The organism is Streptomyces sp. NPDC056480, assembly GCF_042795405.1.
GTDB lineage: Bacteria > Actinomycetota > Actinomycetes > Streptomycetales > Streptomycetaceae > Streptomyces.
Genome location: NZ_JBHTSA010000004.1, coordinates 1 through 55,869, shown reverse-complemented (window position 1 = coordinate 55,869; position 55,869 = coordinate 1). Strand labels below are relative to the sequence as shown.

At 69.4% G+C, this 55,869-nt stretch carries 50 protein-coding genes and 7 pseudogenes; 36 read left to right on the top strand and 21 right to left on the bottom strand.

What is annotated here, in order from left to right; translation table 11 throughout:
• The first annotated feature begins 616 nt into the window (after positions 1-616).
• On the top strand, positions 617-916 hold the full coding sequence (locus tag ACFQ79_RS03505; protein ID WP_383579154.1) for a hypothetical protein: 300 nt from the start codon (positions 617-619) through the stop codon (positions 914-916).
• 78 nt (positions 917-994) lie between these two features.
• Here the strand turns inward: ACFQ79_RS03505 and ACFQ79_RS03500 are convergent, their stop codons facing one another.
• Positions 995-1,819, bottom strand: coding sequence for a class I SAM-dependent methyltransferase (locus tag ACFQ79_RS03500; protein ID WP_383579153.1), 825 nt, complete (start codon positions 1,817-1,819; stop codon positions 995-997).
• A gap of 512 nt (positions 1,820-2,331) precedes the next feature.
• On the opposite strand from ACFQ79_RS03500, the gene ACFQ79_RS03495 reads away from it, so the two are divergent.
• A complete protein-coding gene (locus ACFQ79_RS03495; protein ID WP_383579152.1) occupies positions 2,332-3,546 on the top strand; it encodes a glycoside hydrolase family 64 protein in 1,215 nt (404 codons plus the stop codon).
• A gap of 80 nt (positions 3,547-3,626) precedes the next feature.
• Here the strand turns inward: ACFQ79_RS03495 and ACFQ79_RS03490 are convergent, their stop codons facing one another.
• Positions 3,627-4,373: an SDR family oxidoreductase gene (locus tag ACFQ79_RS03490; RefSeq protein WP_383579151.1), complete on the bottom strand. Its 747-nt coding sequence runs from the start codon at positions 4,371-4,373 to the stop codon at positions 3,627-3,629.
• A 110-nt stretch (positions 4,374-4,483) separates the two neighbouring features.
• Between ACFQ79_RS03490 and ACFQ79_RS03485 the strand changes: the two are divergent.
• From ACFQ79_RS03485 to ACFQ79_RS03455, 7 genes and pseudogenes are all read left to right on the top strand, one after another.
• A pseudogene (locus ACFQ79_RS03485) lies at positions 4,484-4,954 on the top strand (RrF2 family transcriptional regulator); the annotation flags it as partial.
• Between the two features lie 375 nt (positions 4,955-5,329).
• The gene (locus ACFQ79_RS03480) at positions 5,330-6,565 is read left to right on the top strand and encodes a serine hydrolase domain-containing protein (RefSeq protein WP_383579150.1); all 1,236 of its coding nucleotides are present in this window, start codon (positions 5,330-5,332) and stop codon (positions 6,563-6,565) included.
• 419 nt (positions 6,566-6,984) lie between these two features.
• Positions 6,985-10,326, top strand: coding sequence for a S8 family serine peptidase (locus ACFQ79_RS03475; protein ID WP_383579149.1), 3,342 nt, complete (start codon positions 6,985-6,987; stop codon positions 10,324-10,326).
• 288 nt (positions 10,327-10,614) lie between these two features.
• Positions 10,615-11,568 (top strand): alpha/beta hydrolase, encoded by a 954-nt coding sequence (locus ACFQ79_RS03470; RefSeq protein WP_383579148.1) that lies wholly within the window; start codon positions 10,615-10,617, stop codon positions 11,566-11,568.
• Entirely contained in the window at positions 11,561-12,727 is a 1,167-nt protein-coding gene (locus tag ACFQ79_RS03465) for an acyltransferase (RefSeq protein WP_383579147.1), read from the top strand. The genes ACFQ79_RS03470 and ACFQ79_RS03465 overlap by 8 nt, the downstream gene beginning before the upstream one ends.
• Position 12,728: 1 nt before the next feature.
• On the top strand, positions 12,729-14,051 hold the full coding sequence (locus ACFQ79_RS03460; RefSeq protein WP_383579146.1) for a sensor histidine kinase: 1,323 nt from the start codon (positions 12,729-12,731) through the stop codon (positions 14,049-14,051).
• Entirely contained in the window at positions 14,048-14,725 is a 678-nt protein-coding gene (locus ACFQ79_RS03455; protein WP_383579145.1) for a response regulator, read from the top strand. Before ACFQ79_RS03460 ends, ACFQ79_RS03455 begins: the two co-directional genes overlap by 4 nt.
• A gap of 73 nt (positions 14,726-14,798) precedes the next feature.
• On the opposite strand, the gene ACFQ79_RS03450 is transcribed toward ACFQ79_RS03455, so the two are convergent.
• From ACFQ79_RS03450 to ACFQ79_RS03440, 3 genes are all read right to left on the bottom strand, one after another.
• The gene (locus tag ACFQ79_RS03450) at positions 14,799-15,617 is read right to left on the bottom strand and encodes a LuxR C-terminal-related transcriptional regulator (protein ID WP_383579144.1); all 819 of its coding nucleotides are present in this window, start codon (positions 15,615-15,617) and stop codon (positions 14,799-14,801) included.
• Between the two features lie 31 nt (positions 15,618-15,648).
• The gene (locus tag ACFQ79_RS03445; RefSeq protein WP_383579143.1) at positions 15,649-17,361 is read right to left on the bottom strand and encodes an amidohydrolase; all 1,713 of its coding nucleotides are present in this window, start codon (positions 17,359-17,361) and stop codon (positions 15,649-15,651) included.
• Positions 17,362-17,691: 330 nt separating this feature from the next.
• Positions 17,692-19,404: a serine protease gene (locus ACFQ79_RS03440; protein WP_383579142.1), complete on the bottom strand. Its 1,713-nt coding sequence runs from the start codon at positions 19,402-19,404 to the stop codon at positions 17,692-17,694.
• Between the two features lie 237 nt (positions 19,405-19,641).
• Between ACFQ79_RS03440 and ACFQ79_RS03435 the strand changes: the two genes are divergently transcribed.
• The 5 genes and pseudogenes from ACFQ79_RS03435 (at position 19,642) to ACFQ79_RS03415 (ending at position 26,310) form a co-directional block, all read left to right on the top strand.
• Positions 19,642-22,218 (top strand): SpoIIE family protein phosphatase, encoded by a 2,577-nt coding sequence (locus ACFQ79_RS03435; RefSeq protein ID WP_383579141.1) that lies wholly within the window; start codon positions 19,642-19,644, stop codon positions 22,216-22,218.
• A 603-nt stretch (positions 22,219-22,821) separates the two neighbouring features.
• The gene (locus ACFQ79_RS03430) at positions 22,822-23,733 is read left to right on the top strand and encodes a hypothetical protein (protein WP_383579140.1); all 912 of its coding nucleotides are present in this window, start codon (positions 22,822-22,824) and stop codon (positions 23,731-23,733) included.
• A 20-nt stretch (positions 23,734-23,753) separates the two neighbouring features.
• Complete coding sequence (locus ACFQ79_RS03425) at positions 23,754-24,503, top strand: hypothetical protein (RefSeq protein ID WP_383579139.1); 750 nt, start codon at positions 23,754-23,756, stop codon at positions 24,501-24,503.
• An 827-nt stretch (positions 24,504-25,330) separates the two neighbouring features.
• Entirely contained in the window at positions 25,331-25,465 is a 135-nt protein-coding gene (locus tag ACFQ79_RS03420) for a hypothetical protein (protein ID WP_383579253.1), read from the top strand.
• A 36-nt stretch (positions 25,466-25,501) separates the two neighbouring features.
• A pseudogene (locus tag ACFQ79_RS03415) lies at positions 25,502-26,310 on the top strand (IS5 family transposase).
• A gap of 304 nt (positions 26,311-26,614) precedes the next feature.
• On the opposite strand, the pseudogene ACFQ79_RS03410 reads toward ACFQ79_RS03415, so the two are convergent.
• The 3 genes and pseudogenes from ACFQ79_RS03410 to ACFQ79_RS03400 form a co-directional block, all read right to left on the bottom strand.
• A pseudogene (locus ACFQ79_RS03410) lies at positions 26,615-27,461 on the bottom strand (IS5 family transposase).
• A 31-nt stretch (positions 27,462-27,492) separates the two neighbouring features.
• Positions 27,493-27,804: a hypothetical protein gene (locus ACFQ79_RS03405; protein WP_383579138.1), complete on the bottom strand. Its 312-nt coding sequence runs from the start codon at positions 27,802-27,804 to the stop codon at positions 27,493-27,495.
• A 727-nt stretch (positions 27,805-28,531) separates the two neighbouring features.
• On the bottom strand, positions 28,532-29,257 hold the full coding sequence (locus ACFQ79_RS03400; protein WP_383579252.1) for a VOC family protein: 726 nt from the start codon (positions 29,255-29,257) through the stop codon (positions 28,532-28,534).
• A 141-nt stretch (positions 29,258-29,398) separates the two neighbouring features.
• Here ACFQ79_RS03400 and ACFQ79_RS03395 point away from each other — a divergent pair.
• Positions 29,399-29,485, top strand: a pseudogene (locus tag ACFQ79_RS03395) (RidA family protein); the annotation flags it as partial.
• A 1,226-nt stretch (positions 29,486-30,711) separates the two neighbouring features.
• On the opposite strand, the gene ACFQ79_RS03390 reads toward ACFQ79_RS03395, so the two are convergent.
• Together ACFQ79_RS03390 and ACFQ79_RS03385 are read right to left on the bottom strand one after the other, a co-directional pair.
• The gene (locus ACFQ79_RS03390) at positions 30,712-31,905 is read right to left on the bottom strand and encodes an alcohol dehydrogenase catalytic domain-containing protein (protein ID WP_383579137.1); all 1,194 of its coding nucleotides are present in this window, start codon (positions 31,903-31,905) and stop codon (positions 30,712-30,714) included.
• Positions 31,906-31,915: 10 nt separating this feature from the next.
• Entirely contained in the window at positions 31,916-32,203 is a 288-nt protein-coding gene (locus ACFQ79_RS03385) for a methyltransferase domain-containing protein (protein WP_383579136.1), read from the bottom strand.
• A 539-nt stretch (positions 32,204-32,742) separates the two neighbouring features.
• Here ACFQ79_RS03385 and ACFQ79_RS03380 point away from each other — a divergent pair.
• The 3 genes from ACFQ79_RS03380 to ACFQ79_RS03370 all read left to right on the top strand — a co-directional run bounded on the left by ACFQ79_RS03380 (position 32,743) and on the right by ACFQ79_RS03370 (position 33,882).
• A complete protein-coding gene (locus ACFQ79_RS03380) occupies positions 32,743-32,898 on the top strand; it encodes a DUF6131 family protein (protein ID WP_383579135.1) in 156 nt (51 codons plus the stop codon).
• A gap of 475 nt (positions 32,899-33,373) precedes the next feature.
• Positions 33,374-33,547, top strand: a complete 174-nt coding sequence (locus tag ACFQ79_RS03375) for a hypothetical protein (RefSeq protein ID WP_383579134.1) — start codon at positions 33,374-33,376, stop codon at positions 33,545-33,547.
• Between the two features lie 161 nt (positions 33,548-33,708).
• Entirely contained in the window at positions 33,709-33,882 is a 174-nt protein-coding gene (locus tag ACFQ79_RS03370; RefSeq protein WP_383579133.1) for a CsbD family protein, read from the top strand.
• 93 nt (positions 33,883-33,975) lie between these two features.
• Here ACFQ79_RS03370 and ACFQ79_RS03365 read toward each other — a convergent pair whose 3' ends face one another.
• Both ACFQ79_RS03365 and ACFQ79_RS03360 read right to left on the bottom strand, forming a co-directional pair.
• Positions 33,976-35,079 carry an SRPBCC family protein gene (locus ACFQ79_RS03365; protein ID WP_383579132.1) on the bottom strand — a complete coding sequence of 368 codons (1,104 nt, stop codon included), beginning with the start codon at positions 35,077-35,079 and terminating at the stop codon, positions 33,976-33,978.
• Between the two features lie 3 nt (positions 35,080-35,082).
• Positions 35,083-36,036, bottom strand: coding sequence for a histone protein (locus ACFQ79_RS03360; RefSeq protein ID WP_383579131.1), 954 nt, complete (start codon positions 36,034-36,036; stop codon positions 35,083-35,085).
• A gap of 197 nt (positions 36,037-36,233) precedes the next feature.
• Here ACFQ79_RS03360 and ACFQ79_RS03355 point away from each other — a divergent pair, with 197 nt between their 5' ends.
• The 9 genes from ACFQ79_RS03355 to ACFQ79_RS03315 all read left to right on the top strand — a co-directional run bounded on the left by ACFQ79_RS03355 (position 36,234) and on the right by ACFQ79_RS03315 (position 40,831).
• Positions 36,234-36,611 carry a gas vesicle protein gene (locus tag ACFQ79_RS03355; RefSeq protein ID WP_383579130.1) on the top strand — a complete coding sequence of 126 codons (378 nt, stop codon included), beginning with the start codon at positions 36,234-36,236 and terminating at the stop codon, positions 36,609-36,611.
• 27 nt (positions 36,612-36,638) lie between these two features.
• A complete protein-coding gene (locus ACFQ79_RS03350) occupies positions 36,639-37,091 on the top strand; it encodes a gas vesicle structural protein GvpA (RefSeq protein WP_383579129.1) in 453 nt (150 codons plus the stop codon).
• 3 nt (positions 37,092-37,094) lie between these two features.
• Positions 37,095-37,811 carry a GvpL/GvpF family gas vesicle protein gene (locus ACFQ79_RS03345; RefSeq protein WP_383579128.1) on the top strand — a complete coding sequence of 239 codons (717 nt, stop codon included), beginning with the start codon at positions 37,095-37,097 and terminating at the stop codon, positions 37,809-37,811.
• 53 nt (positions 37,812-37,864) lie between these two features.
• The gene (locus ACFQ79_RS03340) at positions 37,865-38,113 is read left to right on the top strand and encodes a gas vesicle protein GvpG (RefSeq protein WP_383579127.1); all 249 of its coding nucleotides are present in this window, start codon (positions 37,865-37,867) and stop codon (positions 38,111-38,113) included.
• Positions 38,114-38,185: 72 nt separating this feature from the next.
• Positions 38,186-38,629: a gas vesicle protein gene (locus tag ACFQ79_RS03335; RefSeq protein ID WP_383579126.1), complete on the top strand. Its 444-nt coding sequence runs from the start codon at positions 38,186-38,188 to the stop codon at positions 38,627-38,629.
• Positions 38,626-39,510: a GvpL/GvpF family gas vesicle protein gene (locus tag ACFQ79_RS03330; RefSeq protein ID WP_383579125.1), complete on the top strand. Its 885-nt coding sequence runs from the start codon at positions 38,626-38,628 to the stop codon at positions 39,508-39,510. Before ACFQ79_RS03335 ends, ACFQ79_RS03330 begins: the two co-directional genes overlap by 4 nt.
• 5 nt (positions 39,511-39,515) lie before the next feature.
• The gene (locus tag ACFQ79_RS03325; RefSeq protein ID WP_383579124.1) at positions 39,516-39,728 is read left to right on the top strand and encodes a gas vesicle protein; all 213 of its coding nucleotides are present in this window, start codon (positions 39,516-39,518) and stop codon (positions 39,726-39,728) included.
• Between the two features lie 104 nt (positions 39,729-39,832).
• On the top strand, positions 39,833-40,192 hold the full coding sequence (locus ACFQ79_RS03320) for a gas vesicle protein K (RefSeq protein WP_383579251.1): 360 nt from the start codon (positions 39,833-39,835) through the stop codon (positions 40,190-40,192).
• Between the two features lie 462 nt (positions 40,193-40,654).
• Positions 40,655-40,831, top strand: coding sequence for a hypothetical protein (locus tag ACFQ79_RS03315; RefSeq protein ID WP_383579123.1), 177 nt, complete (start codon positions 40,655-40,657; stop codon positions 40,829-40,831).
• Positions 40,832-41,505: 674 nt separating this feature from the next.
• Here ACFQ79_RS03315 and ACFQ79_RS03310 read toward each other — a convergent pair.
• Positions 41,506-41,778, bottom strand: coding sequence for a hypothetical protein (locus ACFQ79_RS03310; RefSeq protein WP_383579122.1), 273 nt, complete (start codon positions 41,776-41,778; stop codon positions 41,506-41,508).
• Between the two features lie 174 nt (positions 41,779-41,952).
• On the opposite strand from ACFQ79_RS03310, the gene ACFQ79_RS03305 reads away from it, so the two are divergent.
• Entirely contained in the window at positions 41,953-42,159 is a 207-nt protein-coding gene (locus ACFQ79_RS03305; RefSeq protein ID WP_383579121.1) for a hypothetical protein, read from the top strand.
• Positions 42,160-42,172: 13 nt separating this feature from the next.
• Here ACFQ79_RS03305 and ACFQ79_RS03300 read toward each other — a convergent pair whose 3' ends face one another.
• The gene (locus tag ACFQ79_RS03300; RefSeq protein WP_383579120.1) at positions 42,173-43,030 is read right to left on the bottom strand and encodes a hypothetical protein; all 858 of its coding nucleotides are present in this window, start codon (positions 43,028-43,030) and stop codon (positions 42,173-42,175) included.
• A gap of 91 nt (positions 43,031-43,121) precedes the next feature.
• Here ACFQ79_RS03300 and ACFQ79_RS03295 point away from each other — a divergent pair.
• Positions 43,122-43,639 (top strand): annotated as a pseudogene (locus ACFQ79_RS03295) (transposase); the annotation flags it as partial.
• A gap of 21 nt (positions 43,640-43,660) precedes the next feature.
• On the opposite strand, the gene ACFQ79_RS03290 reads toward ACFQ79_RS03295, so the two are convergent.
• Positions 43,661-44,101: a phage tail protein gene (locus ACFQ79_RS03290; RefSeq protein ID WP_383579119.1), complete on the bottom strand. Its 441-nt coding sequence runs from the start codon at positions 44,099-44,101 to the stop codon at positions 43,661-43,663.
• A gap of 650 nt (positions 44,102-44,751) precedes the next feature.
• Positions 44,752-44,871: a DUF6233 domain-containing protein gene (locus ACFQ79_RS03285; protein WP_383579250.1), complete on the bottom strand. Its 120-nt coding sequence runs from the start codon at positions 44,869-44,871 to the stop codon at positions 44,752-44,754.
• Positions 44,872-44,975: 104 nt separating this feature from the next.
• Between ACFQ79_RS03285 and ACFQ79_RS03280 the strand changes: the two genes are divergently transcribed.
• Positions 44,976-45,311: a hypothetical protein gene (locus tag ACFQ79_RS03280; RefSeq protein ID WP_383579118.1), complete on the top strand. Its 336-nt coding sequence runs from the start codon at positions 44,976-44,978 to the stop codon at positions 45,309-45,311.
• Positions 45,312-45,843: 532 nt separating this feature from the next.
• Here the strand turns inward: ACFQ79_RS03280 and ACFQ79_RS03275 are convergent.
• Positions 45,844-46,443, bottom strand: coding sequence for a DUF6233 domain-containing protein (locus tag ACFQ79_RS03275; protein WP_383579117.1), 600 nt, complete (start codon positions 46,441-46,443; stop codon positions 45,844-45,846).
• Positions 46,444-46,729: 286 nt separating this feature from the next.
• Here ACFQ79_RS03275 and ACFQ79_RS03270 point away from each other — a divergent pair, with 286 nt between their 5' ends.
• Both ACFQ79_RS03270 and ACFQ79_RS03265 read left to right on the top strand, forming a co-directional pair.
• On the top strand, positions 46,730-46,975 hold the full coding sequence (locus ACFQ79_RS03270; protein ID WP_383579116.1) for a hypothetical protein: 246 nt from the start codon (positions 46,730-46,732) through the stop codon (positions 46,973-46,975).
• Complete coding sequence (locus tag ACFQ79_RS03265; RefSeq protein WP_383579115.1) at positions 46,972-47,604, top strand: hypothetical protein; 633 nt, start codon at positions 46,972-46,974, stop codon at positions 47,602-47,604. The genes ACFQ79_RS03270 and ACFQ79_RS03265 overlap by 4 nt, the downstream gene beginning before the upstream one ends.
• Before the next feature lie 151 nt (positions 47,605-47,755).
• Here the strand turns inward: ACFQ79_RS03265 and ACFQ79_RS03260 are convergent, their stop codons facing one another.
• From ACFQ79_RS03260 to ACFQ79_RS03245, 4 genes and pseudogenes are all read right to left on the bottom strand, one after another.
• Positions 47,756-49,075, bottom strand: a complete 1,320-nt coding sequence (locus tag ACFQ79_RS03260; protein ID WP_383579114.1) for an AI-2E family transporter — start codon at positions 49,073-49,075, stop codon at positions 47,756-47,758.
• A 134-nt stretch (positions 49,076-49,209) separates the two neighbouring features.
• Positions 49,210-49,365, bottom strand: a pseudogene (locus ACFQ79_RS03255) (transposase); the annotation flags it as partial.
• Positions 49,366-50,630: 1,265 nt separating this feature from the next.
• Positions 50,631-53,033, bottom strand: coding sequence for a phosphoketolase family protein (locus tag ACFQ79_RS03250; RefSeq protein WP_383579113.1), 2,403 nt, complete (start codon positions 53,031-53,033; stop codon positions 50,631-50,633).
• 421 nt (positions 53,034-53,454) lie between these two features.
• Positions 53,455-53,784 (bottom strand): helix-turn-helix transcriptional regulator, encoded by a 330-nt coding sequence (locus tag ACFQ79_RS03245; protein ID WP_383579112.1) that lies wholly within the window; start codon positions 53,782-53,784, stop codon positions 53,455-53,457.
• A gap of 126 nt (positions 53,785-53,910) precedes the next feature.
• On the opposite strand from ACFQ79_RS03245, the gene ACFQ79_RS03240 reads away from it, so the two are divergent.
• From ACFQ79_RS03240 to ACFQ79_RS03225, 4 genes and pseudogenes are all read left to right on the top strand, one after another.
• Positions 53,911-54,285: an STAS domain-containing protein gene (locus tag ACFQ79_RS03240; protein WP_383579111.1), complete on the top strand. Its 375-nt coding sequence runs from the start codon at positions 53,911-53,913 to the stop codon at positions 54,283-54,285.
• 34 nt (positions 54,286-54,319) lie between these two features.
• Positions 54,320-54,634: a hypothetical protein gene (locus ACFQ79_RS03235; RefSeq protein ID WP_383579110.1), complete on the top strand. Its 315-nt coding sequence runs from the start codon at positions 54,320-54,322 to the stop codon at positions 54,632-54,634.
• A 481-nt stretch (positions 54,635-55,115) separates the two neighbouring features.
• Positions 55,116-55,273, top strand: a pseudogene (locus ACFQ79_RS03230) (hydrophobic protein).
• Positions 55,274-55,474: 201 nt separating this feature from the next.
• Complete coding sequence (locus ACFQ79_RS03225) at positions 55,475-55,840, top strand: PRC-barrel domain-containing protein (protein ID WP_383579109.1); 366 nt, start codon at positions 55,475-55,477, stop codon at positions 55,838-55,840.
• Positions 55,841-55,869: the final 29 nt, after the last annotated feature.

Below are 55,869 nucleotides of genomic sequence, written 5' to 3'. Positions count from 1 at the left end.
GGGTCGTGATGCCGCCGGGCGGTTCACCTTCGGCACTGTGGGCGCGGAGGAGTTCTCGGCCGGCGTCACCCCCGCAGGCCACCGGCTACGCGGCACTCGTCCTCACCGTCGGCCGTGTCGTACCGGTGGCGGCCGCGCTCACGGGCACCGCGTTCACCCGGCCCGAGCGCGGCGCCGTCGGCCGGCTCGGCTGGGCTCGGCTGGGCTCGGCTCGGCCTACGCGGGGTCACCTCGATCGTCTCAGCGACCCTCGTACACCCCCAACTCCAGGGCGACGGCGCGGCCTTCGCCGTCACCCTCACGCCCGCGACCGTGCTGCTCAGCATGATCCCGCACAGCCTCACGGCGGAACCCGTCGCCCGCCGGTTCGCCCGCGACCCACCACCCGGCACGCCTCCCGCGCGGGCTCCTCCGGCACAGGTGCCTCCCCGCGCCGGCCCCTCCGGCACAGGTGCCTCTCGCCCCCGCCGCACCTACTCCCTGCGACCGGCGGCCGGACCGGCCCCGCCCGCCGAGTGGTCGCGGCGGAAGGGAAGGAGGACGCTGGAATTGAGCGCGTCCGGGCCTCAGGGCGTAGCCAGTCGACGCCCGCCCGGCCGGGAGAGGCAGCGACGTCATGCGCATGCTCCTGAAGGTCCAGATGGACACCCCGGCCTCGAACGAGGCCATCCGGGCCGGCACGCTGCGGACCATCATGGAGGAGACCCTCCGGGAGATCCGCCCCGAAGCGGCCTACTTCACCGTCGAGAACGGCTGCCGGACGGCGTACCTGTTCTTCGACATGGCCGATCCGTCGCTGATGCCGAAGATCTCGGAGCCCTTCTTCCTCAAGCTCAACGCCAAGGTCCACTACTCGCCGGTCATGAACCCCGAAGACCTGGCCAAGGGCCTGGAGGCGATCACCCCCGGCGGCTGAGCACCCGGCCGCCCGCACGACGGCCCCGGGCGTCGCCGGCGGGCCCTCCGGAAGCCGCCGACCCCGGGAGGCCGACGGTCACAGGCTCTCCCCCGGCTTCCGGCCCCAGGCCGTGAGCATGCCTGCCGACAGCGCGGCGCACGCGTCGGATCCCAGGTAGCGGACCGCCCCGTCGACGGCCGCGTCGTCGACCAGACCGGTGGCCAGCATCGGCGCCCTGCTCCGCTCCCACGTGTCCGCCCAGAAGCGGCTGATCGGACTCCCCGCCAGCAGCGGCGGCACATGGATCTCGGCGGCGACGGGTACGAGGCCGGCACCGCGGAGCAGCTGCGGGTACGACGGCACCCAGGAGACGTCGGTGCCGATGGTCTCCCTCAGCGCCTGCCACATCGCCCGCATCACCGAGGTGTACGGAGTGTCGGGCGCCCGGTCGCTCGTCAGGTCCACCGCGTCGCTCAGCACCAACACACCGCCGGGTTCGACGAGTTCGGCCAGCCGACTGATCACACGGTCGCGCTCGGGAAGGTGCATGAGCACGAAACGCGCGTGGACGAGCCGGAAGCGCCCGGGGTCGAAGTCCGGGTCGGTGACGTCGGCCTCGATGACGTCGAGGCCGGTCACGGGACGCTCGACGAGAAAGCGTACGTCGCGGTCCACGGCGAGCACACCCGTCACTCCGGCCTCGTCGAGCAGCCGACGGGAGACGGTGCCCGTGCCGGCGCCCACATCGAGGCACCGCCACCCCGGACCGACCCCGAGTGCCCGGAACCTCGCCATGGTGATGTCGTCGTAGGCGAGCGCGCCGTAGTCGATGCGCTCGTCCTCGCCCGCCCGTTCGGGAGGGAACACGGCCTCGCCGTAGCGGCCTTCACCCGGCGCGCCCCCGCGCGGGGCGGCGGTCACGCCGTCACCGGAGCGACGGGGCGGGCGTCGGCCTCGACGCGCCCGGGCGCCCGGTCGGCGAGGCGCGGGAACAGCGGGTCCTCGAACATTGTCATGACCGGATCTCTTCAGGTGGCGGGGTGTTCCGGGCGGCCGGGAAGCGGCGTCGGCATCCTGGACACCGGCACCGCGGCCACCTCCCGTCGATCCTCCACGGACCACCGCCGCCACGGCCGAGGCGCGCCGCGCCTGCGCCGATCGTGCGCCTCGGACCCCGTCTCGAACCCCGTCTCGGAGCCCGCCTCGGAGCCCGCCTCGCGCCCGTCCCGAACCCGCCCACGCGCGGCCCCGGCACGCACCGCCCCACCCCCAACCATTGACAGGTCCATCTCACCCTCACCATTCTTGAGAGCGCTCTCAAGCCGTACGGGACGCAAAGCCCCAATCCACCCTCACGCCCCAAGACCCCACCCACACCCACACCCACCCACGGATTCCCCCCACACGGAGTCCCCACCTCCGAGGAGCCCCACGTGTCCGCACACCGCAGGCGCAGGCACAGCCGCGCCGCACTCGTGACCCTGGCCGCCGCCGCGCTGATCGGCACCGTCGTCACCGTCGCCGGTCCGAGCGACACCGTCCAGGCCGCCGTCCCCGCGACCATTCCGCTCACCTTCACGAACAACTCCGGCCGCGGCGACCAGGTCTACGTCTACAACCTCGGCACCGAGCTCTCGACGGGCCGACAGGGCTGGGCCGACGCGAACGGCACCTTCCACCCCTGGCCGGCCGGCGGCTCCGTCCCCGTTCCCGCGCCGGACGCCGCCATCGCCGGTCCCGCCAACGGCGGGTCGATGACCATCCGGCTGCCGAAGTTCTCGGGCCGGATCTACTTCAGCTACGGACAGAAGCTGGTGTTCAAGCTGGCGACGGGCGGCCTCGTACAGCCGGCGGTCCAGAACCCGAGCGACCCCAACAGGAACATCCTCTTCAACTGGTCCGAGTACACGCTCAACGACGCGGGCCTCTGGATCAACAGCACCCAGGTCGACATGGTCTCCGCGCCCTACGCCGTCGGCGTGAAGCGCCCCGACGGCACGGTCGCGAACACGGGCCGCCTCAAGCCCGGCGGCTACCGGGGCTTCTACGACGCCCTGCGCGGCCAGCCCGGCGGCTGGGCCAACCTCATCCAGACCCGCGCCGACGGCACCGTGCTGCGCGCTCTCGCCCCGGGCCACGGCATCGAGGCCGGCGCCCTGCCCTCGGGGGTGATGAACGACTACATCAACCGCGTCTGGACCAAGTACGCCTCGTCGACCCTGACGGTGACGCCGTTCGCGAACCAGCCGTCGGTGAAGTACTTCGGCCGGGTCTCCGGAAACGTCATGAACTTCACCAACACGTCGGGCGCCGTCGTCACCTCGTTCCAGAAGCCCGACTCCGACAGCGTCTTCGGCTGCTACAAGCTCCTCGACGCCCCCAACGACCAGGTGCGGGGCCCCATCTCCCGTACGCTCTGCGCGGGTTACAACCGGTCCACCCTGCTGACGAACCCGAACCAGCCGGACACGTCCTCGGCCGGCTTCTACCAGGACGCGGTGACCAACCACTACTCCCGCAAGATCCACGCCCAGATGGCCGACGGCAAGGCGTACGGCTTCGCCTTCGACGACGTCGGCGCGCACGAGTCGCTGGTGCACGACGGCAACCCGCAGCAGGCGTACGTCACCCTCGACCCGTTCAACTAGCGGACCGAACCGTCGGCCCGCCGCCGCACCGGCGGGTCGACGCGGCCGCCCCTTCGACCGAGCGGCGGACGGCGCGGGCCTCAGCCGGCGAGGGAGGCGCTCAGCCAGTCGCGGTAGTGAGTGGGGGCCAGGCGCGCACCGGGCCCGGGGGTGAGGACGTCACCGCGGACGGCCGCGAACATGCCCGCCCCGCCGTCGACGACGACGGGGCGGTCGTCACCGCGGGCGGCCAGGGTGATCCGGCCGATCTCGTCCAGCGCGAGGGCGTCGGGTCCGGCGACGTCGAGCGTGCCGTTCAGCGGCTCCCCGACGGCCACGTCGGCGAGGGCGGCGGCCACGTCCGCCGACGCGATCGGCTGCAACGGGGTGGCCGGGAGCCGGACTTCGCCTTCGGACGCCGTCCAGGACATCACGGCGTCCATGAACTCGAAGAACTGCGTGGCGCGGACGATCGAGTAGGGCGTGGGGCCCTCGCGCAGCAGGTCCTCCTGGAGCACCTTGGCCCGGTAGTAGTCCAGGTCGGGGACCTGGTCCACGCCGACGATCGACAGGGCGACCTGATGGCGTACGCCCGCGCGCTCGCCCGCGCCGAGCAGGTTGCCCACGGTGGTGCGGAAGAAGCCGAGCGACTGGTCGTCGAAGGTCGGGGAGTTGCTGACGTTGATGACCGTGTGGGCGCCGGCGAGCGCCTCGTCCAGGCCCGCCCCGGTGAGCAGGTCGACCCCCGAGGAGAGGGAGGCCGCGACCACGTCGTGGCCGGCCTTCTGGAGCAGGGCGACGACCTGGGAACCGATGAGGCCGGTGCCGCCGATGACGGTGATCTTCATGGTGTGCCTTCCTTCGTGGACCCGGCGGGGCCCCTGGGACGCAAACTCGGATACCCGATGTCCGAGATGATACTCGGATAGGATGTATCCGAGTCAAATGGGGAGGCGACATGAAACTGTCCGGTGGCGTGGAGTGGGCGCTCCACTGCTGTGTGGTGCTCACGGCCGCGAGCCGACCGGTGCCGGCGGCCCGCCTCGCGCAGCTGCACGACGTGTCGCCGAGCTACCTGGCCAAGCAGATGCAGGCCCTCTCGCGGGCCGGCCTCGTGCGCTCCGTCCAGGGGAAGACCGGCGGATACGTGCTGACCCGAGAGGCCGCGGAGATCACCCTGCTCGACGTCGTGCAGGCCGTCGACGGGGCCGATCCGGCGTTCGTCTGCACCGAGATCCGGCAGCGCGGACCGCTGGCGACCCCGCCGGAGAAGTGCACGAGGGCCTGCCCCGTCGCCCGCGCGATGGGAGCCGCGGAAGCCGCGTGGCGGGCCTCGCTCGCGGGCACCACGATCGCCGATCTCGTGACGACGGTGGAGGGCGAGAGCGGTCCGGAGGCGCTCCCGGGAATCGGCTCCTGGCTGACGGCCGGCACGGACCCTGCCACCGTCCCGAACGCGCCCGCGCCTGCGCTTGCGCCCGCACCCGCACCCGCACCCGCACCCGCACCCGCGGGAACCGACACTCCCCGGACCTGAAGCGAGGAGGGGGACGGGGACACGGGACACGGGGCGCGGGGCGCGGGCGGGAGGGGAGCAGGGGCGGGGGCAGGGGCGGGAGCTGGGAGCGCGATCCCATCGCCCGCCGAAGACCGCGATCCCACCACCCTCCGCGCACGCCCACCCTCCGCACACGCCCACCCTCCGCGCACGCCCGCCCTCACACGCGGGCCTGACGGGTGACATCGGTGCGGGTCGGCGGCGCCTCCGCCACCCGGCGGGTGCGCCGCGGCCGATACTCCCGCCATGAGATCAGCCCGTTCCCCGTTCCGGTCCCGCGTCGTCGCGGTCGCCGCGGTCACCGCACTCCTCGCGCTCGGCTCCCCGGTCTCGGCCGTGGGCGGCCCCACCGGCGGCGACGGCCACGACCGCCGGCCCTGCGTCGCCTCCCGGCTCCCCGACCGCGGCCCGGCCCGGGACGTCCTCCGGATCGCCGAGCGGGCCAAGGCGGAGATGGACCTCAAGTCCGTGATCGTGCGGGTCACGGCAGGCGACCGCGAGGTCGTCACCACCGCGCTCGGCGAGTCGATGACGGGTGTTCCGGCCACTCCCGCCATGCACTTCCGGAACGGCAACATCGCGATCAGCTACCTGGGCACCGCGCTGCTGCGCCTGGTCGACCAGGGCGAGGTCCGCCTCGACGACCCCGTGTCGCGCTGGCTGCCGGACCTCAAGGGCGGGGACGGGATCACCCTGCGGATGCTGGCCGCCTCCACCACCGGGCTCGTCGACTACGTCACCGCCGCCGGGTTCGGCGAGAGCGTCTACGCGAACCCCTTCCGCCAGTGGACGGCCAGGGAGCTGGTCGCCATCTCGACGAGCCACCCCAGGTGGTACGAGCCGGGCACCAACTGGAGTTACTCGCACGCGAACTTCGTCCTGCTCGGCGCCGCCCTGGAGAAGATCACCGGGACCCGCCTCGACGTCCTGCTCCGGCACGAGGTGCTGCGCCCGCTCGGACTGCGCGAGACCCGCAACAGCTTCACGCCCGAGATCCCCGAGCCCGTCCTGCACGCCTTCACCGCCGAGCGGGGGACGTACGAGGAGTCCACCTTCTGGAACCCCTCGTGGACCACGGCCCCCGGCGCGGTGCAGACCACCGACATCTGCGACCTGGCCCGCTCCGCCGCCGGCATCGGCTCGGGAGAGCTGCTGTCCCCGGCCTCGTACCGGGAACTCCTGAACCCGGGAACGGTCGGACTCGGCCATGCGACCAAGACGTGCCCCGCGACGGTCTGCCTCCCGAACACCGCCGCCACCCACTACGGCATGGGCGTGCTGATCCTGGGCGACTGGATCGCACAACACCCGCTGTTCTTCGGCTACTCCGCCTCCCAGGCCTACCTCCCCGCGAAGCGCCTGGCCATCGCCGTCTCGACCACGAACGGCCCCACCGCCCAGCCCGGCCACAGCGCCCACACCATCGCCCAGCGCATCGCCGCGGCCCTCGCCCCGAACCACTTGATCCCCGACTTCGGCTGACCCGGGCCGCACAGCGGCGACAGCTCCGTCCCGGCGACCGCGCCGCCGGGGCGGGTTCCCGTACCCCGAGGGAAGGTCGTGCCCTCGGGGTACGGATACGGCCAAGAGGAGGGACACGCTCCGACCGCGAGCGCGGTGGGCCCGGAAGGTCGGCGGGGACTGCGATGCCGACGGTTCGGGGGCCCCGGTGTCGCACAAGGATCGCCCGGCCGTCACGGTGCCGTCACGAAGCCGTCGTGGCCCCATCGAACTCCGGTCCTTCCGGGTGGCCGGAAAGCACGCAGCTCAATCCCCCACGCCCGCCCCGGCGTTGATCAACTCACATACTGCGCTGACCGGTCGGCGGGCGTCGTTGCGCCCCGGCCGGAACCGACCACTCGACCTCATCCCAAGCTCCTGGGGGAGACTTGCGCGCACACGTGAAGAGAACACGCGCCTTCACCATCGCAGCGGCCACATCCGTGGCCCTGGTCGCAGGCATGACCGGCCCCGCGACGGCCACACCCGACACCCCGCGCCCCGGCGGCGACCAGCGCATCCCGCTCGTCACCGGCGACCGCGTGGTGGTGAACGCCAAGGGCCGGATGGTGGGCTTCGAGGCCGCCCGAGGCCGTGAGCACATACCCGTACAGGTGCAGCGCATCAAGGACCGCACGCTGGTCGTGCCCAGCGACGCGCAGCCCCTGATAACCGCCGGCAGACTGGACCAGCGGCTCTTCGACCTCGAGGTGCTCACCGACCCGCGGCTGCGCGAGAGCCACTGGGACGGGCTCAAGCTGATCGTGCGGTACGACGAGGGTGCAGGTGCCGCGCGCGCCGAGGTGCGTGCGGCCGGCGACACCCGGCTGCGGCGGACGTTCCCGACGCTCAATGCCGACGCCATCCGCACCTCCCCGGACGACGTCGCCAAGGTGTGGGACGCGCTGACCGACCGGCGGAGCAGCGGTCTGCGGGCCGCCGCCTCCGGCATCGGCACGGTGTGGCTGGACGGGGTGCGGTCCGCGAGCCTGGACCGCAGCGTCCGGCAGATCGGCGCCGACAAGGCGTGGGAATCCGGGTACGACGGCACGGGCGTCAAGATCGCCGTCCTCGACACCGGCGTCGACAAGACGCACGACGACCTCAGCACCCAGGTCGTCGGCGAGAAGAACTTCTCCGCCTCCCCCGACGCCGTGGACCGCGTCGGACACGGCACCCACGTCGCCTCGATCGCCGCGGGCACGGGCGCCAAGTCCGGCGGCCGGTTCAAGGGTGTGGCCCCCGGCGCCAAGGTGATCAGCGGCAAGGTCCTCGACGACAACGGCTTCGGTGACGACTCCGCCGTCCTCGCCGGCATGGAGTGGGCGGCCGCCGAGGGCGCGGACGTGGTCAACCTCAGCCTCGGCAGCCCCGACAGCCCCGGCGTCGACCCGCTGGAGGCGGCCGTCGACCGGCTGTCCGCGGAGAAGGGCATCCTGTTCGCGATAGCCGCGGGCAACGAGGGCGAGAGCGGTGCCTCGACGGTGGGCTCGCCGGGCAGCGCGGACTCCGCGCTGACCGTCGGCGCCGTCGACAAGGACGACCGCCTCGCGGCCTTCTCCAGCACCGGGCCGCGCGCCGGTGACGGCGCCGTCAAGCCGGACGTGACCGCACCCGGCGTGGCCATCGCCGCGGCCGCCGCGGCGGGCAGCGCGATCGACATCCGCCCCGGCACCCCGCACCCCGCGCCGGGCTACCTGCAGATCGACGGCACGTCCATGGCCACCCCGCACGTCGCGGGCGCGGCGGCGATCCTGAAGCAGCGCCATCCGGACTGGAAGTCCACCGAGCTCAAGGGCGCGCTGACCGCGTCCGCCAAGGGCGGCGACCACACCGCCTTCCAGCAGGGCTCCGGCCGCGTCCAGGTCGACAGGGCGCTGGCCCAGAGCGTCATCGCCGATCCGGTCTCGCTGAACTTCGGCACGGCGCGGTGGCCGCACGCCGACGACCGGCCCCTCACCCGGAAGGTCGCCTACCGCAACCTGGGGACCACCGACGTCACCCTCGACCTGTCGGTGGCCACGCTCGACCCGCAGGGCAAGCCGGCCCCGGCCGGATTCCTCACGCTCGGCGCCGACAAGGTGACCGTGCCCGCCGGCGGCCGGGCCGAGGTCGACCTAACCGCAGACACCCGGATCGGTGACGCCGACGGCGGCTACTCGGGCTACGTCACCGCCACCACCGCCGGCCAGTCCGTCCGCACGGCCGCGGTCGCCGTCCGCGAGGCGGAGTCGTACGACGTCACCCTCCGGGCCGTCGGCCGCGACGGTGCCGACGCCCAGACCTTCCACAGCACGCTGATCGGCGTCGGCGGCGCCGCCGCCGGCTTCCAGACCCGCATCGACAACGAACCCGGCAGCCACACCGTCCGGGTCCCCAAGGGCACGTACACCTTCAACTCGGCCGTCTACCAGGACCCGTCGGACTACACCAAGGGCACCGACTGGATCGCCCAGCCGAAGCTGGAGATCTCCGGCGACACCACCGTCACCGCCGACGCACGCACCACCGAGCCGGTGGACGTGACCGTGCCCGGCATCGACTCGGTGGACTACGGAGGCACGTACTACGAGCTCGGCGGCACCGACATCGGCCGGGTCGGCAACGGCTGGGTCCTCAGGAGCTTCGCCGGTTTCCGTACCGCCCACATGGGTCCCGCCGTCACCGACGGCTCGCTGCTCCAGACCTGGGACGCCCACTTCCTCAAGGACGCCACCAGCCAGTACTCGGTGGCCTTCGGCGGCAGGACGAACAAGGTCTCGACCGGTTACACCAAGCACGTGAAGGCGAACGAGCTGGCCACGCTCAAGGTCGGCCTCGGCGCCTCCGTCCCCGGGAGGTCCGCCCTCGTCTCCCCCTTCGCCCACATCCCGGGCGCGCCGGAGGGCAACGGCTTCTCCGACCTGCAGCCGGCGCCGGGCACGCGCACCTTCTACGTCTCCACCGCCGACGACGTCGAGTGGGTCACCAAGTTCGACCAGGCGGGCGAGCCCGACAAGTGGGGCTACCCGGCCTACGAGGGCAGTTGGGAGATGACCCGGCCGAAGCGGTACGAGGCCGGCCGGACGTACCGCGAGACGTTCAACACGGGTGTCTTCGGCCCGCTCCTGGGCGGGAACGCGGGCGTGTTCCGCACCGCTCCCGACCCGGCGACGGGCGAGCAGCAGCTCGTCGGCTCGCTGCCGCTGTTCGCCGACGGCAAGGGCCACTCGGGGTACTCCCCGTACACCTCTGCCACGTCGACGCTGTACCGCGACGGCGTCAAGGTCGCCGAGAACGACGACCCGCTGACCGGCTCGCAGCCCTTCACGGTCGACGGATCCGACGCCGAGTACCGCCTGGTGACGTCCGTGGAGCGCTCGGCGCGGCTCGCCGCCGCCTCGACACGGGTCGAGACCGGCTTCACGTTCCGTTCGAAGCAGGTCACGGCCACCACCGCACTGCCGGTGTCCACGGTCCGCTTCGCCGCTCCCGTCGACCTCACCTCCCGCGCCCCGGAGCACGCTCCGGTCGTCGTCCCGGTGACCGTGCAGGGCTCCGCCGCCGGAAGGAACCTCAAGTCCCTTGAGATCTCCGTGAGTTACGACAACGGGAAGACCTGGCAGCGCGTGCGGGTCAGGAACGGCGCGATCTCCGTGAAGAGCCCGGCGAAGGACAACGGGATCTCGCTCTCCGCCGTGGTCAAGGACAGGCAGGGCAACACGTCGACCCTGACCGTCCACAACGCGTGGCTCGGCAAGTGACGCCGCTCCGCTAGACGTTGGGGCCTGGACGTCGGACGTTGAGCGTCGGGCGTCGGGGCGTCGGGCGTGAGACGTTCCCTCGTTCGCACCCCGCAGCCCGCGCCCCGCACCCCGTACGGCGTCACCCCCCCCTCGGGCGGTGACGCCGTACGGCCGTCAAGGCCCCGTACCCGTAGTACTCCAGAGCTACGCGGCAGGTGTCCCCCCTGGCGGGACGTCGACTACCGCGCGTGATCCATAGGTTCGGCACCGGATTCGAGAAACACTCCGGTACGGAAGGACCACGCCATGGCGTCCCGCCCGCGCAGCCGCCGCCTGCGCCGCACCCTGCTCGCCGCCCTCGTCGCCGCCTCGGTGGCGGTGCCCACCGTCGGCGCGGCCGGCCCGGCCACCGTGCCCGCGCCCGTCCCCGCCCCGCTCGCTCCCCTGTCGCTCGCCGCGCCCGGCGACCTCGCCGCGCGGTACGCCGCCAACCGCTCCGCCGTCCGGGCCGCCGAGGCCATGGCCGAGGCCCACGGCGACCACGGACGCGCCGCCACCCTGCGGGCCATGGCCGGGGAGGACCACCGGCTCCTCTCCTTCGACGGCCGCGACGGAGGCCGCAGCGTCGAGGTGTTCGGCGACCTCGTGGGCGCCACCCGGATAGCCGCCCTCGTGCCCGGCTCCGACACCCGGCTCGACAGCCACCGCTTCCGGTCCGGAGCCGCCGCGCTGCAGCGCGAACTGGGCCGCGGGACGGCCGTCCTCGCCTGGCTCGGCTACCGCACCCCCGCCACCCTCAGCGCCGCCGCGACGACCTCCGGTCGCGCCGAGGAGGCCGCCCCGCTCCTCGCCTCCTTCGTGCGTGAACTGGCCTCCGCCGCACCGCGGGCGCGCCTGACGCTGCTGTGCCACTCGTACGGCTCCGTCGTCTGCGCCGAGGCCGCGGACCGGCTCCCCGTGGCCGGCCTCGTGCTCTACGGCAGCCCCGGCACCGGCGCCGACCGTGCCGCCGACCTCGGCACCACAGCCACCGTCTGGGCCGGCCGCGGCACCGGCGACTGGATCGCCCATGTCCCCCACGTCCGCGCCTCCCTGGCCTTCGGCGAACTCGGCTTCGGCACCGACCCGGTCTCCCCGGAGTTCGGCGCCCGGGTCTTCGACGCCGGCACGGGCGGCCACAGCGACTACCTCCGCCCCGGCTCCGTACCCCTGCGGAACATGGCCCGGATCGTCGCGGGACGGGATCCGGCCGATGCGTGACCTCGCCCGGCGGATCGACGCCGCCACCCCGCCCGGCCGCGACCGAGCCCTCGACGCCCTGCGCGCCCTCGCCATCGCCGGCGTGGTCCTCGGCCACTGGCTCGTCACCGCACTGACCACCGACAGCGGCACCCTGCGGGCCGTCAGCCCGCTGGACCGGCTGCCCGAGTTCACCCCGGTCTCCTGGGTGTTCCAGACGCTCGCCGTCTTCTTCCTGGTCGGCGGGCGGGTCGCCGCCGGAAGCCACACCGCCGCCCTCGCCCGGGGCACGTCCTACCGCGACTGGCTGACCGCGCGCCTCGGCCAGCTGTTCCGGCCCGTGGCCGTCTTCCTCGCCGTGTGGGCCGTCACGGCGCTCGCGATGATCCTGGGCGGGGTGCCCTGGCAGACCGTGCACACGCTCGGCAGGCTCGTCCTCTCCCCGCTCTGGTTCCTGCTCGTCTTCGCCGCCCTCACGGCGGCGACCCCGCTGGTCGCCAAGGTGCACCCGCTGTGGCCGTTCGCCGTCGTCCTGCACGTCGACGTGATCCGCTTCGGTCTCGGCGGACCCGACTGGCTCGGCTGGACGAACGTGGCCGCCGGCTGGCTCGTTCCGTACTGCCTCGGCGCCCTGTGGGCCCGGCACGGCATCAGGGAACGGCCCGTCGGATGGACCCTGCTGATCACGGGCGCGCCGGTCACCGTCCTGCTCGTCGTCCTCGCCGGCTATCCGGCGTCCATGGTCGGCGTGCCCGGCGCGGCCGTCTCCAACCTCAACCCGCCCACGCTCGCCGCCGTCACCTTCGGCATCGCCCAGTGCGGCGCGGCGTTCCTGCTCGTCGGCCCGCTGCGCCGGGCCCTGAGCCGGCCCGCCGCCTGGGCGGCCGTGGCCCTCCTCAACCTCGGTGCCATGACGGTCTTCCTGTGGCACCAGACCGCGATGATGGCCGTCACCCTGCTGGGCCTCCTCGCCGCCGGACCGACCGGGCACGGCCCGCTGACCGGTCTGCACACCCTCCCCGACGGATACGGCTGGGTCCTCGCACGGCTCGCCTGGCTGCCCGTGTTCGGGCTCGCGCTGCTCGCGTGCGTCGCCGTCTTCCGTACGTACGAAGCGGGCGTCCGCCGTCCCTCCCGGGCGCGCCGACCCGCCGCGAGGAAGCAGGTGCAGCGTGCATAGGGTGGACCCGACCGACAAGGGGGAACGGGTGGGGGACGGTTACGGGCGGGCGCTGGGCGCCGCCCTGCGCAGGGCGCCGGGCACGCTGCGCCGCGGTCTGTGGACGACGGCCCGCGACCCGCTGCCCCGTCAGACCTGGTTCGGCTGGCTTCCGCACGGCCATCTCGTGCTGCTCGCCGTCTTCGCGGGCTTCGCCAAGATGGCCGAGTACGGCGAGGCGATGACCGTCCTCACCCCTCCGGTCGAGTTCCTCGTGATCCTCCAGGCCGCCTCCCTCGTCCTCGCCCTGAGCCGCCCGGTGCCTGCCTGGTGGCTTTCCACGCTCAGCCTGGTCCTGATCTCCGAGATCGGCGACGCGACCGTCGGACCCGACATGCTCTGGCCCTGGAGCGTCTGGGGCATCGTCATGCACACCTTCGTGGTGCTGCTCCTCGCGCTGCGGGTCCCCCCTCTGGTCACCGCCGTCACGCTCCTGCTCACCGTGCTCTCGGGGCTGTGCAGCGCGGCCGTGCCCTCGGGCATCGTGCACAACGAGGACCTGACCGGCGGCGCGCTCGCCTTCTCGATCGCCGCGGTCGTCGGCGCCTCCCTGCGGCTGAGCCGGGTGGCCCGGAACAAGCTGGTCGAACAGGAGGTCCTCACCGCCGAGGAGCGGGCCCTGCGCACCGTCCTGGAGGAGCGCGGACGGATCGCCCGCGAACTCCACGACGTCGTCGCCCACCACATGTCCGTGATCTCCATCCAGGCACAGGTGGCCCCGCACCTCGTCGAGAACCCCTCCGAGGAACTGCGGGAGAACCTGGCGGGCATCCGCCAGAACGCCGTCGAGGCACTGACCGAACTCCGCCGCGTCCTCGGCGTCCTGCGCGCGGAGGACCCGGCGGCCGACTCCCTGCGGCACGCCCCGCAACCCACCCTCGACCGGCTCGACGAGCTGCTCGACAACGTCCGTGCCGCCGGCCTGTCCGTCGACACCGCCACCAGCGGAGAGCGCCGCCGGCTCTCGCCGGGCGTCGAGCTTTCCGCGTACCGCATCGTCCAGGAGGCGCTCAGCAACGCGATGCGGCACGCGCCCGGAGCCCGGGTGCGGGTGGAGACCGGCTACCTGACCACCGGACTCACCCTCCGGATCGCCAACGCCCCGGCCCCGCGCCCCGTCGAGCCCACCACCCTCCCGCTGTCGCCGGGACTCGGCCACGGCCTGCTCGGCATGCGGGAACGCACCGCCATGCTGGGCGGCGAGCTGGTCGCCGGGCCGACCACGGACGGCGGCTACGAGGTGACCGCCACCCTGCCCCTCGACACCCCCAAGGACGGCACATGACCAGCGGCACCATCCGCGTCCTCATCGCGGACGACCAGATGATGGTCAGACAGGGGTTCACGGTGCTGCTCAACGCCGAACCCGGCATCGAGGTCGTCGGTCAGGCGGTGGACGGCGCCGACGCGGTGGCCAAGGTCGCGGAACTCTCGCCCGACGTCGTCCTGATGGACATCCGCATGCCCGGAACCGGTGGCATCGAGGCCACCCGCGTCCTCACCGCGGCCGCCGGCTCCACCGTGAAGGTCCTCGTCCTGACCACCTTCGACCTCGACGAGTACGTCTACGAGGCCCTGCGGGCCGGCGCCTCGGGATTCCTGCTGAAGGACGCCTCCGCCGACGAACTCGCCGAGGCCGTGAGAGTGGTGGCGCGGGGTGACGCCCTGCTCGCCCCGGACCTCACCAAACGCCTGATCGCGGAGTTCTCCCGGCTCAGCGCCACCCCTCGCAGCCCCCTGAAGGAGCGCGTCGGGGCGCTGACGGAGCGGGAGACCGAGGTCCTGACCCTCGTCGCCCAGGGCCTGTCGAACGCGGAGATAGCGACCCGTCTCGTCGTGGCCGAACAGACCGTCAAGACCCATGTGAGCCGCATCCTCGTCAAGTTGGGGCTGCGCGACCGCACCCAGGCGGCCGTCTTCGCCTTCGACACCGGCCTCGTCCGCCCGGCGGGCCGCTGACACGCCCTGCCCGCTGAGCGGGGAGGGCCTCGGGCGGGCGGCCCTCACTCGGGCCCCGCACACGACCGGACGATCAACCGGGAGGCGGGAAGTCCCCTGCTCGCGGCGGTTCTTGTCCGTTGGAGGGGGCGATTCCCCATGCGGCGGCCCGGGCTGCGGCGGCCGCGCGGTTGGGGAGATCGAGCTTGGCGAGAATGTGCTCGATGTGCGTCCCCACGGTCCGCGGGGTGATGTACAGGCGTTCGGCGATCTCCCGGTTGGTGCGGCCGGCGGTCAGCTCGGCGAGCACCTGGAGCTCCCGCGGCGAGAGCCCGCCCGGCCGGCGGGCGCCCCTGGCGGGGCCGGGGGCTGCGGCGACCTCCTCGGGCGGCGGGCACGCGCGGGGGTCGACGGCCGCGGACAGGGCCTCGGTGAGGAGGGTGACCACGGCGCGCGCCGGGTCGGTGGCGCGCAGCGGCGCACGGGTGCTGACGTTCAGCATGCCGACGTACCGGCCGTCGGCGGCGAAGAGGCACTGGGCCACGCCGTCCTCGATCCCGAGGGGACTCAGCACCTCCTGGAACCCCGGCGACGCCGCGAGGAGTCGCCGGGGGACGTCCTTGAGCCAGAGCCCGCCCCGGTCCGGTCCGCGGAGCACGGGGAACACCGGGTCGTGGTGGAGGCGGGTCTCGATGTAAGCCGTGGCGTCGTCGGGGTAGTTCCCGGCCAGGGTGGTGTGGCGGCCGCGCAGCGGGTCCCACCGGGCCAGGGAGGCGTGGTCGTACGCCATCACCTCGGACAGCGCCGCCAGGACTCCGTCGACTCCGGTCGCGCCGGTCGTGGCGCTCCTGGCGGCCGCGCGGACGTGGACGGCCGCGTCCAGGATGTCCGCCGTGCTCCGCTCCGCTGCCATCCCCCCAGAATGATCACATGCCCTGATTACGTCAATCGCGCAGCGTGTCGTGCACGACACGCCCGTCCATGACGGTGAGGAGGACGGGCATCCGCGGTATGTCGTGGGGGTCGGCGGTGAGCAGGTCGCCGTCGAGCACGCACAGGTCGGCGGCCTTGCCCGGCTCCAGGGAGCCCTTCCAGTCGTCGGCGAAGTCCTGCCAGGCCGCGTCGATCGTGTACGTACGGATCGCCTCGGCCAGGCCGATGCACTGCTCGGGACCGCTGACGCGGCCGGTGGCCTTCGACTCGCGCAGCATCATGGTGGCGACGCCCTGGCGCCAGTCCGGGTACGTGACGGGGGCGTCGGACCCGCTCGCGACCCGTACACCGGCGTCGAGGGCGTCGCGGTAGGGCCAGGCGTACGCGGCACGTCCGGTGCCGACGAACTCCTCCTCCATGTCGGCGACGGTCCACTTGATGGTGGGGTTCATGTTGACGCCGAAGTCGTGCGCGGCGAGGAGCTTCATGCTGTGCGCGGTGAGGAAGTCGCCGTGGATGACGTAGTGGCGGGCGTCGGCCCGCGGGTGCTCGGTCACGGCCGCCGCGAAGGCCTCCGCCACGGTGTCGCCGGCCCGGTCGCCGGTGACGTGGACGCCCAGTTGGTACCCGGCGGCGTGGGCGTGCCTGATCATGGCGCCGATCTCGGCGGTCCGGTCGTCGTCCGTCTCGCCGCCGACACAGAGGGAGCCGCAGCCGCCGCCCACGTACGGCTCGTGCATCCAGGCCGTCTTGTTGGGGACGATGCCGTCGCCGAAGATCTTGACGCCGTGGACGGCGAGGAGCCGCGGATCGGTGTCACCGGAGGCTCCGGCGCCGGCGAGGGCGGTGAGGGTGCGGGCGAACTCCTCGGCGGTGCTCGCCATTCCGGTGGGCAGGAGGAGGACACCGACGCGGGCGGTCAGTTCGCCGTCGGCGTGCAGGCGCCGGTAGACGTCGAGGGTCTCCCCGCCGAGCGCGCCCCGCATGATGCCGTCGCCGCCGGGGCCGAGCCCGGGCTCGGTGTAGCTGGTCACGCCGAGCCGGGCGAGCGTGGCGAGGGTCGACCTGATCGCGTCGGTCCGCTCCTGCCGGCCGAGTGCGGGCAGCGCGTTCTGGACGAGGGCCTGGGCGCCCTCGTGAAGCAGTCCGGTCGGCTCACCGGTCTCGTCCACGACGATGGCCCCGCCGGGCGGCGCGACGGTGTGCCGGTCGATCCCCATGAGCTCCAGCGCCTTGGAGTTGACCCAGGTGGCGTGGCCGGAGAAGGAGTACAGGACGACGGGGTGGTCCGGGCTGACGGCGTCGAGGTCGTGCAGCGAGGGCTGCCGCGACGGGTCGGCGACGCACTCGCCGAGATAGCCGGTGTCCCAGCCGTGCCCGGTGATCCACTGCCCGCCCGGCACCCGCCCGACGGCCTCCCGGACCACGTCGGCCACGTCCGCGAGGGAGGAGACGGCGGGGTGGGCGACGTCGAGGGAGAGCGGGGGCGTCGCCATGCCGAAGGCGCATCCGTGCAGATGGGAATCGTTGATCCCGGGAAGCAGCGTCGCCCCCCGCAGGTCGACGACGCGGGTGCCGGGTCCGACGAGCGGCGCCACGTCGTCCCGCCCGCCGACGGCGCTGATGATCCCGCCGGTCACCGCGAGGGCCGAGGCGACGGAGAACTCCGCGTCGACCGTGACCACCCGGCCGTCGAGAAACACCAGGTCCGCATACGTGTCCACAGAAGGTCCTTTCACACACCGGGCGCACGGCGGCACCCGCAAACGATCTCCCGAGGACTATGTCCGTGCCCGTGGGCCCGGCACATCGGTCATCCCACCGATACGCCGTCCAGCCATCCGGAGCCGAGGGCGAACGCCGGGGCGGAGAGCACGGGGTGGGGCGGACCCCACCCCGCCCCCGGGGGTCCGTCGGAGTGCTGCTCGGGGCCCTTGGCCGCCGGCGCCCCCGGCTCGTCCGGCGGCCGTGGGGGCCCGGCGCCCTCGGCCTCGTCCGGCGTCCGTGGGAGCCCGGCGCCCTCGGCCTCGTCCGGCGTCCGTGGGGGCCCGGCGTCAGCGCGCCCCGGCCGCGACCCGCGTGACGTACGCGTCGATGTGGGTCTGGGTGAGGGTGTTGCCCTGCGCGTCCGTCAGCTCCGCTCGCAGCGACACCGCCTTGCCGGGCCCCGGCGTCGTCACCGTGATCCGTCCACCGGTCACCGCCGCCTGCGTCCAGGTGGCGCCCCGGTCCGTCGACACGGACACGGTCAGCGACCGCACCCCCGACCGCCGGGCCGCACCCTCCACCGTCACCGCCACCCTGCTCGTGGTGTGCGCCGGGGCGGTGCCGTCGAGCGCGACCTCGGGGCCGAAGCGTACGGCGCTCAGCGGCAGGTCGGTGGCGGTGGCCGTCGCGGCGGAGGTGAACGTCCACGCCGCCGTGACGCTGCCGCGCGGCCGCGTCGTGCTCGCCGTCAGCCGGTAGGAGGCCCGCCCCGCCGGCACCGTGAACGAGGCGTGCCCCGGCTTCTCGCCGCGGCGGGTCGCGACCAGCGTGCCGTTGCGGTGCAGCGTGACGGTCGACGCGGTGAACAGGGGCGAGGACGGCACATGGCCGTCGCCGTCGGCGAGCAGCGGCACCGTCAGGTCCAGGGTGTCGCCGGTGCGCCGCGCGACGGGCCGGGCGCCGGGCGAGGAGTCCAGGGCCGGGCCGAAGACCGGGCTGTCGAAGGTGCGGACCGTGGTGGAGCCTGCCGTGAAGGAGCGCCCGAGGACGAAGTAGTGGTTGGCGGGCCCCTCCGATGCGGGCTGCGCGCCGTACACGAGGTCCCAGGTGCCGCGCTCGGGCGTGAGGAGGAACGTCCCGGTGCCCCCCGACGGCACGGGCAGCCCCAGCGACGGGGAAGGGCCCTCCGACGGCGAGAACTCGACGAGGGCCGTTCCCCCGCCGGAGGCGGGCACCCCCGCGCGCACCACCAGCGTGGCCAGGTCGCCGGGAGCCGGGTGCCGGACCAGACCGGTCAGCGCCCGCTCGCCCTGGAAGACGTAGCCGAGGGCGCAGACGCCGCCCGGCCTGCTCCAGTACGAGTCCACCCAGGTCCGCACGGCCCCGCGCTCGGCGGCCGGTCCCAGGTGCGCCGTACGCAGGTCGAGCGACCTCGTCATCAGGTTCACGAACCCGGTGACCCCCTCGTACGTCACCGTGGCGAACGCCCCGGCCTGCTCGAACCTGGCGTCGGCGACCGGCGGCCGGATGTCCACCGGGCGCGCGACCCGCGCGTCGAGCACGAGGGTCATGTCGCGGTCGACGTCCAGCCGGGGCTGCACGAGCCAGTCGTTCCCCCACGCCTCCTCCCCCACCGGCCTGGTGGAGAGGGTGCAGTCGAGCAGGTAACGCCCGGCGGGCACCTGGACGGTGACGGTACTGGTCGATTCCTTCATCTCTCGGCCGGTGCCGGCTTCGGGACCGGACAGCGCGGTCAGCAGGGTGCGGTAGTCGGTGGTCGGCGCGCCGTCGCGACCCAGGTGGACAAGGGTCAGCGCGTAGCTGCCGGAGGCGCCGCGCGTCCGCCGCCCGTCGGGCGCGGCGTGGGCCGTGGCGGCCGGAAGACAGACCGCGGCGGCGCCCGCGGCCGTCGCTGCGCCGAGCCCGCGCAGCACGGACCGGCGCGTCGCCGTCCGGGCGGGGACGGACGGGACGGACGGGACGGACGGGACGGACGGGACGGACGGGACGGACGGGACGGACGGGACGGACGAGGGAGAGTGCATCGGGTTGACGTTCATGATCTGCACTGGACCGGCCCGGACCGGAGTTCCCGTGAGCCAGGACACATCGAGTGCAGCGGCGGCAACCTTGTGTCGTGGCCGCGATGCGTACCGTGAACGCCGGGAGCCCCGGCCGCGGAGAGGTGCTACAACTGGGTTTGTGAGCCCGTCTCGCCTCTCGTGCCCGGCGTACCGGTGCGGTCGCACCTAGGCAGAAGATTCGGAAGCGTCGCCGGACAGGTATTCGTCCTTCAGGTGGCGATCGTGGTGCTGCTCGCCGCCGGGGCCCTGCTGGCCCTGGTGCTGCAGTCGCACTACGACATCGAACGTGAAGCGCGCAACCGGTCGGTCTCCGTCGCTCAGACCTTCGCGAACTCCCTGGGCCTGCAGGAAGCGCTGAGGTCGCCGGACCCGTCCGCGATCCTGCAGCCGCTCGCCGAGGAGACCCGCAAGGACGCGGGCGTGGACTTCATCGTGGTGATGGACACGAACGGCACCCGCTACAGCCACCCCCAGCCCGACCTCATCGGCGAGCGGTTCGTCGGCACGATCGAGCCCTCAGTCGCCGGCCAGGTGCACACCGAGAGCGTGGAGGGACCCCTCGGCAAGGAGATCCAGGCGATCGTCCCGGTCACCTCGCCCGGGGGTGAGGTCGTCGCCCTGGTCTCGGCGGGTCTGACGGTGGAGAGCGTGACCGGCATCGCCGACCGTCAGCTTCCGGTCATCCTCCTGGCCATCGCCATCGGTCTGGCTCTGGCCACCGTCGGCACGGCGCTGATCAGCCGAAGACTGCGCCGCCAGACCCACGGGCTCGGCACGCAGGAGATGACCCGCATGTACGAGCACCACGACGCAGTGCTCCACTCCGTCCGCGAAGGGGTGCTGATCACGGACGGCGACGGGCGGCTGCTCCTGGCGAACGACGAGGCCGGACGGCTGCTCGGCCTGCCGGACGACGCCGAAGGACGCCCCGTCGACGAGGTCGGCATGGATCGCCGCATGGCGGAGCTGCTGCTGTCCGGCCGGGTGGCCACCGACGAGGTGCTGGAGGCCGGGGACCGGTTGCTCGTGGTCAATCAGCGGCCCACGCTCCCGCAGGGCTCGGCGGTCACCATCCGCGACTCCACCGAGATGCAGCTCCTGAGCAGCCGGGCGGAGACGGCCCGCAAGCGGCTCAAGCTGCTGTACGACGCGGGGGGTGACATCGGCAGCACCCTCGACGTGGTCCGCACCGCGAAGGAACTGGCCGATGTCGCCGTTCCACGGTTCGCGGACTTCGTCACGGTCGACCTGGCCGACTCGGTACTGAAGGGCGACGAGCCCGGCCCGGGCGCCGACATGCGGCGCACGGCGGTCAGCGGAATCCGATCCGATCACCCGCTGTACCCGCTCGGCGCACTGATCGACTTCCTGCCGTCCACACCGCAGGCCCGTGGCTACGGCACAGGCACGACCGAACTCGTACCCGATCTCCATGACGCACCGGGCTGGCACGCCCAGGACCCGCAGCGGACGTCCCAGATCGTCGACTACGGCATCCACTCGCTCATCGCGGCTCCGCTGAAGGCCAGGGGTGTCGTGCTCGGGATCGTCAACTTCTGGCGGTCTCAGAAGCCGGAACCGTTCGACGAGGACGACCTGTCCCTGGCCGAGGAGCTCGTCGGCCGCGCCGCGGTCACCATGGACAACGCCCGCCGCTACACCCGCGAACACCATCTCGCCGTGACGCTCCAGCGCAGCCTGCTGCCGCGGGACCTGCCCGAGCAGAGCGCGGTGGACGTCGCGCACTTCTACCAGCCCGCCCAGTCCGGAGTGGGCGGGGACTGGTTCGACGTGATCCCGCTGCCGGGCAGCCGCGTCGGACTCGTCGTCGGAGACGTCGTCGGGCACGGCCTGCACGCCGCGGCCACCATGGGGCGGCTGCGCACGGCCGTGCACAACTTCTCCTCCTTGGATCTGCCCCCCGACGAACTCCTCGCCCGTCTCGACAACCTCGTCCAGCGCATGGACCAGGAAGGCGACAGCACGCCCTCGGACGGCGGTGTCCTGGGCGCGACCTGCCTGTACGCCGTCTACGACCCGGTCTCGCAGCACTGCACCATGGCGCGGGCAGGACACATGCCACCGCTCGTGGTCGCCCCGGACGGCACCACGACGATCTCGGAACTGCCGGCCGGTCCCCCGCTGGGGCTGGGAGGCATGCCGTTCGAGAGCATGGAACTGCACCTGGCGGAAGGCAGTCAGCTCGTCCTGTACACCGACGGGCTGGTCGAGGAGCGCAGCCGGGACATCTCCGAGGGCCTGGAAAGGCTGCGCACGGCGCTGAGCCACCCCGACCGAGACCCGCAAGCCAGCCGCCGCGCCGTACTCGACGCCCTGCTCCCCGACCGGCCGGCCGACGACATCGCGCTGCTCATCGCCCGGACACGAACTCTGGGCCCCGACCGGGTCGCAGAGTGGGACGTGCCGTTCGACCCGAGCGAGGTCGGCGCCGTGCGCGGCCTCGCGGCCGACCAACTCGAGGAGTGGGGACTGGAGGAACTCGCCTTCACCACGGAACTGATCCTCAGCGAGCTCATCACCAATGCCATAAGGTACGCCGCCGCGCCGGTTCGCGTTCGTCTGCTGCGCGACCGCACTCTGACCTGCGAGGTGTGGGACGGCAGCAGTACCGCCCCGCATCTGCGGTACGCCGCCACGACGGACGAGGGAGGCCGCGGACTGTTCCTGGTCGCCCAGCTCAGCGAGCACTGGGGCACCCGGTACACACCGGAAGGCAAGGTCATCTGGGCCGAACAGGTCCTGCCCGCCGCTGGCAGTGCCCTCTCCTAGACGGCAGGTCAGGTGCGCGCGGACCGGTCGAGTGCATTGGCCCCCGAATGGTCCGGGGAATGATGGAGGGGCCGTTTCAGATGACTCTGAAACGGCCCCTCGATCTACGACTTCGAAAAGTCGGGACGACAGGATTTGAACCTGCGACCCCTTGACCCCCAGGAGTGAGAGCCAAGGGTATTTTCTGGATATAGCGGACTTAATCCGGGCGCAGGCTGTGCGGGTGGGGGTCCGTCGTGCATCGTCGCGCACATCGTGTGGTCCCCAACTGGTCCCCAAGCATGGTGCGCGCCGCCTACGGTCGCGGGACCGGAGAGGCAACCCTCGCGGGGCGAACCCCCACCGCCCGTGGGCAGCGTCACGACGCTCGTAGACCGCTGGCATCGTCGCTCCGCACGTCATGGGTAGCGGTGTCGGCGACGGGTACTGGCCGGTCGATGCCGAACCCAAAGGCGCACGACAGCAAAGCTCCGCGCACCAGCGAAGGGGCCACGGTGCCGAAGCGACCGGCACGCTGTCTCCAAGGCGGTGCATCAGGGTCCGCATGACTGTCAGTGCCGCGTGTCATCCTTCTGGTGGCTTTTTCACTGGAGGTATGACCATATGGCCGTCGAGTGGGATCGGGTCGGGCAGCCGCGGTTCGACCGCATCGTGGAGGCGCTGGTCCATCGCCTGTATGACGACACTGCGGTGGTGCAGGCAGTCAACGGCCGGGGTGGCGATCGGGGCATCGATATCCGAGTGGTCAGCGGCAACCGACTGCGCGTCTTTCAGCTGAAGTACTACCCCGACGGGTTCGCCACGTCGGTGAAGGGGCGCCGGCCCTCCATCAAGGAATCATTCGAGCGCGCCATCGAACACGATCCGTACGAGTGGATCCTCGTCGTTCCGTGTATCGTCACCGACTCCGAGCGCACCTTCGTCGAAGGGCTCCCGAAAGAACGCAACATGAAGGTGCGGATCATGGACCGGGCCGAGCTGGACGACCGGCTGGCCGTTCACAGAGACATCGAGGCATCGTTCACGCGCGATCAATTGTTTGAGGCAGCGAAGGTCTACGGCCAGGAGAAGGCCATCCTGCGCCAAGGTCCGAGAGACCTTGCCAAGAGAGTGAAGAGGCTTGGCCGTGTGGCCGATGAGGTCGATCCGCATTGGACGATGGACTTCGCCCGCGAGGGCGACAAGGTCATCCAGACGCTACGGAGTAAGCACCCGCGTGCTCACGAAGTCAGCCCCATCAGTCTCACCTTCGCTGGGCGCAGCCGGGGCTTGACGCCAGAACTCTCGTCAGCCATGACGAGGGCGTTTGGCTACGGCGTCGCCGAGGAGGTCGTCCTGCCACCAGAGGCCGTCAAACGCCTGACGATCAGCGGTCCGGACTGGCTGACGAAGACGTTCAAAAACGTCGAGGTCACGTGGAGGCCGACCGGTCCACCCCCCGGATCTGGTGCACCGGCCGAGCTGGCCTTCGTTGATGGCCAGGGTCGAGTGACCGCATCGTATGCGGGAAGTTGAATGGCCTGGGTTCAGGAACCTTGGGGCGCTCGATCGACGTCGCCGTTCCAGGAGGCCAGATTCGGATTCTCAATCCCTTCGACGGCGCCATCCCCCCGAAGCTTGCCTACAACTTTTCTCTCGAGGGCCTCGCACCGCACGATGCGATGAAGGCCCTGCGGCTGCGGCGGCGCCTCCTTGAAGGAGGGGACTTCCAGGTCACCGTGGATGGCAGCACCGCGGGGGCAGGGCGGCTCTCACCTGCCGCTTCTGACGACGTCATGCGGCGGCTGGAGCAGCTGTATTTGTTCGCTGAGGACCTCGACGCTGTCCAGCGTCACTGTGAGCAGTATTTCCCTGTGCCCTTCGAGCTTCCGGCTGTGGACCGGATCGCCCTGCGGATGGCCCGCCTGCTGGTCGATGGCCGATGCGTCGCGTCACCCTTCTCGCGCACGCTCACCCTCACGGTCACTGGAGCGGAGGATCCAGCCATGCGGCAACTGCTCAGCGGAATCCCCCAGTCCGTACGCCTGACAACTCCCGACTGCGCCGTCGAGATCGCGGGACGATCACTCGACCTCGGGACTGCTTGCATTTTCCACACACGCGTGGTGGCGCAGGACGGACTCTCAGCACTCGCAGCTCTGGACGCAGGTTCGGTCGAGAAAGAGATCATCCTGAGGCCGGCAGACGACGAACAGTTCCGCATGTTCCTGACGGACACACCCGATGACGGCCTGCCGCTGACACCAGCCCCCTTCGGTCTGGACGGGTACCCCGAGCCACGCTGAGACTAAGGGTGACCGCCTTTCCGGGGACCGGAGGGTTGTAGAGGACCGCACTCAGCTTGTCGGTGAAGGGCGTTTCTCCGGAGAGGAGTTCGTAGAGGATGTAGCCCATCGCTACAAATCGGTCTGGGGGACGATGAGCCCGGACTGCACGACTTGCTCGGGGGCAGGTATCCGACGGTGCCGAGGACCTGGCGGTGGCGACTCAGCCGCTGACAGGCCCGGGCGGCAAGTGCAATGCCCTCAAGGCCCTATCGCCCGGCACCAAGATCGTGGTCGGCGACCTCGCGGCCCCAAAGACACTCACCGAGAACAGTTGGCGGCATCGACGCGATGATCTCCGTCCACCGTGCCGACAACGACTCCCGCCCCGGGTCTTCGAGCGCTTGGCTACGGGCGTCGCCAACGTCCTGGGCGCGCTCGGACAGCGCCTCCCCGCAGTGCTTTCTGCCCATCGGTAGTTCGCCCATCAGCGAGCCTCCGCAGAAGCCAGTCCTGGAAGGGCCCGAGCACACTAAGCGAGAAGCGTGAAGCCCGACCGCGTTCGCGAGCCAGGACCTCCAACTCCAAACTCCCGCAGGAAGGATCGCCGCGGCGAGCCCATCGTGGACGCCACGTCATCATGCCGCGCGGGATGAGGAACACGCTGCAGGAGATCGGTGTAGTGCACACTGGTCCCCAAGCCTCGTCCCCAAGGGCCCGTCAAGGCACAGAGGCAAACAGCGTCTACTCGGCGCTCTACGCAGAGCGAAAGGAAGGTCTCGGCCGGGATGCAACGGCGTGCAGCTCCCTTGCGACGGCCCGTATGCCGTAGGTCATGAGCTGGCCAGATATACCTGAAATGGGACCGCTCTGACCAGCAGAATCCCAAGATCGACATCCGCAAGACTGAGGCGTTCCCGCAGGGCATGACCGTTGAGATCAGCGGCGACGACTCCCTGACGTTCACCTACACCGGCAACTAGGGCGCTCTTCTCCGATCATCGGGTCGTAAGTCTGGTGTGTCGTTGACTGATGCCCAGTGGGCGAGGATCGAGCCACTACTGCCAGCCCGGGACGCCGAAGCGGGGCGGCCGGTGGCGGGACCACCGTGCGGTGATCGACGCGATCGCGTTCAAATACCGCACCGGGACCTCCTGGACGGATCTGCCCGAGCAGTTCGGCTCATGGAAGGGCGTCCACAATCGGCTGCGGAACTGGGCGATCGACGGAACGTGGGACAAGGTCTTCACCGCCCTGGTCGCCCAGGCCGACGCCGAAGGCGGCCTCGACTGGGTTGTCGCTGTCGACTCCACAGTCGTCCGCGCCCACCAGCATGCCGGAACATCATGCCCTCGGACGCTCCCGGGGTGGCTTGACCACGAAGATCCACCTTGCCTCCGGCGGCCGCTGCCGACCGCTTGCCTTCGTCCTCACGCCAGGCCAGGCCGGTGACGCACCTGCGTTTCCACAGGTGATGGACCGCATCCGGGTGCCTCGCCCGCTCGGCAGGCCGCGAACCACACCCGACGTGGTCCTCGCGGACAAGGCGTACTCATCCCGCGCGATCCGCACCCGCCGGCGCCGACGCGGAATCCGTGCCGTGATCCCGCAGCCCGCCGACCAGATCGCCAACCGCAAGAAGCGCGGACGGTCGGGCGGCAGACCACCGGCCTTCGACCGCGAGGCATACAAGCAGCGCAACACTGTCGAACGCTGCATCAACAAGGTCAAGCAGTGACGCGGCCTTGCCACCCGCTACGACAAGACCGCCACCATCTACCTCGCCGCCCTCCACATCGCAGGCATCTTCATCTGGTCCGCGAGATGATCCGAAAGACACGCCCTAGGGCTGGCAGAAGGAATCGCCCCGCCTCCGCCGAGCCCCGCAAGGGTGTCCTGGTCACCACCGGCGTGGGAGTTGCCCCCCCGGCTCCGGCCTGAGTCTCCAGCTGGCCCACCGGGCGTTCGTCGTCGATGTCTGCCGGACGCCAAGCTCGGCGTTCTCGGGTTGCTTGGGGCACCCTGGAGAAATGAGCACTGCCCCGATAGTCGTCCACCCACCTTCGCCGACCGGAGGTCGGCGAGTCACTGCCCGACAGGCGGCATCCTCGGCCTAGGCCGTTTCTCTCGGATCATCGCGCTGACCAGATGAGGATGGCCGCGACGTGGAGTCCGGCTAGGTCGACGGTGGCGGTCTTCTCGTAGCGGGTGGCAATCCCTCGCCACTATTTGAGGCGGTTGATGCACCGCTCGACGGTGTTGCGCTGCTTGTATGCCTTGCGGTCGAAGGTGGGCGGCCGGCCGCCGTGGCTGCCCCGACGGAGCCGGTGGCCCTGCTGGTCAGCTGGGACCGGGATGACCGCCCGAATCCCCCGTCGTCTCAGGTGTTCGCGGATGGCCCGGGAGGAGTACGCCTTGTCGGCCAGAACCATGTCCGGCCGAGTCCGGGGGCGTCCGACACGGCGAGGGATGCGCAGTCGTGTCATCACGTCAGTGAAGGCAGGCGCGTCGCCGGCCTGTCCTGCCGTAAGTACGAAAGCCAGCGGCCGGCAGTTGCCGTCGGCGGCGAGGTGGATCTTCGTAGTCAGTCCGCCTCGGGAGCGGCCGATGGCGTGGTCCGCGGGCTCGTCGGCCGGAGCCCCCTTTACGGGCTCCGGCCGCATGCTGATGTGCCCGAACGACTGTGGAGTCGACAGACACCACCCAGCTCAGGTCCTCATCGGAGTCCGCCTGGGCCAGCAGGGTCGTGAACACTCGCTCCCAGGTCCTGTCGATCGCCCAGTTCCGCAGACGGCTGTAGGCACCCTTCCACGAGCCGAACTCCGCAGGCAGATCCATCCACGGAGATCCAGTCCGGTACTTCCAGGCGATCGCGTCGATCACCTGCCGGTGATCACGCCATCTTCCCCCTCGGCGAGGAGTCCGGTCCGGCAACAGGGGCTCGATCCTGGCCCACTGGGCGTCGGTCAACACGCTCAATACAACGAGGGGTCGCCTCCGCCGCAACGCGTCAGAACCCGGCCATGGACTTGTCGAGCACTCCGCCCAGCGCACCGTAGACGCTGCAGCGAACCGAGTGCTTCGCCCTGCGGCGCAGCCCGAACCCCACGATGAACGACAACGTGAAGAGCCCGCCCAGGACCGTCGCTACGAGCGGGTTGTAGACGAAATACACGAAGCACGCGACTCCAGCCCAGACCAGGATCGGCAGGAGCGAGCCGCGCAGCACTGTCCCGAATCCGATCCGTTCTGGCCCGGACGGCAGCACACGTTCATGCCACACCTCGATGTGGTTCCGGGTCACACAGTGCTCGGGTCGCATGAAGCCATCACAGCACCGACAGCTCAGGTCTCGTGCAGTGATCCGTAAGAAACTGCCTAGCTCACAACGACCGGGACGTTCTGGAGTTCCTCCGCCGCGCCGGCCTTGAGGACGCCGAGACGCTGCTCGATGATCAGCGCTGGGTGGAGTGGCGCGGAGGGAGAGCCCATGACTACGAAGCCGCCTGAGACTGCGGCCGCCTTGCTTGGGTCATTGCCGAGGCGGGCTGTGTGGTGGCCCCAATGCCCGTCTACTCGATCGACGGTCTGGACGTGTGCACAGCCACACCAAGGCGCTACACCACGTGATTGATGCGACGGCGGAGCACCGAAAGGTCACGGAGTCCGCTGGGGGCCACGCGGCGGCAGACGCCAGGCAGATGGTCGGCCTCGTGGCTGCGCTAGTGAAGACCGTCGCGGATGCCCACAGCACCGCAGTGAGGTCCGCAGCTGCGATTGTCACGAGAGACCCCTGATGCGCCGCAGTCCCTGTCGTGGGCAGGGCAACCAAAGCATACGCCTGCTGCGGCATAGCAGGTCTACAGCTCAGAGACGGTGTACTCCGAAACTCGCAACAGACTGGCGGCAACGCGTAGGCACGAGACAAGTCAGCTGCCCTCCAGGGAGCGGTGTGCGGATCTGAAACCGCAACTGCGACAGAGGGGGAGCGAGTCAGCGCGCCTCTCATGTGCGTGCCGGCGGGCCGCTCTCAAGAAGGTCGAGCAGCCTTAGGAGAGCGAAACCTGTGGTGCGACCACGGTGAAAGACGCTCCGTTGGGGTCAGCGAGGTCCACCCACCGGCTCGCCTTGGACATGTGTACAGGAGCTGCCGCTCCGCCTCCCAGCCTGCTGGTCGCCTCGATGGCCGCTTCGAGGTCGCGCACGCGGAAGTGGACACGCCAGCGCGGGCGGATCCCCGGGTCCCGCGCCTCGTCGATCACTCCGCCACTAATGCGGGCGACGGTGTCACGGCCGCGGCGCAGGACGACGTGATCGTGCTCGTAGGACGCCACACAGCCGTCGGCACCTTCCCCGGCCCAACCGAGGACCTCCCCGTAGAAGATCGAGGCTGACAGGGCGTCGCGGGTGTGCAGCTCCAGCCAGGCTGGTGCGCTGCCGTGTCCCACCGACCAGTCCGGGACCACGGCCCCCTCCCAGAATCCGAAGACGGCTCCGGCGGGATCTGCGGCCAGTCCGGCCCGGCCCGTACCGAAGGCGAGGGGTCCCACGGCCATGGTCGCGCCGCGTTCGCGGATCCTTGCAGCTGTGACGACGGCGAAGTACGGTGTCCAGGCCACCGGCATGTCGAGGCGCTCGGCAAGTGCGCCGATTCCCGCGACGGGCATGCCCTCGTGGAGTGCTACCGAGAAGCCGCCCCCGAGGCGGCTCGACCGGAACTCCCAGCCGAGGACACCGGCGTAGAAGTGCTGCGCAGCAGCCAGGTCCCGGGCCATCAGACTGACCCAGCACGGGGCGCCCGCGATCTCATGGCTCGACGTCGACACAACCGTCACCTTCGAACTCACTGATACAGGACGAAACGCCTCCACCCTAAATCCGACATGCGCAAAGGTCCGCACGTGACATCACCGATCACAGCCAGCACGCTTTTGGGCGTTGCACAGCTGGGCTTTCCCGGACAGCTCGTCGATGTGGATCTCACCGTGGCGTTCCCTGACTGACTCCGAACGGACTATCGAACTGGGTGGCCCAGCTGGGCATTCACCGGACCCTGGGGCGGCCTACGTCTGATCATGTACTCCGACCACGCGTGCACATGATGCAGGAGGGCGGGCAGGTCGACGGTCTCCGCGTCGCGCCCCTGCGTGAACGGTTGTCGCCTTCGGTTCCAAGGCGACAACCACGCCGTCGCGCAGACGCACGGGCCAGGCATGTCCGCAGTTGACGAGCTGGGTGCTGGCTTCTGTCCACATTCTCTGCGGCAGCAGGCGGAGTTCATGCGGCCGGGTTCGAGCGGATGGTGAACAGAGGTCATGTGTCGGTGATGTCCAGGAGGCGTCGGGCCTGCGCGGGTATGCCGTACAGCTCCAGTGCTCCGCCCTCCGCGGAGACGTCGCTTCACAAGGAGAGAAGGGTGTAGGGGGCACTAAAGTCCATGAAGGTCACAGACGACAGATCGAGGATCAGCGTCCTGCTGTACGACAGCTGCGGGGGCGCCTCGTCTGTTCCTCCCCTCCAGCGCGGCGAGAGTGCAGAAGAGCGAGCCGACCGCTTGTGGGCAGACCTACTGCAAGGGCTACGCTTGGCTCAGGCCCGGCCAGCACCGTCTTGACCCTGCTCCTATTGCTGCGCGTGGCGTTCGACGACGCGCTCGCCAGCTGGCTGACCGCTGGCATCAGGGCATGGCTGATCGGCCTATGGTTCGTGCTTCCCACTTGGGCCGCACATCACCACACCCGGCGGACATAGCCCTTACCACCCGATGAAGTCGATGTCGCCAGAAGCCTGTCTCCATGATCATGACGTCAAGGCTTGTCCGGATGATGGGGCAGCCCCTTCGGCTGCGGGGCCGCTTCTCTCTCGAGGCCGGGGGCCTCAGCTTCTCCGCAGGGAACCAAGGCCCCGGGCCTCACGTCGGGCTCTCCTGCTTCCGACACCGACGTGCCCTCAGATTTCCGACTGAGGTCGGACCGGCACTACGCGCCGTCCGACCCCCCCTACGGCCCCGTGAAGCTGGCCGCCGAAGCCCGGCGGCGAGGTTGCCTTCGGGCAGCCTGACACCTCAGGGCGAGCCGGATGTCCGTGAACTCACGGTAACCGAGCGCTACGTCACAGCAGTGGCCCCGCCTTCAACGGCTTCCTTGGTCACGGTATGACGCGCATGCGGGCAGGCGGCCGCTCTGGAACGCCGGAACCGCCATGTCGTGTGTGGCGACCTCGTGGACGGTCAGGGCCAGGGGTTGAAGAGGACCTTCACAGCGCCGTCCTGCTTCTTCTGGAACATCTCATACGCCTGCGGGGCCTCGCTCAATGGCACGTGGTGGGTCGCGAAGCCCTCGACGCCAAGAGGGTCGCCGTCGATGATCAGGGGCAGCAGATCTTCCACCCATCGGTGCACGTTGGCCTGGCCCATCCGCAGCGTGATCTGCTTGTCGAACAGCTTCATCATCGGAAGCGGGTCTGCCATGCCCCCGTACACGCCGGACAGTGAGATCGTGCCGCCGCGCCGGACGAGTTCGATGGCCAGGTAGAGGGCTGACAGCGGGTCCACGCCTATGCGCTCGATCATGCGGGTTGCCAGAGCGTCAGGGAGCATGGTGGCCAACTGTTGTGCGCCCTTGGCCAGCGGTGCGCCGTGCGCCTCCATGCCGACAGCATCGATGACGGCGTCCGGGCCGCGTCCGCCGTCGGCATCGCGGACCACCTCAACCAGCTGATCGTCGTCGTAGTCCCCGATGTCGAAGGTACGGACACCACCAGCAGCGGCTCGTCGCAGGCGCTCCTTGACGCGGTCAATGCCGATGACCAGTCCTGCGCCACGATGTGCCGCGATGCGTGTGCACATGTCGCCGATGGGACCCAGGCCGAGCACAGCCACACTGCCGCCCGGAGGGACCGCCGCGTACTCCACGGCCTGCCAGGCGGTCGGCAACACGTCCGACAGATAGACGAACCGGTCGTCCGGCGGCCCGGCGGGGACGGGGATGGGCAGGTAGTTGCCGAACGGCACCCGCAGGTACTGCGCCTGGCCACCCGGGATCTGGCCGTACAGCTTGGTGTACCCGAACAGCGAGGCACCCTTGCCGTACTCGTGCACCTGCGTCGTCTCGCACTGCGAGTGCAGGCCAAGTCCGCACATGTAGCACCCGCCGCACGAGACGTTGAACGGCACCACGACGCGGTCGCCCGGCTTGAGGCGAGTGACGCCGCCACCCACGTACTCGACTACACCTATGGGCTCGTGGCCCAGGATGTCGCCCGCATCGAGATACGCGCCGAGCAGCTCGTACAGGTGCAGGTCGGAGCCACACAGCCCGCTCGTGGTCACCTTTATGATCACATCCGTCGGATCCTGGATCACCGGATCGGGGACGGTGTCCACGCGTACGTCGCGCTTGCCGTGCCAGGTCAGAGCCTTCATCGGAGTCTCCTCACGGGTTGCCCGGCTCGGCCATCCGCCGGCGAGCGGCGTTCCTCCGTGCGGTGGCCGCGGCACCCCAGGAGACATCAACCGCAGCGACCCTGGCTCCCCGGCGTACGGCCTGGAGGGCCAGCGCTCCGGCGCCTGTCCCGATCTCCAGCACATACGCTCCTGGCGTCGAGACCTCCTGAGCGAGTGCTTCGGCCACGAGATGAGTGTCGCCCCGCGGCCGGTAAACGCCCGGCAGTGCGATCAGCCCGGTGGGCAGGGAGCCCGACGTTACAGCCGTACTGGCCATGGTGCACCTCCCTGATGGGCGGGACCCGCTTGCCAGCCTACGACCGTCGTCCGCTTCGCTCCTCTGCCCCCGGTTGCTCATCCGGTTATCGGGCGATCGCTTCACCGACGCATCTGAAGCCGTTTCGCGGCCGAGCCGTATAGCGGCCAGCGACATGCATGAGCGGGCATCGCCTCCGTCTGGATCATTTTCACGTCGAACAGCCCGCACGCAGAAGCATCGCCGCGAACACGATGACTGACGGAACAGCCAGTGGGTAGAGGCTATGTCGGGCGGTTGCGATAAAATACCCGCCGATAACAACGCGAAGGGGCCGTCTCATGCTCCCCGAAACGAAGCTCCCGATCGGTGCGCTCGGCCGTAAACACACGGCCCTGCGGCCGGGTCGGCGGCTGTCGGGGATTGGAGCAGGACTTCCTGCTCGTGGATCGCTGGACGCCAAAGCGTCCGTGCACGTCTCCACCATGATCTGCCTGACGGGCTGCCCTCAGGGGCACGCCTAGCCTGAAATCGAGGCATCCGCGAAGTCGGAGGTCGTCATGATCATTCTCGGGGTCATCCTGCTCGTTATCGGGCTCGTGGCCAGTATCTCCATCCTGTGGACAATCGGGATCATCCTCGTCGTCATTGGTGTCATTCTCTGGATTCTAGGGGCACTCGGTCACGCCATTGGCGGACGCCGTCACTATTGGTAGAAGGCCCGCTCACCCCGCTGAGATTGTGAGCCGACACTCCTGAAGACTCTGCTTAGCACGACCGGATACTTCCGTAGCCGGTGGCTTCGGGAGCGTCGGCTTCGCACCCTTGCAACCCCAAGCTGGTCCACACGACGGCCACTCGGATCGCAGGGGTTGGCGACCTCTCACTCGAAGGCACCCCCCGGACTTCCTAGTGAGGTGGCACCCGGCCATCCACCACGGTTGCACGGCGCTTCCGGTCCTCGGCCTCATTGACCGCTGCATTTGATCGCAAGGTCGTCTATACGCGCCGATCGGCGCCGTCGGATATACCCGAAAGCGGAATTCGGGTCGCTGCGAGCGGGACGGGTCCGGCGCGTGGCCCTAAAAGTCGCCAGGAGCGGGGACCGGCGGCGTTGACCAGCCGCGGCACGCCTGCTTCAGCTTCCATGACGGGGGTAGTCGCGAAGAAGAGCAGGACGAAAGGATCAACATGAGTGCCAAGGAGAAGGCCAAAGCCAGGGCAGAACAGCTCGCCGGCAAAGCCCTGAGGAAGGTCGCTCACGCTAGAGGCGACGAGACCACGGCCGCGAAGGGCGTCGCCCTGGAGTCACGCGGCAAGGCTCGCGAGACCAAGGAGAAAGGCAAGGACGTCTTCAAGCGCTGACGCCCAGGCCAGGCACGCTCATTGCCGTCTCGTCGGCATTAGCATGGGAATCAACGCGAATCGAGCACGGGAAAGAGGGTTCGAGGTTCGGACAAGAGGGAGCGTGGAGCGCCTGCCGGACGACGATGGGCGCACATCGGAGGCTCAGGAAGGTGAGGGACATGGCCGGAGGCAAGAAGGCCAAAAACATGGCGAAGACCGCCAAGGGCAAGGTCAAGGAAACCACGGGCAAGGCGACCGGGAACGAGAGCCTCGAGGCCAAGGGGCGGGCCGAGCAGATCAAGGGTGACGCGAAGCAGACCGTCCAGAAGGCCAAGGACACGCTGAAGCACTGATTCCGCCCGCTTGGAGTTCGGACCCCTCAAGTTGGGTCGGTGCCCCGGGGCGGAGGAGCGGCCTCTCACGCGGCCGCTCCTCTGCCATGCGCATCAGCGCCTACGGCTTCGACGACCAGCGGTCTCGTACTCGTCTTCCGCGTCTTCGTCCTCTTCTTCGTCCTCGTCCTCATCCGCGTCTTCGGCCGCGTACCCTTCTCCGACCTCCCCGCCTTCCTCCTCGTACTCGTTCTCAGGCTCAGCCGCCTCCTCTTCGTCGTACCCGTCCTCGTCATCGAAGCCGTCCTCGTCCTCGTACCCCTCCTCAGGCTCCTGCCCTTCTTCGTAGTCACCGTCCTCCTCTTCGTACTCGCCCTCCTCCCTCTCCGCTTCCTCCTCCTCTAGGGCTTCCTCGTGCGTGCGGACCACTTCGCCGTCGCGGATCTCTCCACGCCACCCTTCCGGCTCGTCATCGGTCAGAGTGACAAACCGGCGGAAGTGCTTCGCATCCAGCCGAAGACGGCGACCCTGGGCCCGCCAGAGGTTGCCCGTCTTCTCGAACAAGCCTGAGGGGTAGTACTCGACGGTGAGGAGGATCCGGGTCAGAGAGGGGCCCAGCTCGTGGAAGCTGACGCAACCTCTTGTCGAGCCTTTGGCCCCCTCGGAGGTCCAGACGATATGGTCGTCGGGAACCTGCTCCTGGACGGTCGCCTTCCAGCTGCGTGTGGACGGACCTACCTTGACCTTCCAGTCACTGGATACCTCGTCGCCCTGTGAGACATGCCGCACACCCTTGGTGAACCCGCTGAAGTCCTCGTACTGGGTCCAGTGGTCGTAGACCCGACGGAGTGGAGCGCCCACGTCGATCGTCTCGACGATGCTGGTCATCTTCTGGGTGCCGCTCTTGCGCTTGCCCTTGCCTGAGCCACCGAACAGGTTCGACGCAGCATCGGTGACCTTGTCCTTCAGACCACCGAACGTGCTGCCCAGCATCGCCTTGGCCGGCGAATCTCCCTTGAGCATCCGGCCGCCGATGTCCGTGAGTTTCCCGCCCCCTTCCGCCACGTCGGTCAGCTGGTCGGTGACGTCGCCGACTTTGTCCGTTGCCTTGTCGGCGAGTTGGCCGACCTGGGCCGAGAGGAAGCCACCCAGTTCGTCGAGCAGTCGCTCCATCCCGGAGCCCGATTCCTTCTCTTGGCTACGGTCTTCCGTTGCCATGACCTACCTCCGCGTCGACGGCTTGCGCGCTGCCGTCTTCTTCGCTGCCGACTTGCGTGCCGGGCTCTTGCTCGCCGTTGTCTTCTTCGCCGCGGACTTCTTCGCGGGTGACTTCTTGGCGGGCGTCGTCTTGCGCGCTGCCGTCTTCTTCGCCGGCCCGGACCTGGAGGACTTCCTCGCGGGAGCAGTCTTCTTGGCGGGAGCAGTCTTCTTGGCGGAAGCAGTCTTCTTGGCGGGAGCCGTCTTCTTGGCGGGAGCGGTCTTCCTCGCGGTGGCGGTCTTCTTCGCCGGCGCCTTGCTCTTGGCCGTCCGCTTCTCCGCCTCCTTCCTCGGTGCTGCCTTCTTGGGCGGCGTCTTTCTTGCCGGAGCATCCGACCTGCCTCGCTGGGACGGCTTGCTCGCTCGGGCCGACGGACGCGTTCGGCGCGGCCGCGGCTTCTCAGGCTCAGGCTCGGGCTCGGGCTCGGGCTCGGGTTCCTCTTCCTCTTCCTCCGGCTCTTCCTCCTCCCATTCCTCCTCGTCTTCCTCTTCAGGCTCCTCGTCCCGGCCCTCCAGTTCCTCGTCCTCGCCCCCCTCCTCGTCTTCTTCCTCGTCCTCGTACCCCTCCTCTTCCTCGTCCTCGTCACGCCCTTCGTCTTCGTCGCCGCTGCTGAGCGCCAGCGTGCGCTCGTGAAGCGAATCGGCGAAGTCGGCAAGCTTGCGGTTGGCCGCCGCACTGAGCGCCTTGCGGCCGGCGTCCAAGGCCTCACCCCGCAACTGATCGGTCAAGTCGGCGAATTGCGGCATGTCCTTGAGCTTGGTCAGCCCCTCTGTCGCGAGTTGCTTGGGATCAAGCCCGAAGCGACGCCCCGCCAGATACGTCGCCACCGTGAATGCGAGACGAGCCTTCTTCGTCCGTCCCAGCACATAGCCCCCGGCCACCGCGGCAGCCAAGGCCATCTTGGTCGTGTCTTCCATGACCTGTCCCTTCACCGGGCGCTCACGGCCTCACTGTCCCCTCGCATGGGGCTCCCCACCCGGGCCGCGCGTCCGCACCGTCGCCCGCAAAGGCCGCCCGCTCGGGCGGTAGGGAGCCTTGGCTCCCGGGCATGACATTTCGCCCTATAAGATGGAATTCTAGCTTCTGCTGGCGGTAAGTTCTCTGGAAGTGACCTATGGCCTCCGATCCGGCTCGTCCGCGACGGGCTGCCTCTCGCGCCTCCGACGGCGAACGTCAAGAACGCCCTGCCGCACGACGGCGGTCGACATCGAGCCGCGCGAAGACCGCGAAGGCCGTGGACGCGGCCTCGGCGATGGGTTCGGCCGCCGCCCAACTCGCAAAGTTGCTCGGCAGACCGCCGGAGTCCGTCTCCTCACTCAAACCCACGGAGTCGGGGTGGGAGGCGCAAGTTGAGGTCGTTGAACTCGAGCGCATCCCAGACACGACAAGCGTGTTGGGCAGTTACAAGGTCGCACTGGATGAGGAAGGCGCGTTGATCTCCTTCGAGCGGACGCGTCGCTACAACCGCGGAATGATCGATCGGCCGATCTGATACCGGTTGGCCGTGAAGGGAGGCGCCATGACCATGGTGCCGCAGAGCGGCGGCCCCGTCAGCCGGGGCGGCGGCACGGGCAGTCTCTACGACGTCCTGGAGTTGATACTCGACCGCGGTCTGGTGATCGACGTCTTTGTCCGCGTCTCACTGGTGGGGATCGAGATCATCAAGATCGACGCCCGGATCGTGGTGGCCAGCGTTGACACGTACCTGCGCTTCGCCGAAGCCTGCAACCGGCTCGACCTCGAAGCGGGCCGGAAGGCTCCGGCCCAGCTCCCCGAGGTGGTTGGAAACATGGTGGAGGGCGGCGCTCATGGCAAGTCCAAAGGCGCGCTCAGCGGGGCAGTCGACGCGGTCACCGAGACCCTGACCGGCAAGTCGCGTAGCGACGAGGAGCCGGAAGAGGAGGAAGCGGAGGAGGAACCCGCTCCCAGGCGGCGGCCGGCCCGACGAGCGGCACGCCGAGAGAAGGAGTGACCGATGGCCCTGTACGTCTACGCGATCACCGGGCAGAGCCACCCGCTCGACCTGGAGGGACTCTCCGGCGTCGGCTCCGAGCATTCCCTGGTACGCGCTGTCGTCTCCGGATCACTGTCCGCCGTGGTCAGCGACATCTCCGAAGAGATTCGGCCCAAGCGCCGCGACCTGTTGGCGCACCAAGAGGTGCAGGAACGTCTCATGCGGGACGGCACGGTTCTTCCCCTGCAGTTCGGGTACACCGCCACCGACGACTTGTCGGTGGAAGAAGTGCTCCGAAAGGACTCGGACGCCTTCCTCGCGACCCTCGAACGGCTAGCCGGATGCGCCGAGTACCACCTGAGGGCATCCCAGAACGAGGAACAGCTACTGAGGGACATCCTGCTGGATACCCCCGAAGCCCGAGAGCTCAACGAGCGCATCCTGGCCGGGGATCAAGACCCCCAGCTGCCGATGGCCTTGGGCCAGCTGGTCGCGGCAGAGGTGGAGAGGAGGCAGGACGCCCTTGCGGCGGGGCTTGCCGAGGCGCTCCTCCCGTTCGCCCGCGAACACAGCGTGCGGCCGGCCTCCGGGAGCGACTTCCTCAACCTCTCGCTGCTCATCCCCCGTGATCGCATCGAGGACTTCCTGACGGCTGAGTCGAACCTCGCCCGCGAGATCGACGGCGGGGTCGAGTGCCGACTGAATGGCCCGCTGCCACCGTACAGCTTCGTACAGTGACCGCTCTGTGGCCGCAAGTGACGCAAGAACGAAGCTGAAAGGAGAGCGACGGGATGGGATTGTTCACGCAGCTGCTCACCTTCCCCCTCGCCCCAGTGCGTGGCGTCGTCTGGGTCGCCGAGCGCGTAACGGAGAAGGCGGAGCAGGAGTACTACGACCCCGCTCCCATCTGGCGCGAGCTCGCCGAGCTCGAGAGCCGGCTGGTTCTGGGCGAAATCGATCAGTCGACCTTCGACCAGCGAGAGGACGAGCTGCTCGACCGGCTGACGGAGATCACCGCCTACAGGCAGCGGATGCCATGACACGGAATCGAGGACGGTGTGTCTGAGCCCCTGCCCGACCGATTCGGGTCCGTTCCCTCCCGCGCGGCTCCCATGCCGTACGGGCCGCCGAGTTCATCCGCCAATCTCGCGGACATCCTCGAGCGTGTCCTCGACAAGGGGATCGTGATCGCTGGGGACATCCGCATCAACCTGCTGGACATCGAACTGCTGACGATCAAACTACGGATCCTGGTCGCGTCCGTGGACAAGGCGAAGGAGATGGGCATCGACTGGTGGGAGCACGACCCGTCGCTCTCATCGAAGCACACGGGCGGCCCCTTGGCCGAGGAGAACCGACGGCTGCGTGCCGAGCTGGACGCGCTGCGGCGCGACTCGCTCGATACCGGACGTGCGCCGCGCGACCCCGCCGAATTCTGGGCCCCAGACGCGGGCAGTGAGGCCCTGGAGGAGGCAGGCGCGGAGGAAGACACAGGCCCGGAATCCGCGGACAGGCCAAGGCCCCGCCGCCGAGCACCACGGAAGCGTGAGCCATGAACGACGACGACGGCCTCACGTACGTCTACGCCGTGGCTCGGGACTCGGCGGCGCTACGCGAGTTCCTGTCCAGTCTCCGCGGCATCTCCGGCGCGCCTGTGTTTCTCGTCGGCGAGGACGAAGCTGGCGCACACAGAGGCGCGGTTCCGAACGCCCCTGACACCCTCGCGTTCGTCGCGGGCCGCGTGTCACGGCAGGAGTTCGACGAATCGACGCTGAAGCGGCGGTTCGAGGACTTGGAGTGGCTGGAGGGCATCGCCCGCGCGCATCATGAGGTAGTCCAGACCGTCGCCACCCGCGACACCGTCCTGCCGCTGCGTATGGCGACCGTGTACCAGAGCGACGACCGCGCGCGCCAAGCCCTCGCCGCCCAGCGGGACGTCTTCGTCGAGAGGCTCTCTCTGCTGCATGGCCGGAGCGAGTTGGGGGTCAAGCTGTACGTCATGCCCGGCCCACCCTCGGCGATCGGCGGGGAGCCCTCAGGCGCCGCCGACGCCGCGTCGCTCAGTCCCGGAAAGGCGTACCTCCGAAGCCGCCGGGCCCAGCACAGCGAACGAGAGACCCGCTATCAGCGGGCCGAGCGCGTCGCCGATCGTGTCGAGGACGTGGCTGCCGGATTCAGCAGGCACCGCGTGCGCCACCCCGCTCAGCGAGGCGAACTTGCGAGCGGCCCAGAGGAGAACGTCCTCAACGACGCCTACCTCGTCGCTGCCGACCAGGCCGAGGCGTTCCGGAAGGCGCTCACCGATACCGTCGAGGACGCCGAGGGCGTACGCATCGAGGTCACCGGGCCGTGGGCCCCGTACTCCTTCGCCATGCCGCCACCACCGCGGCCGGAGGCCTCCCCCGCCCCCAGGCCCTCCATCGGCGGGAACGGGTGAGCGCCATGACCGTCTCGCGGCCGACCGAGGCCTTGCCCGGCCGCCAAGTCGCACTGGTCGACCTCCTCGACCGACTGCTCAGCGGGGGCGTGGTGCTCTCCGGCGATATCGTCTTGTCGATCGCCGACATCGACCTCGTTCGCATTTCGCTCCGGGCCCTGATCGTGTCCGTCGATTCCGAGTCGGACCCATTCACCACTGGGCAGGGGCCGGCGTGACCCACGAGAGCGCGGCGCGCGGCAGGCAGGACGCCTCCCGGCACTCCTCCCCGGCCAAGCGGGCGGAAGCCACCTCGCCGGCCCGGCCGGGAGTCCGCGCCCCTCTGCGCGGCGTCGGCGCCACACTGGGCGACGCCTTCCGCCTTGTCCAGGCACCGCCCTCCGGCGCCGACGCACCCCCACGCCCAGCACGTCGGATTCGCGCCGATCGCGAGTCGATGGAGGAGGACCTCCTCAAACTGGTCCTCACGCTGGTGGAGCTCCTGCGTCAGCTCATCGAGAAGCAGGCACTACGGCGCGTCGATGCCGGCGACCTCACCGACGACCAGGAGGAGGAGCTGGGCGCCACGCTGATGGCTCTCCACGACGCACTGTCAGAACTCTGCGCCGAGCACGGCTACACCCTCGACGACCTCAATCTCGATCTTGGACCGCTCGGGCCGTTGTTGCCGCGATCGGACTAGGAACTGCCTGGCGGGTCCTGCCCAGAGGCGCTCTTAGTCTCGCGTCGAGTATCGCCAGGTGCTCAGCCACCAGCCCGCGGGGCAGTCTGCGCGGGAGGTCACGTTCCAGGCCCGCCAGGGCCCGACCGTCCCGAACTTACGCGGCCCGCCGTTGGAACAGGTGATGGATACCCGGTGTTCTCCGCCAGTCCAAGGGTCTTCACACAGGCTGTACGCCCAAGTCGAGTAGTTGGAAGCCGAGCAGCCGGACGGAAACGCCGATGCCGACTGCGGAGCTGCAACGGCCAGAGCAGCCAGGGCTCCGAGCGTTCCCGCTAATGCGGTGATCCTTCGGTGCACGTCTTACCTCCTGGAGGTGCGAGATCCGCTGTCCGCACGGCTGACATGCGTAAAGCCCAAACCGTAGATGTGGAACACGGGATACAGCAGTGGCCTATCAGCCAAAGCGAGAGGGAGAGCGACATGGCGGACAAGCCTTACGTCTTCGGCCTCTGGGACAAGGTCCGGCACCGCTGTTTCTATGTCGCGGCCTGCCACCGATGCGACTGGGCCTACGGGCTCAACCAGGACATCGGATGGTCCATGGCGATGGCCATGACCGAAGCCCACGCCTACCTCAAACGGCGGACGGACAGGTGAAAGGTCACGTGCCGGGGCTATCGCTGCGTCCACCAGGTGAGGGCCGCTCCGCCGGCCGTGGTAAGCAGGCCGAGCAGCCATCCGGGGACACGCTGGACAGTCAGGTGCAGACCGCCGACACGCAGTTCGAGCTGCGGAACTTCGGATCGAGAAGACACAGCCGTCTCCCTAACTCGCTTGCGAATGTGGGCCGTTGGCGTTGTACCCGGCAGGCGCTACGGATCATAACTATCCGTGCCATCGCATCGATGGTGCCTGGCGGCACGCCAGGGGCGCACGCAGTGGCCTTCGGCAAACGCCCACCTGTCTGACCTGGGAACTTCGGAGAGTCGCGTCGTGGCTCTGCGCTGGCAGGGGCCGCCGCAAAAGCGGTACAGCCCCCGGTTGATGTACTCCGTCCGCCGCCCTCATGAAAGAACCGAACGACCGGAACGCGCGGCAGGCCCCTCGGAACGGAGAAGGAACTGACAGTTTGACGACTCCGTGCGCCACCAGCCCGGGCGGCGACGACGCCACCAATCGGGCAACGAAGGCTTTTCGTGTAGCACAGCGATGACGACAAGTTCTGGAAGAGCGGGTACATGCCGCGCCCACCGCGGCGCCCCGAACCGCCATAACCGTCAGTCGGCCGCGAAGCCGGGATCTGGATCCGGATCTCGGTGGTCAACGTCGTCTCAGTCTTCTACACGCCAACCAAAGGGATCACCATGACCCGCCGCATGCAGGCCAACATCGGCCGCACCAACAGCTAACACCTCGAAGACACGACCAGCTACCACCTCGAAGAGCAGGACGAGAGCCGCATGTGCCAGTACCACCCGCGCTGCCGCCCCGTCGAGAAAACGCCCGTGACCAACCTCGCCGAGAAGATCAACGCCATCCCTCGGATCACCGGCCACCCCCACCACTACATTGTTCGAAAGGCCGACGTCCTCGACCTCGTCCATGGCACCGTCACCGTCCCCCACACCGGCACCTACGTCGTCGCCGACGGCGTCGTGCGAAGGCGTCGGAGACGGACCCGTGGGCGTCGAACGACAGGAAGGCCGACGTCTACCGCCTCCGCGTCGAGAAACCGAAGCCGACGTTCTTCGAGGCTGGGAAAGATCTACTACTGCCAGATGGCCTGGAGCATCCGCGCCCAGCTGGCCGACGTCACCGAGCGGGCGGTCGTGAAGCAGGCGGAGACGAAGGGCAACGGCGGGCCGGTCGCGTTCATCAGGATCTACGCCGGCCCGGAAGACGTCGACCCCACCGTGAACGAGTGGATCACCCTCCGCCAGTACGACTGGGACAACGGCGGCTGGAAGGACTGGGCGTCCTCGTGACTGACGAGTGGGGCTACGCGGTAGGAGGCACGGCCTCCGAGCGCGAACGCCGCAACCACCGCCGTCGCTGCGTCGGCACCGTCGGGGCGACGTCGTCCTCGGACTTCAGCATGGTGCGTGCGGCCTCAATCAGGGCATCCGTGCCTTCATGCAGGCCTTGCTTGGCCCTTCTGCGTCTGCCCTCAGCGGAGCGCGTATTCAGGCAGTATCGCAACGCGATCCCGGTTTGGCGGGGGGTCCAGCCCATAGAGGAGCAAACGGCTTGAGACGCAACCTGATACGCGGCTTCTCGTGCTGCCAGGTCACCTGATTCGCTAGCCCTCCTTAGGTTGTTGAGCGCGTAAACAGCTTGACGAGCGAGTGCGGAAACATTCGATTCTTCGTTGGATGTCTGGCTATGGACAGCGTGGTACCTGTACGCACCTGGGCCCTCGGAAGCAGAAACTTGCACGATTTTATTGATAGAGAACATCAGATTCCTGGTGGCATGAACGACTGAGGTAGGAGCCACCAACTCCAGCTCCGCCTGCTTCAGGGATAGATCCTCTTGTACCTCGTCGAGCTGCATTCTCAGTGCGCCGTCGGCGGAGTCTTCCAGATAGTACTGACAGGCCAGGCGGTCCACCTTGCGGACACCTTGGATGTACTCGGCGATTTGGACCTGGCGTACGGTCCACAGGGCGGCCACTCGCTGGGCCTCAGCCGCGATCGCCGCCGCCTCTCTCGCCGCCGCCGCCTGGTCCCGGCCGCCGTTGGCCTGGATCTTCGCGCCTATCACGCTGCCAAGGAGGCCGCCGAGGATGGCGAGGGCGGCCACGAGCGCGGCGAAGATCTCGTTGTTCTCTTCGAAGTACTGCCACAGTCCGCTCACCGGCACATCATGCCGAACTTGCGCGGGCCTCGGCTGGGTTGCGCCGCCACGGCCAACGGCGCCGCTGTAGCGACGTCGGGGCGACGTCACCCTCGGAAGGACGACGCTCCGACACCATCGCACAGACGAGGGGATCGGGCGGACCCGGGGCGGCCTCACCTGCAAGGTCCGCCTTGCAGCGGAAGGCGGTTGCCGCCCTCTTGCCCTGCTGGTGACACCGAGGCAGTGGGGCGACGCCCCATGCATGATCGATGTCCTCGAACGAATCCGGGTACCCCGCCCGAACGGCGGGCGCCCTCGGACCCGCCCAGACCGCGCCAGCGGCAACGAGGCGCATAACTCCCGCCGCAACCACCGTTACCTGTGAAGACGACACATCAAGCACACAATCCCCGAGCCGAAGGACAGCGGGCCAACCGCAGACGCCGTGGCAACGAGTGCGGCCGACCCGCCGACTTCGAAAGGAGCAGTACAAGCGGCGCAACGAAGTCGAACGGACCATCAACCGGATCAAACCTTCCGAGCTGTGGCAACTCGTTACGGCAAACGGCTTACGTGTTCCACGGCACCGTGACCGTTGCCGCGATCCGGCTCTGGCTTCGGACGTGATTCACGGGCCAGAACCGACTGCTACTCGACGGTGATGTCCTCGTAGGTGATCGTGACCTGCTCCGTCGCGGGCCCGGACTCGGAGGATCCCAGCGACGGCCCCTCCCAACGCGACGCCCAGGCGTTGCTGAGGTGAATGCGGCGGATGGTCTGCAGCTTCGCATCCTTCGATGCAATGGTGATGTTCTGGCGGGCGGCGTCGAGGTCGGCGTTGACCAGGGTGGCCTTGATCCAGTCGGTGAACGCGGTGCTCTTGTCCAAGCCGCGGGTGATCGTGATCTCGCCGGTCTTGCGCGCTCCCGGCTGCTTGCGAACGAGCAGTTCACCGGTCGCTGAGACATGCCGGGCCTCCACCACGTCCTGCTCCAGCTGAAGTCCCGAGACGCTCTGGACAGTCTCGACCTGGAACTTGCCCAACTCGATGGCAAAGGTGCTGCTGCTGAAGCTGTCACTGGTCAACACGATGTATGCCTCCTACTGCTCATAGCTGAATGGCCGGCGGTCATTCCCTCCGGCCCGCCTGCGTGTGCCCTAACGCCAGGAACGCGACTAGGTCACATGATCCGCCGGGCAGCTCCTAGGCACAGTCCGGCAGATGGTCCTGCCCGGAGGCGCCGTCAACCCGGACAAGCTCCGGCAGGACGAGAAGGTGGCCGCGTTTGTACGAGGCAGGAAGCCGACGTCCTGGCCCAGCCCACGCAACACCGGCGCCAGGTCTCGGACGGGGAGACCGTCACGGACAAGGGACGGTCACCAGAGTCCAGTGGTTGACCGAGGGAGGGGAGCCACGAAACATGATTGCCCGCACACCAGGCAGGCGCGAGGGTCTGCCCGCCTCATAACACACGACTGCGCGAAGGCGCACGGCATGAACACACTCGAACGGCCAGGCCACGCTCAGTCGGAGGCGCCGGCACTGGAAGCCCATGAGAGGTACCACCAGGCAGGTGAGCTGGCGTTCACGCCACCGGGCCACAAGCAGGCTTGCGGGGCCGACCCCACAGTTCGCCGTGTGGTGGCGACCGATGTTCCGCGGCGACGTGTTGGCCTGACTGCGGCGGAGGCCCGGGACGCGGCCGGCACTAAGTAGACGCCGCGCCGACGTCGGGACGTCAGTCGAGGATGCCGAGTTCGGAGTCGGGACGGCAGATCTCGCACGCCCGTATCCCGCCGTCGGTCAGCGCCTGGCGGGCGTCGTCGCGGCTGAGCGGTCTGCGGTGTGGTGCGGCCAGATGGAAGTCGCCGATGCGCCGCCGCCTCGGTGATCGAATCGCTACTTTCCGTCATGAAAGACTCGGAGCCGGTCGGCAGGGTGCCGGCCAGTAGGGAGACAGGCATGCCCGACAAGAAGGAACCGACCGAGATGCCCGGCCTGACCGTGATTCCGGAAGACGACGTCAAGCCCGAGGACATCGGCGTGCTGAGCGTGCGCTACGTGGACGGCGCCGCCCAGCTCGTCGTCACCGGCGGGACCGCGCTTCCGACTCACATCCCGGTGGTCGACGCCCAGGGCGCCGTCGTGGCGGCCTACCTCCAGGGGCAGATCGCCGCGAAGGGCAGTCGTGCAGGATTCGCGGACCGCGAGAGCCTCCTGTTGGACGCGGTCGCCACCGTCGGATCTGTCTCCATCGCATACAACGCGAACAGCAACGAGCACAACTACTACCGCTGATCCCTTCCGGGCACCGGACAGCGCGGGCGGCACAGACCCACCGACAGGAGGGCCCCCGGACCTGAACCCGGGTCCGGGGGCCCTCCCGCGTGGCGCCGGTCGTCGGCAGTGAGGGGAGAGCCCTTGCCCTGGGGCGCTCGTTGAGCACGGCATGAAGAAGAAGGTCCCGGCGGCCGTGGTGCACCCGGAGCAGATCGAGGGCGAGACGAGAGCAGTCGACGTCGTTGCCGCGTACGTGCGCGGCGACGTCGAGCAGATCCCCTGAACAGCGGATCGCGTGGTTCGCCGTGGTCCACTGCGTCCAGGGCATCCCGAAGAGCCTCGCGAACGACCCGGGGCACGGTGATCGAGGATGGCGATCTCCTGGCCGTCTGCGCGATCATCGACAGCGCCATCGGCGCCGCCCGGCCCATGGAGTGACGGTTCGGCCGCGTGGCTCCGGCAGCAGTGGCCTCCGGGAACGGCCACAACAGCGGGCGGGAGCTCGCGCTTCGGGCCGGGGTCGTGCGCTTGGTGGTGGGGGGTCAGTACCTCAGGGGGAGGGTGGCGAGTGTGACCTTGTCGCCGTAGTTGTAGCTGTTGAAGCTGCCGTTGTACATGGCGACCCTGACCTCGACGCCTTCGCCGCTCCGGCTGTCTCGGACGAGAATGGGGAAGTGGCCGCCGCCATCGGCGCTGAACGTGAAGCTCTCGGGTGCCAGCCTCCGCTGACCGAGCTGTGCTCGAACTTGACGTACTCGGTCAAGGCGGAGCCCGCCGAGGCGCTCACAGGCCCCTGCGTCAGGGGGTGGCGCCAGTCCAGAAGGCCGAGTTCGGAGTCGGGCCGGCAGATCTCGCACGCCCGGATCCCGCCGTCGGTCAGCGCCCGACAGGCCTCCTCGCGGCTGAGCGGTCTGCGGTGTGGTGCGGCCAGGTGGCAGTCGCCGATGTGGATGCTGTCCGCGACCGGCCGCCCGCCCTCACGTAGGAAGGACAGGACCCACCCGGGGCCCTCCGGGAGCTGCCGCAGGGGGCGCAGTGCGGCCTCGCGGGTCTCGACCTCGGCTATCCGGTGCCGGACCCGTTCCAGGGACAGCACGAGCCAGTGCTCCAGGGTCCTCAGTCGTGGAAGGTCTGGCGGCAGCTCGGACATCAGGCACCTGGGCGCTTCTGCTGCTCGGCCATCTCTCGCTGATGTTGCTGGCACAAGGGGTTGCCGCCGAACCCGTACCGGTGGCAGGGGGCCTGGCAGCGGGCGCAGTGGCCCAGGAGCGGGGGCGGGCATTGCTGGGGTGGGAGGTTGACCGGTGCGGCGGGGGTGGTCATGGCGGTTCCTCGAGGTCGGGCCGGGCGCCGGGGTCAGGGTAGGACTCGCGTTCTGCCGGGACCGGTGTGCCACACGTGGCACCCTTATTCGAACACGTGCTCCAATCGAGAGTATGAGGCACCACCCCTTCCCCGACGACCTCGTCACCGCCCAGGAGGCATGGACCCGCACCTACGAGGAACTCGCCCGCCCCAGCCCCGCAGGTGTCACGGACCTGCGGCGACGCCTGATCCGGCTCTCCGTCCGGGTCTACTTCCACCCGTTCTGGAGCCTGCAGGCACACCCGTCCGCGAGTCGGGGCGACCTCCTGCACCGTGTCCGCGCGGGACAGCCCGACCGCGAGGAGACGGCGGCATGAGCACGGACCAGGACCACGTGATCTGGCACGTGCGGTGCCGTCCCGACACCACCTCGGACGGCCACCGCCGCGTCCTGGACCTCCTCGGCGACTTCACCCCCGTCGTCCAGCCGCTCCCGCCCCTGGCCGCGCTCGCGCAGCTCCGCGGCGCTGGTCGGCTGTTCCAGGCCGCGCCCGGCCGGCTGGCGGCCCGGTTCCGGATCCAGGCGCTCGCGAAGTACGGCGTTGACACCCACATCGGCATCGCCGACACCTGGGCCACCGCCGCGACCGCCACCGCGCACCCCGGAACCTCCGGAATCCTGCACCTGCCGGGCCACCGAGCCGTCGAACAGTTCCTCGCGCCCCTGCCCGTCCGCGCCCTGCACGGCATCGGCCCGGCCCAGGCCGCCCGGCTCGAGGCCTTCGGACTGCACACCATCGGCGCGCTCGCCGCGATGAACGAGACCATCGTCTGCCGCGTCCTGGGCGGCAAAGCCGGACGCACCCTGCGCGACCGCGCCCGCGGAATCGACCCCCGCACGGTCACCCCGCGCCGCATGCCCGAGTCCACCAGCGCCTACGACCGCGACGTCTACGACCACGTCCTCGTGCGGGCAGCGCTACGAACCGATGGAGTGGTCACATGATCGGCCGGACAGCTCCTGGCCGTGCTCGTCGTTCTGTTCCTCCTTGTGTACGCCATCGTGCTCGCGTTCTGAACCACGGGAGCAGAGGGCCCAGATTCGTGCGGCGCGTCAGGCCGCCCCGACGGACCGAACCCCGCCGATCGTCTCGAACTCACTGGTCCCCGCCGTTTTCGTCCTTGCCCTTCTCACCCTTCGCCTCCTGGTCCCCAGCTGGGGAGTCCTGCGGGATCGCCGCGACCGCCACGCTCGCAGGGGGGTGGGCGCGCAGGTAGCCGACGACGGTGTTGCCCACGGCAACGAGCGGGACCGCCACGACGGCTCCCCCGATACCAGCAACCGTGCCTCCCGTGGCAACGGCCAACACGACAGCCAACGGGTGCACCCGGACAGCCCGGCCCAGGATGAACGGCTGCAGCACGTGCCCTTCGATCTGTTGCACCACGAGGACGACCATCAACGCCATCAGCGCGGTGAAGACGCCCTCGGTGACGAGTGCGACGACAACGGCGAGTGCTCCCGAGACGACGGCTCCGACCAGGGGGACAAAGGAGGACACGAAGATCACCACGCCGATGGGGACGGCGAGTGGCACCCCGAGGAAGTGGATGCCCACAGCGATGAAGACCGCGTCGATCATGGCGACGATCATGGTGCCGCGGATGTAGGCAGTGAGGGTCCGCCAGGCACGCGGGCCGGCGCCGGCGACTCCGGGGCGTGCCGCCGCGGGAACGAGCTTGAGCGTCCACATCCAGACGCGCCTGCCGTCGTACAGCAGGAACAGCGTGGCGAACATGGCCAGCAGCAGCCCAGTGATGACCTCCACCAGGACGGTCACGCCCTGAAGTCCTGCGGACGTGATCTCACTCGTGCTGCTGCCGATGGTGTCGCTCAGGTTGTCAGCGATGTCGTTGATCTGCTTCTCCGTGACGTGGAGCGGGCTGTCGAGCAGCCATTGCTTGAGCTCGTCGATCCCCTCCTGGACGCGTTCGGAGAGGTTGTCGAGGTTGTCGAGCACCTGCCAGACGACGAACCACCCCACCAGACCGAGCAGCACGAATCCGCAGGTCGCGGTCACCACCGTTGCGGCGCCACGGGAGAGTCCGCTTCGGTGCAGCCGGGCTACCGTCGGCTGGAGCAGTGCCGTGACCAGAAGCGCGACCACGAATGCGAGGACGACCAGCCGTACTGCCCCAATGACGCGCATCAGAACCCAGAGGGTCGCGGCCAGTACTAGAAAGCGCCACCCCGCCTCCGCAGCCACCCGGATTGCCCAGGGCACTGCAGCTGCGGGACCCCGTTCTCCGGGGTTGTCACCGGGCCGCAGTTCCGGAGGAAGCGAGTCCTCCCCCGCTCCTTCGTCTTCTGCCTCCCGTTGGGCCTGGAGCCGAGCCCGACGCTCGCTGAGGCCCGCGGCGCTGCTCTTCGCCCGCCCGAGCCATCCGGGCAGGCGAGGCGGTCGAGGTTGGTCCACTGCGGAGAACCTCCGAGTCGTACGCGTAGGAAATCTCTTCCTAGGCTCGCGCGTGTCCGGCCCCACGGCACCCCGACGCGTGACCCGGCACACCGAAGCAGCACAGCCCCTTGTCCTGGGTCCTGTCCGGAAAGTCATGGAAGCCAGAGTCGGAGGCAGGCGAGGGCGGCCATGGCTTGGTAGTGGGCGGCTCGTTTGTCGTAGCGCGTGGCCAGGGCTCGGTTCTGCTTGAGTCGACCGAAGCACCGCTCGACGATGTTCGGCCGCCGGTAGGTGGTCCTGCCGAGGCGGGACGTGCCCGAGAGGGTAAGGCCCGTGGGATCGCGTCTACGACCTCTTCTGGCGTTGGCAGCGGAACGGCACCTGGGCTCGGCACCCGGCTCCAGGCTGAGGCGGACGCGAAGGGCCTGATCACCTGGGACGTCAACGTCGACTCGACGGTCTGCCGGACCCATCAGCACGCCGTAGGGGCGGCGAAAAGGGGATCTGCAGAAGGAGCCGCCGGGCGGGATTGCCTTCGAGTCAGCCGACCACGGGCTCGGACGATCGTGCGGCGGCCTGACCAGCAAGATCCACCTCGCTGTCGAGCAGGGACATAAGCTGCTGCCCGTTGTAATCACGGCCGGCCAGCGAAGCGGTTCCCCGCAGTTCTGGCCGGTCCTGGAAGCGATCCGAGTTCCCGGATCGGTTTGGGGCCGCCGCGCAAGCGACCGGACGGAGTCCGGGCCGACAAGGCGTACGACTCCCGCAAGAACCGTGCCTATCTGCGCAGACGCGCTATCTAGGCGACGATCTCGGCCCCGGCAGGCCGGGTCCGCAACCGGCAGAAGCGCGATTCCCTCGGCGGTCGGCCGCCGAGGTTCGACAAGGCCGACTCCAAGCAGCGGCAGGCGGTCGAGTGCGGCATCAATCGGCTCAAGAGGAACCGCGCGGTCGCCATCCGCCACGAAGCAACCGTGCTGGTCGCGGTCCTCAACGAGTGGCTGTGAAGCACTTCGGACTGGTGCCGGTAGCAGCGGCTCTCTGGCTAGCCTCGGGTGCCGTCCCCGCGCAGCGCAGCACGGATCGGAGCAACGTCCGCAGCGGGGATGGCGAGGCCCCTGTAGCGGTCAGCGGCCTGCAGAGACAGCAGACGGAACATGCCCTTGTCGACTGCCCCACTTCCCGGCCGGCCCCATGAACATGGATCGGAGCAACTGCCGCCCCCTGCTCATCGAGACCGGCCTCGCACGCGAGGCGATGGAAGGCGACCGACCCGGCCAAGTCCTCCGCGTTTCGGCGGGACACTTACGGGTGCCGGAGAGGATCGCGGCGCCGCCACCGAAGTCATCGATGAGGAACTGGCCGCCCGTCACAGCGGCACCTGACCGCTCACACGTCACCGTGGGCCCCGGAGCGCCGACACGGGCAGGTCTGCCGGTCGGGCAACTGGCGCGTCGGCGCGCACACTGGCAGAGCCTGGAGTTGAGCGGCGCCCGCCTTGGCTCCGTTGACTCCTGGCCGGACCTCGCCTCGCCCGATGGCCTCAGGGGCGCTGATCGGAGGAGGAGCGACTTCAGCTCCCGGGGCCCGCGATGGGTCGTCCGCGTGGAGCACGGTGCCGGTCATCCTGCCACCGCCATTCGGTGATCTCCGCGGGGTCCACGCCGGTGTGGCGCAGTTCGCGCCGGAGTTCGTCGCGGTGGCGCGCGTACTGCTCGGCGAGCCGCCGTGTCCGGCTCACGGGCCGGTCGAGATGCCGAAGAAGCGTCATGGCGAGGTCGTGTCGGGTGGTCCCGTTAAGAGCAAGGAGATCGTACGGGGTGGTGGTCGTGCCTTCCTCGACGTAGCCGCGGACGTGGAAGCGGTCGGGGCGGGGACGGCCGTGCAGGAGCTGGTGCACCGCCGAGGGGTAGCCGTGGAAGTCGAGGACGACGGGTGTGTCCTCGCCGAACAGGTCGTGGAAACGATCCGGGGACATCCCGTGGGGGTGGCGGTCCGGCAGGGCGAGGGCGCACAGATCGACGATGTTGACGAAGCGGAGCCGGGCGTCGGGCAGGTCGCGGCGCAGCAGGTGGGCGGCGGCGAGCGATTCGACGGTGGGAATGCCTCCGGCGCATGCCAGGACGGCCTCGGCGGGCCTGTCGTCGGTGGTGCCGGCCCAGGTCCAGGTGGAGGCGCCCGCCTGGCAGTGCGCGCGGGCAGCGTCGAGGTCGAGCCACTGGGCGGCGTCGTGCTTGCCGGCGACGACGGCGTTGATCTTCCCGGTCTCGTCGAGAAGCCGTTCCATCGTGACCAACAGGGTGTTGGCGTCGGGGGGCAGGTAGACGCCGGTAACGGTGGACTTGCGGTCGAGCAGGTTGCTGATGAAGCCGGGGCCTTGGTGGCTGTAGCCGTTGTGCTCCTGGCGCCACCCCTCGCTGGTGAGGAGGTAGGTGAGGCTGCTGACCGGTTCTCGCCAGGGGACCTCCCGGGACATCTTCAGCCACTTCGCGTACTGGTTGGCCATGCTGTCGACGATCGAGGCGAAGGCCTCGTAGGTGGGGAAGAGGCCGTGCCGGCCGGAGAGCAGGTACCCCTGGAGCCATCCCTGGCAGTTGTGCTCGGACAGCGTCTCCATCACCCGGCCGTCTTGGGCCAGATCCTCGGCGTACTCCTCGACCGGCCAGACGTACGCGCGCCCGCTGGCCTTCAGGATCGCGTCGAGCTTGTTGGACGCGAGCTCGTCGGGAGAGACGATGCGAAAGTCACGGCGCCGGGCGGTCGCCTCCATCAGTTCGGTCAGCCAGCCGCCCAGGACGCGGGTGGGGCTTGCCGTGGTCGACCCCGGACCGTCGGCGAGCGCGATGGCGTGGGGGTCGAGGGGCGGGAGCGGGAGGGGGCGGCGCAGGCGTCCTCCGTTCGCGGCGGGCTGGGCGCCGATGAGGGCGTCCGCTTCCGGCAGTCCGGCGAGGACCTCCGGTGCGGGCCGCCCCTCTGCGTCGAACAGTTCCTCGGGGCGGTAGGACCGGAGCCAGGACTCCAGGGCCTTCATCTGCACGGGGTCCTCGCGCGCCTCGGGCAGCGGCACCTGGTGTGCGTGAAAGGTGCCCTCGATGGCAGTGCCGCCGACCTCGGCCGGTGCTCCCGCCCCCTTGAGGCTGCGCAGCACGATCATCGGCCATGCGGGCCGCACGGGAAGGTCATCGCCGGCCCGTGCCCGGCGCTGGAGCTCGCGGATGGTGTCGTGGGCGTCCAGCACGCCGGTGGTGAGGGCGGCTCCGGACGCCGGCCCGGTCTCGTCCACGATGCGCGGGTCCCAGCCGTAGCCCCTGAACAGGTCGGCGAGTTCGGCGTCGGTCATCGTGGCGAAGAGCGTCGGCGAGGAGATCTTGGAGCCGTTCAGGTGGAGCACGGGAAGGACCGCTCCGCAGGTCACCGGGTCGAGGAACTTGGTGGAGTGCCAGGCTCCCGCCGTTGGCCCCGTTTCCGCCTCCCCATCACCCACCACGCACGCCACGATCCGGTCGGGGGCGTCCAGCGCGGCCCCGACCGCCGTCGCGAGGGCGTAGCCGAGTTCTCCGCCCTCGTGCAGCGTGCCGGGTACCGACGGGGAGAGGTGGCTGGGGTAGCCGTCGGGGGCGCAATAGCGGCGCGCCAGCTCCCTCAGCCCCTCCCCCGTCCTGGCCAGCGTCGGGTCCTGACGCTCATGGGTGCCCTCCAGCCAGAGGTTGGCGTGGATGGCGGGTGCGCCGTGGCCTGGTCCGGTGACGAGCAGGACGTCGGCGCCGCGCTCCCGGATGAGGGCGTTGAGGGCCGAGTAGACCAGCGTGATGCCGGGACAAGAGCCCCAGTGGCCCAGGAGCCTCGGTTTGACGTGCTCGGGCCGCAGGGCTTCGGTCAGCAGCACGTTGTCCTGCAGGAAGATCAAGGCCGCAGCGATGTAGTCGGCCGCTCGTGTGTAGGAGCTGGGTCCTGCGGGCCGGGCTTGTGCGGACAAGGTCACGGCACCTCCGATGCACCGGGAAGAGGCTTCGTGGGTGCGGCTGCCCTGGATGGCACTTCTCAACCGCCAGAGCGGCGGAAGGGGTCCGTTCGATCATCGCCACCCCTCGGCGCTTCGTGCTCCGTACGCCCCGATGCCTCCACCGGCGAAGCGGCCAGACGCCGGTACGCCGACGAGTTCGGCGACATGGCAATCGCCTACCTCCTCACCCCCGACCGGCGCCGCAACGCCGCGACCTGAACCAACGCGCCGCCGTGGGGTCGCGCACCCGCGTCATGGCCACGTTGGCTTCACCTGACGCGCGCTTCCCCCAGCCACGTACCCGCCCGCAGCCTCAACCCCACCAACCCCTCCGCGAGTTGACGCATCCGCAGCCTGAGCGGCCGAGAACAATGCCGGCCGCCACGACGCGGTATCAGTCGGTTGCCGCCCCGGGGGCGTGGCCTGGCTCGGTGAGGAGTGCCAGCAGGTCGGTGACCTGGTAGCCGGCCTCGGCGGGATGCCGGAAGGGGGAGCCCTGAACGATGGTGTAGCTATTGCGGCGGCCGTCGTTCCCGCGGCTGCGCCTGAGGTACCCGGCTTCTTCGAGGTCGGTGACGATGCTCTGCACCGTCCGCTCGGTGACCCCGCAGATTGATGCGATGTCGCGAAGCCGCTTGCCGGGGTCGCGGGAGATCGTCAGCAGGACCCGAGCATGGCTGGTAAGGAAGGTCCAATCCGAGTGCTTAGCGACGTTTCCACCCATGGTTGCACCCTGCCCCGGATGGGGGACACCAGTCATCACACGAAGGGAATTTCGGGCAATTATTGACGCATTTCGCCCGCCAGGGGACACTGAAATGGAAGAGTTCGTTTCGCCCTGGAGGTTCTCATGCCTCTCTCCTCCGAAGCCATACTGCTTGAGTCTCCATGGCACACGAGGCAGGACAGCCGCGTCAGCGTCTCCGTCCAAGACGCTCCCGGCGGGCCCGTTGTGAGCATCACCGGAGAGCTCGACCTCACCAGCGCCACCCATCTGCGGGCCCTCCTGATGAAGACCGTAGAGGCATGCCCCCGCGGGTGGGGGATCACTCTGGACCTGTCCCGGGTCACCTTCTGCGACTGCACTGGACTGCACGTCCTGCTGTGCACACGCCGATTGGCCCTCAGCAACCGCCGCCCGCTGGTCATCAACGCCGCCAGCCCGCGGATGGACAGGCTGCTGGAGATCACCGGGACCGCACCGCTCTTCACTTCAGCGAGGTAGAGCGGCCTGTCCTGACATAGGGCTGGAGCATGCGATGAGCCGCGAACTCATCCAAGAGATCGAATCTCTCCTAGCCGACGCCGGCCATGGCCCCGCCAGCGGCGTGACCATGCACAAGCACGGTTCCACCGTCATCGTCAGCTGGAAGTCAGACCCCGCCAGTCGGCCCCCTGTGGCCTGCCCACAACGTATCGACGAGGTCACCTGCCTCCGCGTCGCCGTGGACATCGCCCTCACCACGCTCTTCCGCGCAGCGGGCCACGCTGCCGTCGCCCACCCTGACGGATTCATCCTCGTCTCCCAGCGACCTGTGCCTCACCCTCGGGCAGAGGGAGACCGGGAAGCGTGACAGCAGTCCCGCGCAGAGCCTCTGGCCTACAACGAACGGAGGTCGCGGCGCTGACGGTAGGCCGTGCGGAACGTGTCGAAATGACTGGCGGCATACTCGACAGTCTCCAGCGCCTTGGAGAGTGAGCGCCAGCGCCTCCAGGGTCGCGTCTCTAGCATCGCGGGTTCGGCTGTGAGCCGCGTCGGGGGCGGAGGTCCGCCTCGTCGTCGCCGCCGGTGAAGATGTGCGCCACTTCGTAGCTGCAGCTGTCCTGCTGGGACACGGTGGAGAGTCTCTGGCCCTCCTCGGGGACGATGTCAATCCGGAACGCAAGGCCGACCACTTCCTCGCTCTCACCAGCATTGCCTGCACCCTCATCTGCTACCGCAGGCTCACCAAATGAGATGGCGAGGCCCAGCGCCGTATGGAGAACTCGATTCCCCAGCTTTCGCGGGTGCGCGAGGAGGAGACCGGGGCACACGGTGTTCCGGAGGTAATAATCATGGTTCCCCTTCTTCTCGTCCTTCTGCTCTGCTTCTCTTCGGAGCCGGCTTCGCCCTGAAGATTCTCTGGTGGATCGCGATCGCCCTGCTCGTCATATGGCTGATCGGGTTCGTCGCCCGCCCCAAGTCCGGTAGTGGCCGGTGGTACCGGTGGTAGCGGGTCCGTTCGCCCGGTCCGCGCCAGGACCCCCTAAGGACGAAGCGAATGGGAGACCGGAAGCCGGGTAGGCGAAATTTCGGCAAGACGCAGCAATGAACAAGAAGCGGCAAGAAGAGCGTGCTGCGTGCGGCGTACGGAAATAAGAGACGGCAAGAGACCTTCCTTGCCTCTTTCCCTTACCGGAGGAGTTGTTTTCGCGTGACTGAGCATGCGTGGAGTTTCAGGTCGACCTCGGGCCACCTGGCCGGCGCCGATCTCACCGGCTACAAGGTGGAGGCGACCGACGGGAGCATCGGGAAGGTCGACAAGCACTCCGACGACGTCGGTGACGCCTACCTGGTCGTGGACACTGGTGTGTGGATCTTCGGGAAGGAGGTCCTCCTGCCGGCGAGCACGGTGACCAGGGTCGACCCGGAGGACAGGAAGATCTTCGTGGACCTGACCAAGGAACAGATCAAGGACTCCCCCGAGTTCCACCGCGAGAAGCACCTCGGCGACTCGGGGTACCGCGAGGAGCTCGGCACGTACTACGGCTTCCCGCCGTTCGGCGGCCGCCCGCTCTGATCCTCGGAGTGATGGCAGGGGTGTGGGCC

Bases quoted from the DNA above. Each gene is read 5' to 3' on its own strand.
- ACFQ79_RS03505 (WP_383579154.1), top strand. From the start codon at position 617: ATGCGCATGCTCCTGAAGGTCCAGATGGACACCCCGGCCTCGAACGAG.
- ACFQ79_RS03490 (WP_383579151.1), bottom strand. From the start codon at position 4,373: ATGAAGATCACCGTCATCGGCGGCACCGGCCTCATCGGTTCCCAGGTC.
- ACFQ79_RS03480 (WP_383579150.1), top strand. From the start codon at position 5,330: ATGAGATCAGCCCGTTCCCCGTTCCGGTCCCGCGTCGTCGCGGTCGCC.
- ACFQ79_RS03470 (WP_383579148.1), top strand. From the start codon at position 10,615: ATGGCGTCCCGCCCGCGCAGCCGCCGCCTGCGCCGCACCCTGCTCGCC.
- ACFQ79_RS03465 (WP_383579147.1), top strand. From the start codon at position 11,561: ATGCGTGACCTCGCCCGGCGGATCGACGCCGCCACCCCGCCCGGCCGC.
- ACFQ79_RS03455 (WP_383579145.1), top strand. From the start codon at position 14,048: ATGACCAGCGGCACCATCCGCGTCCTCATCGCGGACGACCAGATGATG.
- ACFQ79_RS03450 (WP_383579144.1), bottom strand. From the start codon at position 15,617: ATGGCAGCGGAGCGGAGCACGGCGGACATCCTGGACGCGGCCGTCCAC.
- ACFQ79_RS03440 (WP_383579142.1), bottom strand. From the start codon at position 19,404: ATGAACGTCAACCCGATGCACTCTCCCTCGTCCGTCCCGTCCGTCCCG.
- ACFQ79_RS03430 (WP_383579140.1), top strand. From the start codon at position 22,822: ATGGCCGTCGAGTGGGATCGGGTCGGGCAGCCGCGGTTCGACCGCATC.
- ACFQ79_RS03405 (WP_383579138.1), bottom strand. From the start codon at position 27,804: ATGCGACCCGAGCACTGTGTGACCCGGAACCACATCGAGGTGTGGCAT.
- ACFQ79_RS03400 (WP_383579252.1), bottom strand. From the start codon at position 29,257: ATGGCCCGGGACCTGGCTGCTGCGCAGCACTTCTACGCCGGTGTCCTC.
- ACFQ79_RS03390 (WP_383579137.1), bottom strand. From the start codon at position 31,905: ATGAAGGCTCTGACCTGGCACGGCAAGCGCGACGTACGCGTGGACACC.
- ACFQ79_RS03385 (WP_383579136.1), bottom strand. From the start codon at position 32,203: ATGGCCAGTACGGCTGTAACGTCGGGCTCCCTGCCCACCGGGCTGATC.
- ACFQ79_RS03380 (WP_383579135.1), top strand. From the start codon at position 32,743: ATGATCATTCTCGGGGTCATCCTGCTCGTTATCGGGCTCGTGGCCAGT.
- ACFQ79_RS03375 (WP_383579134.1), top strand. From the start codon at position 33,374: ATGAGTGCCAAGGAGAAGGCCAAAGCCAGGGCAGAACAGCTCGCCGGC.
- ACFQ79_RS03370 (WP_383579133.1), top strand. From the start codon at position 33,709: ATGGCCGGAGGCAAGAAGGCCAAAAACATGGCGAAGACCGCCAAGGGC.
- ACFQ79_RS03365 (WP_383579132.1), bottom strand. From the start codon at position 35,079: ATGGCAACGGAAGACCGTAGCCAAGAGAAGGAATCGGGCTCCGGGATG.
- ACFQ79_RS03360 (WP_383579131.1), bottom strand. From the start codon at position 36,036: ATGGAAGACACGACCAAGATGGCCTTGGCTGCCGCGGTGGCCGGGGGC.
- ACFQ79_RS03355 (WP_383579130.1), top strand. From the start codon at position 36,234: ATGGCCTCCGATCCGGCTCGTCCGCGACGGGCTGCCTCTCGCGCCTCC.
- ACFQ79_RS03350 (WP_383579129.1), top strand. From the start codon at position 36,639: ATGACCATGGTGCCGCAGAGCGGCGGCCCCGTCAGCCGGGGCGGCGGC.
- ACFQ79_RS03345 (WP_383579128.1), top strand. From the start codon at position 37,095: ATGGCCCTGTACGTCTACGCGATCACCGGGCAGAGCCACCCGCTCGAC.
- ACFQ79_RS03340 (WP_383579127.1), top strand. From the start codon at position 37,865: ATGGGATTGTTCACGCAGCTGCTCACCTTCCCCCTCGCCCCAGTGCGT.
- ACFQ79_RS03335 (WP_383579126.1), top strand. From the start codon at position 38,186: ATGCCGTACGGGCCGCCGAGTTCATCCGCCAATCTCGCGGACATCCTC.
- ACFQ79_RS03330 (WP_383579125.1), top strand. From the start codon at position 38,626: ATGAACGACGACGACGGCCTCACGTACGTCTACGCCGTGGCTCGGGAC.
- ACFQ79_RS03325 (WP_383579124.1), top strand. From the start codon at position 39,516: ATGACCGTCTCGCGGCCGACCGAGGCCTTGCCCGGCCGCCAAGTCGCA.
- ACFQ79_RS03315 (WP_383579123.1), top strand. From the start codon at position 40,655: ATGGCGGACAAGCCTTACGTCTTCGGCCTCTGGGACAAGGTCCGGCAC.
- ACFQ79_RS03310 (WP_383579122.1), bottom strand. From the start codon at position 41,778: ATGGACGAGGTCGAGGACGTCGGCCTTTCGAACAATGTAGTGGTGGGG.
- ACFQ79_RS03305 (WP_383579121.1), top strand. From the start codon at position 41,953: ATGGCCTGGAGCATCCGCGCCCAGCTGGCCGACGTCACCGAGCGGGCG.
- ACFQ79_RS03280 (WP_383579118.1), top strand. From the start codon at position 44,976: ATGCCCGACAAGAAGGAACCGACCGAGATGCCCGGCCTGACCGTGATT.
- ACFQ79_RS03275 (WP_383579117.1), bottom strand. From the start codon at position 46,443: ATGTCCGAGCTGCCGCCAGACCTTCCACGACTGAGGACCCTGGAGCAC.
- ACFQ79_RS03270 (WP_383579116.1), top strand. From the start codon at position 46,730: ATGAGGCACCACCCCTTCCCCGACGACCTCGTCACCGCCCAGGAGGCA.
- ACFQ79_RS03265 (WP_383579115.1), top strand. From the start codon at position 46,972: ATGAGCACGGACCAGGACCACGTGATCTGGCACGTGCGGTGCCGTCCC.
- ACFQ79_RS03245 (WP_383579112.1), bottom strand. From the start codon at position 53,784: ATGGGTGGAAACGTCGCTAAGCACTCGGATTGGACCTTCCTTACCAGC.
- ACFQ79_RS03240 (WP_383579111.1), top strand. From the start codon at position 53,911: ATGCCTCTCTCCTCCGAAGCCATACTGCTTGAGTCTCCATGGCACACG.
- ACFQ79_RS03235 (WP_383579110.1), top strand. From the start codon at position 54,320: ATGAGCCGCGAACTCATCCAAGAGATCGAATCTCTCCTAGCCGACGCC.